The organism is Rhodoferax sp. PAMC 29310 (assembly GCF_017948265.1).
Classification (GTDB): domain Bacteria; phylum Pseudomonadota; class Gammaproteobacteria; order Burkholderiales; family Burkholderiaceae_C; genus Rhodoferax.
This window is the reverse complement of record NZ_CP072852.1, coordinates 803,371-861,041: the sequence shown is the minus strand read 5'-3', so window position 1 is coordinate 861,041 and position 57,671 is coordinate 803,371. Positions and strand designations below refer to the sequence as shown.

General features: G+C 54.9%; 53 protein-coding genes and 1 pseudogene (2 of these 54 only partly in view). 38 read left to right on the top strand and 16 right to left on the bottom strand.

Annotated features, from left to right (window positions below; translation table 11 throughout):
• From J8G15_RS03980 to J8G15_RS03850, 26 genes and pseudogenes are all read left to right on the top strand, one after another.
• On the top strand, window positions 1-754 hold the 3' portion of the coding sequence (locus J8G15_RS03980) for a glycosyltransferase family 4 protein (RefSeq protein ID WP_210546267.1). Its footprint begins 263 nt before the window's first position; 754 of the gene's 1,017 nt are visible here — the last part of the coding sequence; the start codon falls outside the window, past its left edge; it ends in the stop codon at window positions 752-754.
• Window positions 747-1,790, top strand: a complete 1,044-nt coding sequence (locus J8G15_RS03975) for a polysaccharide biosynthesis protein (RefSeq protein WP_210546266.1) — start codon at window positions 747-749, stop codon at window positions 1,788-1,790. The genes J8G15_RS03980 and J8G15_RS03975 overlap by 8 nt, the downstream gene beginning before the upstream one ends.
• Before the next feature lie 44 nt (window positions 1,791-1,834).
• Window positions 1,835-2,425 (top strand): transcriptional regulator, encoded by a 591-nt coding sequence (locus tag J8G15_RS03970; RefSeq protein ID WP_210546265.1) that lies wholly within the window; start codon window positions 1,835-1,837, stop codon window positions 2,423-2,425.
• Entirely contained in the window at window positions 2,403-2,822 is a 420-nt protein-coding gene (locus J8G15_RS03965; RefSeq protein WP_210546264.1) for a hypothetical protein, read from the top strand. Before J8G15_RS03970 ends, J8G15_RS03965 begins: the two co-directional genes overlap by 23 nt.
• Window positions 2,823-2,857: 35 nt before the next feature.
• Window positions 2,858-3,973, top strand: a complete 1,116-nt coding sequence (locus J8G15_RS03960) for a capsular polysaccharide biosynthesis protein CapF (protein ID WP_210546263.1) — start codon at window positions 2,858-2,860, stop codon at window positions 3,971-3,973.
• 53 nt (window positions 3,974-4,026) lie between these two features.
• Window positions 4,027-5,178, top strand: coding sequence for a UDP-N-acetyl glucosamine 2-epimerase (locus J8G15_RS03955; RefSeq protein ID WP_210546262.1), 1,152 nt, complete (start codon window positions 4,027-4,029; stop codon window positions 5,176-5,178).
• A gap of 96 nt (window positions 5,179-5,274) precedes the next feature.
• Window positions 5,275-6,429 (top strand): glycosyltransferase family 4 protein, encoded by a 1,155-nt coding sequence (locus J8G15_RS03950; protein ID WP_240538434.1) that lies wholly within the window; start codon window positions 5,275-5,277, stop codon window positions 6,427-6,429.
• Window positions 6,426-7,370, top strand: a complete 945-nt coding sequence (locus J8G15_RS03945) for an SDR family oxidoreductase (protein WP_210546260.1) — start codon at window positions 6,426-6,428, stop codon at window positions 7,368-7,370. The genes J8G15_RS03950 and J8G15_RS03945 overlap by 4 nt, the downstream gene beginning before the upstream one ends.
• A gap of 62 nt (window positions 7,371-7,432) precedes the next feature.
• Window positions 7,433-7,732, top strand: a complete 300-nt coding sequence (locus tag J8G15_RS03940) for a nucleotidyltransferase domain-containing protein (RefSeq protein ID WP_210546259.1) — start codon at window positions 7,433-7,435, stop codon at window positions 7,730-7,732.
• Window positions 7,733-7,821: 89 nt separating this feature from the next.
• On the top strand, window positions 7,822-8,214 hold the full coding sequence (locus J8G15_RS03935) for a hypothetical protein (protein WP_240538433.1): 393 nt from the start codon (window positions 7,822-7,824) through the stop codon (window positions 8,212-8,214).
• A gap of 85 nt (window positions 8,215-8,299) precedes the next feature.
• Complete coding sequence (locus J8G15_RS03930; protein WP_210546257.1) at window positions 8,300-8,860, top strand: sugar transferase; 561 nt, start codon at window positions 8,300-8,302, stop codon at window positions 8,858-8,860.
• A 53-nt stretch (window positions 8,861-8,913) separates the two neighbouring features.
• A complete protein-coding gene (locus tag J8G15_RS03925; protein WP_210546256.1) occupies window positions 8,914-10,875 on the top strand; it encodes a nucleoside-diphosphate sugar epimerase/dehydratase in 1,962 nt (653 codons plus the stop codon).
• Between the two features lie 410 nt (window positions 10,876-11,285).
• Entirely contained in the window at window positions 11,286-13,463 is a 2,178-nt protein-coding gene (locus J8G15_RS03920; protein WP_240538432.1) for an SLBB domain-containing protein, read from the top strand.
• 3 nt (window positions 13,464-13,466) lie between these two features.
• Window positions 13,467-14,663, top strand: a complete 1,197-nt coding sequence (locus J8G15_RS03915) for a Wzz/FepE/Etk N-terminal domain-containing protein (RefSeq protein ID WP_210546255.1) — start codon at window positions 13,467-13,469, stop codon at window positions 14,661-14,663.
• A 43-nt stretch (window positions 14,664-14,706) separates the two neighbouring features.
• Window positions 14,707-15,748 (top strand): annotated as a pseudogene (locus J8G15_RS21985) (glycosyltransferase).
• A 12-nt stretch (window positions 15,749-15,760) separates the two neighbouring features.
• Window positions 15,761-17,029, top strand: coding sequence for a Vi polysaccharide biosynthesis UDP-N-acetylglucosamine C-6 dehydrogenase TviB (tviB, locus tag J8G15_RS03900; protein ID WP_210546252.1), 1,269 nt, complete (start codon window positions 15,761-15,763; stop codon window positions 17,027-17,029).
• A 44-nt stretch (window positions 17,030-17,073) separates the two neighbouring features.
• Window positions 17,074-18,102, top strand: coding sequence for an NAD-dependent epimerase/dehydratase family protein (locus J8G15_RS03895; protein WP_210546251.1), 1,029 nt, complete (start codon window positions 17,074-17,076; stop codon window positions 18,100-18,102).
• 63 nt (window positions 18,103-18,165) lie between these two features.
• Window positions 18,166-19,272 (top strand): dTDP-4-amino-4,6-dideoxy-D-glucose aminotransferase VioA, encoded by a 1,107-nt coding sequence (gene vioA / locus J8G15_RS03890; RefSeq protein ID WP_210546250.1) that lies wholly within the window; start codon window positions 18,166-18,168, stop codon window positions 19,270-19,272.
• 1 nt (window position 19,273) lies between these two features.
• Window positions 19,274-19,849 carry an acyltransferase gene (locus tag J8G15_RS03885; protein WP_210546249.1) on the top strand — a complete coding sequence of 192 codons (576 nt, stop codon included), beginning with the start codon at window positions 19,274-19,276 and terminating at the stop codon, window positions 19,847-19,849.
• 4 nt (window positions 19,850-19,853) lie between these two features.
• Window positions 19,854-21,368: a lipopolysaccharide biosynthesis protein gene (locus J8G15_RS03880; protein ID WP_210546248.1), complete on the top strand. Its 1,515-nt coding sequence runs from the start codon at window positions 19,854-19,856 to the stop codon at window positions 21,366-21,368.
• Window positions 21,369-21,371: 3 nt separating this feature from the next.
• Entirely contained in the window at window positions 21,372-22,295 is a 924-nt protein-coding gene (locus J8G15_RS03875) for a glycosyltransferase family 2 protein (RefSeq protein ID WP_210546247.1), read from the top strand.
• Window positions 22,295-23,188 carry a glycosyltransferase family A protein gene (locus tag J8G15_RS03870; protein ID WP_210546246.1) on the top strand — a complete coding sequence of 298 codons (894 nt, stop codon included), beginning with the start codon at window positions 22,295-22,297 and terminating at the stop codon, window positions 23,186-23,188. The genes J8G15_RS03875 and J8G15_RS03870 overlap by 1 nt, the downstream gene beginning before the upstream one ends.
• Before the next feature lie 159 nt (window positions 23,189-23,347).
• Window positions 23,348-24,592 carry an oligosaccharide repeat unit polymerase gene (gene wzy, locus J8G15_RS03865; RefSeq protein ID WP_210546245.1) on the top strand — a complete coding sequence of 415 codons (1,245 nt, stop codon included), beginning with the start codon at window positions 23,348-23,350 and terminating at the stop codon, window positions 24,590-24,592.
• A gap of 58 nt (window positions 24,593-24,650) precedes the next feature.
• Entirely contained in the window at window positions 24,651-25,715 is a 1,065-nt protein-coding gene (locus tag J8G15_RS03860) for a glycosyltransferase (RefSeq protein ID WP_240538431.1), read from the top strand.
• A 12-nt stretch (window positions 25,716-25,727) separates the two neighbouring features.
• Entirely contained in the window at window positions 25,728-27,692 is a 1,965-nt protein-coding gene (gene asnB / locus J8G15_RS03855; protein WP_210546244.1) for an asparagine synthase (glutamine-hydrolyzing), read from the top strand.
• Entirely contained in the window at window positions 27,689-28,870 is a 1,182-nt protein-coding gene (locus J8G15_RS03850) for a glycosyltransferase family 4 protein (RefSeq protein WP_210546243.1), read from the top strand. Before asnB ends, J8G15_RS03850 begins: the two co-directional genes overlap by 4 nt.
• Window positions 28,871-29,027: 157 nt before the next feature.
• Here the strand turns inward: J8G15_RS03850 and J8G15_RS03845 are convergent, their stop codons facing one another.
• The 6 genes from J8G15_RS03845 to J8G15_RS03820 all read right to left on the bottom strand — a co-directional run bounded on the left by J8G15_RS03845 (window position 29,028) and on the right by J8G15_RS03820 (window position 37,641).
• On the bottom strand, window positions 29,028-31,784 hold the full coding sequence (locus J8G15_RS03845; protein ID WP_240538430.1) for a YjbH domain-containing protein: 2,757 nt from the start codon (window positions 31,782-31,784) through the stop codon (window positions 29,028-29,030).
• A gap of 947 nt (window positions 31,785-32,731) precedes the next feature.
• Window positions 32,732-33,454, bottom strand: coding sequence for a YjbF family lipoprotein (locus J8G15_RS03840; protein ID WP_210546241.1), 723 nt, complete (start codon window positions 33,452-33,454; stop codon window positions 32,732-32,734).
• Between the two features lie 135 nt (window positions 33,455-33,589).
• Window positions 33,590-33,736 carry a hypothetical protein gene (locus tag J8G15_RS03835; protein ID WP_210546240.1) on the bottom strand — a complete coding sequence of 49 codons (147 nt, stop codon included), beginning with the start codon at window positions 33,734-33,736 and terminating at the stop codon, window positions 33,590-33,592.
• Between the two features lie 126 nt (window positions 33,737-33,862).
• Window positions 33,863-34,600, bottom strand: coding sequence for an acetoacetyl-CoA reductase (gene phbB, locus J8G15_RS03830; protein ID WP_210546239.1), 738 nt, complete (start codon window positions 34,598-34,600; stop codon window positions 33,863-33,865).
• Window positions 34,601-34,704: 104 nt separating this feature from the next.
• Entirely contained in the window at window positions 34,705-35,883 is a 1,179-nt protein-coding gene (locus tag J8G15_RS03825) for an acetyl-CoA C-acetyltransferase (RefSeq protein WP_210546238.1), read from the bottom strand.
• Between the two features lie 36 nt (window positions 35,884-35,919).
• On the bottom strand, window positions 35,920-37,641 hold the full coding sequence (locus J8G15_RS03820; RefSeq protein WP_210546237.1) for an alpha/beta hydrolase: 1,722 nt from the start codon (window positions 37,639-37,641) through the stop codon (window positions 35,920-35,922).
• Window positions 37,642-37,745: 104 nt separating this feature from the next.
• Between J8G15_RS03820 and J8G15_RS03815 the strand changes: the two genes are divergently transcribed.
• Window positions 37,746-38,024, top strand: coding sequence for a hypothetical protein (locus J8G15_RS03815; protein WP_210546236.1), 279 nt, complete (start codon window positions 37,746-37,748; stop codon window positions 38,022-38,024).
• Here the strand turns inward: J8G15_RS03815 and pgeF are convergent.
• Both pgeF and ycaO read right to left on the bottom strand, forming a co-directional pair.
• On the bottom strand, window positions 37,956-38,762 hold the full coding sequence (gene pgeF / locus J8G15_RS03810; RefSeq protein WP_240538429.1) for a peptidoglycan editing factor PgeF: 807 nt from the start codon (window positions 38,760-38,762) through the stop codon (window positions 37,956-37,958). The genes J8G15_RS03815 and pgeF overlap by 69 nt on opposite strands.
• 12 nt (window positions 38,763-38,774) lie before the next feature.
• Window positions 38,775-40,493 (bottom strand): 30S ribosomal protein S12 methylthiotransferase accessory factor YcaO, encoded by a 1,719-nt coding sequence (gene ycaO / locus J8G15_RS03805; RefSeq protein ID WP_210546235.1) that lies wholly within the window; start codon window positions 40,491-40,493, stop codon window positions 38,775-38,777.
• A 114-nt stretch (window positions 40,494-40,607) separates the two neighbouring features.
• Here ycaO and J8G15_RS03800 point away from each other — a divergent pair, with 114 nt between their 5' ends.
• The 6 genes from J8G15_RS03800 (at window position 40,608) to J8G15_RS03780 (ending at window position 44,394) form a co-directional block, all read left to right on the top strand.
• On the top strand, window positions 40,608-40,910 hold the full coding sequence (locus J8G15_RS03800) for an antibiotic biosynthesis monooxygenase (RefSeq protein WP_210546234.1): 303 nt from the start codon (window positions 40,608-40,610) through the stop codon (window positions 40,908-40,910).
• Between the two features lie 23 nt (window positions 40,911-40,933).
• The gene (locus J8G15_RS03795; RefSeq protein WP_210546233.1) at window positions 40,934-41,629 is read left to right on the top strand and encodes a fumarylacetoacetate hydrolase family protein; all 696 of its coding nucleotides are present in this window, start codon (window positions 40,934-40,936) and stop codon (window positions 41,627-41,629) included.
• A gap of 73 nt (window positions 41,630-41,702) precedes the next feature.
• Window positions 41,703-42,248 (top strand): NUDIX hydrolase, encoded by a 546-nt coding sequence (locus J8G15_RS03790; protein WP_210547450.1) that lies wholly within the window; start codon window positions 41,703-41,705, stop codon window positions 42,246-42,248.
• Complete coding sequence (locus J8G15_RS21815) at window positions 42,229-42,354, top strand: hypothetical protein (protein ID WP_255555743.1); 126 nt, start codon at window positions 42,229-42,231, stop codon at window positions 42,352-42,354. The genes J8G15_RS03790 and J8G15_RS21815 overlap by 20 nt, the downstream gene beginning before the upstream one ends.
• Window positions 42,355-42,374: 20 nt before the next feature.
• On the top strand, window positions 42,375-43,787 hold the full coding sequence (locus J8G15_RS03785) for an exonuclease domain-containing protein (protein ID WP_210546232.1): 1,413 nt from the start codon (window positions 42,375-42,377) through the stop codon (window positions 43,785-43,787).
• A complete protein-coding gene (locus tag J8G15_RS03780) occupies window positions 43,780-44,394 on the top strand; it encodes a hypothetical protein (RefSeq protein WP_210546231.1) in 615 nt (204 codons plus the stop codon). The genes J8G15_RS03785 and J8G15_RS03780 overlap by 8 nt, the downstream gene beginning before the upstream one ends.
• A 56-nt stretch (window positions 44,395-44,450) precedes the next feature.
• On the opposite strand, the gene J8G15_RS03775 is transcribed toward J8G15_RS03780, so the two are convergent.
• Both J8G15_RS03775 and dinG read right to left on the bottom strand, forming a co-directional pair.
• Window positions 44,451-44,774, bottom strand: coding sequence for a hypothetical protein (locus J8G15_RS03775; RefSeq protein ID WP_240538428.1), 324 nt, complete (start codon window positions 44,772-44,774; stop codon window positions 44,451-44,453).
• Between the two features lie 55 nt (window positions 44,775-44,829).
• On the bottom strand, window positions 44,830-46,989 hold the full coding sequence (dinG, locus tag J8G15_RS03770; RefSeq protein WP_210546230.1) for an ATP-dependent DNA helicase DinG: 2,160 nt from the start codon (window positions 46,987-46,989) through the stop codon (window positions 44,830-44,832).
• A gap of 105 nt (window positions 46,990-47,094) precedes the next feature.
• On the opposite strand from dinG, the gene J8G15_RS03765 reads away from it, so the two are divergent.
• Window positions 47,095-48,729: a diguanylate cyclase gene (locus tag J8G15_RS03765; RefSeq protein ID WP_210546229.1), complete on the top strand. Its 1,635-nt coding sequence runs from the start codon at window positions 47,095-47,097 to the stop codon at window positions 48,727-48,729.
• Between the two features lie 105 nt (window positions 48,730-48,834).
• The gene (gene ypfH / locus J8G15_RS03760) at window positions 48,835-49,509 is read left to right on the top strand and encodes an esterase (RefSeq protein ID WP_210546228.1); all 675 of its coding nucleotides are present in this window, start codon (window positions 48,835-48,837) and stop codon (window positions 49,507-49,509) included.
• 28 nt (window positions 49,510-49,537) lie between these two features.
• Here the strand turns inward: ypfH and J8G15_RS03755 are convergent, their stop codons facing one another.
• From J8G15_RS03755 to aroC, 4 genes are all read right to left on the bottom strand, one after another.
• On the bottom strand, window positions 49,538-51,469 hold the full coding sequence (locus J8G15_RS03755; protein ID WP_210546227.1) for a YhgE/Pip domain-containing protein: 1,932 nt from the start codon (window positions 51,467-51,469) through the stop codon (window positions 49,538-49,540).
• Window positions 51,470-51,490: 21 nt separating this feature from the next.
• On the bottom strand, window positions 51,491-51,910 hold the full coding sequence (gene arfB / locus J8G15_RS03750; protein ID WP_210546226.1) for an alternative ribosome rescue aminoacyl-tRNA hydrolase ArfB: 420 nt from the start codon (window positions 51,908-51,910) through the stop codon (window positions 51,491-51,493).
• Window positions 51,911-51,989: 79 nt separating this feature from the next.
• Window positions 51,990-52,445: a type II 3-dehydroquinate dehydratase gene (aroQ, locus tag J8G15_RS03745; RefSeq protein ID WP_210546225.1), complete on the bottom strand. Its 456-nt coding sequence runs from the start codon at window positions 52,443-52,445 to the stop codon at window positions 51,990-51,992.
• 26 nt (window positions 52,446-52,471) lie between these two features.
• Window positions 52,472-53,566 (bottom strand): chorismate synthase, encoded by a 1,095-nt coding sequence (gene aroC, locus J8G15_RS03740; protein ID WP_210546224.1) that lies wholly within the window; start codon window positions 53,564-53,566, stop codon window positions 52,472-52,474.
• Window positions 53,567-53,687: 121 nt separating this feature from the next.
• Between aroC and J8G15_RS03735 the strand changes: the two genes are divergently transcribed.
• Window positions 53,688-54,110: a cupin domain-containing protein gene (locus J8G15_RS03735; protein WP_210546223.1), complete on the top strand. Its 423-nt coding sequence runs from the start codon at window positions 53,688-53,690 to the stop codon at window positions 54,108-54,110.
• Window positions 54,111-54,169: 59 nt separating this feature from the next.
• Here the strand turns inward: J8G15_RS03735 and J8G15_RS03730 are convergent, their stop codons facing one another.
• Complete coding sequence (locus J8G15_RS03730; RefSeq protein WP_210547448.1) at window positions 54,170-54,628, bottom strand: CBS domain-containing protein; 459 nt, start codon at window positions 54,626-54,628, stop codon at window positions 54,170-54,172.
• A gap of 136 nt (window positions 54,629-54,764) precedes the next feature.
• Between J8G15_RS03730 and J8G15_RS03725 the strand changes: the two genes are divergently transcribed.
• The gene (locus J8G15_RS03725) at window positions 54,765-56,075 is read left to right on the top strand and encodes an O-acetylhomoserine aminocarboxypropyltransferase (protein ID WP_210546222.1); all 1,311 of its coding nucleotides are present in this window, start codon (window positions 54,765-54,767) and stop codon (window positions 56,073-56,075) included.
• Window positions 56,072-56,878, top strand: coding sequence for an alpha/beta fold hydrolase (locus J8G15_RS03720; protein ID WP_210546221.1), 807 nt, complete (start codon window positions 56,072-56,074; stop codon window positions 56,876-56,878). The genes J8G15_RS03725 and J8G15_RS03720 overlap by 4 nt, the downstream gene beginning before the upstream one ends.
• A 56-nt stretch (window positions 56,879-56,934) precedes the next feature.
• Here the strand turns inward: J8G15_RS03720 and J8G15_RS03715 are convergent, their stop codons facing one another.
• Window positions 56,935-57,671: the 3' portion of a YihY family inner membrane protein gene (locus tag J8G15_RS03715; RefSeq protein WP_210546220.1), read on the bottom strand. The gene runs 502 nt beyond the window's last position; only the last 737 of its 1,239 coding nucleotides appear in the window; its start codon lies beyond the right edge, outside the window — the gene reads right to left on this strand; the stop codon is at window positions 56,935-56,937.

The following is a 57,671-nucleotide window of genomic DNA, read 5'->3' as shown; positions in this document are numbered from 1 at the left end:
GCAAGGTTATCGACTTTTCAATCGACGAGTTATTGCGTTCTTATGCTTGCTTTTCGCAAATAAGATTTTGTTATCTTGCTCAGACGATTTGGTAAATTTCAAGAAGTTATGTTTTGGTATTTTTTGGCTTGAAGATAAAATTGTTTTTGTTAATCATGTCGTTATTCCGGCACCTGTAATACGACCTTTTAATCCGCATAAATCAAATCAGTTTTCAGCTTTTACGTTGTGCTGGATGGGGTCGATATCGAACGTAAAGCGTAAGGGCGTCGATAGGGCGATAAAGCTTGTCGGCTTACTACGACAAATTGGGGTTGATGCCACGCTTGATATTGCGGGAAGCAATGGCCCTGGAAAGAGATATCTTGAAGATTTAATAAATAAAATTAACCTAAATCCCTATGTAAAATTATTAGGACCAATCTCCGAGGAAGAGAAAAACAAACGATTTTCGAGTGGGCATGTGTATCTTCAAATCTCTGAACACGAGGGATTTGGTGTTGCTGCTGCTGAGGCATTTTTTTCGGGGATGGTGGTGATTCACTCCAATAGGGGTGGACTGAGTGATGTCATTGGAGAGAATGGTGTCATTCTCGATCCTTTAGTTATAGATCGTGGAAACACAAATGAAATTAATGAATTTTATTTACTTTATTTAGATTATCGAGTAAACAATGATTACTTGAAAAATATGATTAATGATTATTCACTCAAGATGCGATCTGATGCCTTTTTAAAGTACGGAAATGTTTAATAGAAAAACGCTTTTAATTAGCGGTGGTACTGGCTCCTTTGGAAATGCTGTTCTTAAGCGTTTCCTAGAAACTGACATTGCTGAAATCCGCATCTTCAGCCGCGACGAAAAAAAGCAGGATGACATGCGCAAGCGCTACAACCATCCCAAGCTCAAGTTCTATATTGGTGATGTGCGTGATTCTCGTGGTGTGGCAGCAGCCCTGCGGGGGGTGGATTATGTGTTTCACGCTGCGGCGCTCAAGCAGGTACCTTCGTGCGAGTTTCACCCCATGGAGGCGGTGCGTACCAACGTCTTAGGCACTGAGAATGTGCTGGAGGCCGCTATTGCGGCTGGCGTAAAGCGCGTGGTGTGCCTCAGTACTGACAAGGCGGTGTACCCCATCAATGCCATGGGAATCAGCAAGGCCATGATGGAAAAAGTCATGGTGGCCGCCAGCCGCAACCTTGAAGACACCAACACCGTTATTTGTGGCACCCGATACGGCAACGTTATGGCTTCACGTGGCTCGGTGATTCCCCTGTTTGTGTCGCAAGTTCTGGCCGGCAAGCCCATTACGGTGACAGATCCCTCCATGACGCGGTTCATGATGACACTGGCCGACGCGGTTGACTTGGTGTTGTATGGGTTTGAGCATGGCAACAATGGCGATATTTTTGTGCAAAAAGCCCCGGCCGCGACTGTGGCCGTGCTGACTCAAGCAATTTTGGAGTTGATGGGCAAACCCGATCACGAAGTGCGCAGCATTGGCACCCGTCACGGTGAAAAACTTTACGAGGCCTTGCTCGGCCGTGAAGAAATGGCGTGTGCCCAAGACATGGGCGACTACTTCCGCGTGCCGCCTGATGCCCGGGACTTGAACTATGCAAAATTCGTAGAACAAGGCGAGCAACGTATGACTCAAAGCACACATGGCGAAGACTACAACTCGCACAACACCACGCGCCTGGATGTGGCGGGCATGAAAACGCTGCTGCTGAAGCTGGATTTCATGCAACGCATAGCGCGTGGCGAGCACGCTTTGGCAGAGGATTGAGTCGTTTTGTGCCAATAATTGGCTTGATCATGCTAATATTTGGCATGTCTATTATTTCTGCGCTTTTTACCGACAGTCAGTCGCGGCTTTTTATTTGGCTGTTTGGTCAGCCGGAGCGGGCTTTTCATCTGAACGAGTTGCGCCGACTCACGGGCCTGGGCAGTGCTTCTTTGCAACGGGAACTCAATCGTTTGGCCGCTGGGGGGCTGGTTGATTCCACGTCGGTTGGAAATTTGCGTCGTTTTCAGGCCAACCCCCAAGCGCCTGTTTTTGCTGAATTGGTGGCGCTGACGCGCAAGACGCTAGGCACGGTTCCGATTTTGCAGGATGCCCTGTCGCCCTTGATGCCCGATCTGCAAGGCGCGTGGGTCTATGGCTCGGTAGCCAAACAAACAGATACCGCACGAAGCGATATAGATGTCATGATTGTGGGAACCAATCTGTTGCTGGGCGATGTATTGGCTTGCCTAGCGCCGGCAGAGGCGCAGCTAGGTCGAAAAATAAATCCAAGCTGTTACTCACCCGAAGAGTTTGAGCGACGTTGCGCAGAGCCCGATTCGTTTGTCAACCGCGTGTTGTCGCAGCCGACGCTTGCCTTGATAGGAGATGCGCATGAGTGTGCCCGCGCTGGATAACCTTGTCCGTATTGGTCAATTAAAGGCTGAGCCACGCAATGTGCTTGAGCTTGGCCGCATGTTGAAAATGGCCCGCACGCGCTTGGCTGACGCACAGTTGGGCAGTCTTTCTCTGGAAGGCCGTTTTACCAGTGCATATAACGCCGCCCATGCCGCAGCTTTGGCGGCCTTGCGCTGGCATGGTTACCGCAGTGAGAACCGGTACACGGTCTTTCAATGCCTTGCCCACACCATAGCTTGGCCGCCAAACCGCTGGCGTGTACTGGATGCTGCGCATCAGAAAAGGAATTTGGCGGAATATGAGGGTTACCTTGAGGTTGAGGAATCGACCATCACCGAGCTTTGCGCATTGGCGGCAAGCCTTATTGCTGATGTGCAAGCGTTGACGGCGCAATAACCGCTTTACCCGCCATAACAAAAACCTGATTCACCATGCCAATTGTTATTACCGGAGCCGATGGTTTTATCGGCAAAAACTTGCAACTGCGCTTGGCCGAATTGGGCCACGCGGATGTCGTAGGTATCACCCGCGCTACGCCACAGCAAGCTATGCAGCAGGCGCTGGCAGCAGCCAGTTTTGTGTTTCATCTGGCGGGGATCAACCGCCCGCAAGACCCGGCCGAATTTGTTACGGGCAATGCTGGGCTAACCCACACCGTTTGTGAAGCCTTGACCGCAGCAAAAAACCGTGTGCCCATGCTGCTAGCCTCGTCAATGCAGGCCATGCAAGACAACCCTTACGGCCGCAGCAAGCTGGCCGCTGAAGGCGCAGTGCGCGACTACGGTGCTGCCACCGGTGCAGCGGTGCATGTTTTTCGGCTGCCCAATGTGTTTGGAAAGTGGTGCAAGCCCAATTACAACTCGGCGGTCGCCACGTTTTGCCACAACATTGCGCGCAGCCTGCCGATTCAGGTCAATGACCCGTCAGCACCAGTCACGCTGGTGTATGTGGACGATGTGATTGAGCGCTTTGTTCAGTTGATGGACGGTGCCGACGCAGCCTTGGATGGAGATGGTTTTTCTACCGTCACACCGCAGTACACCACCACGGTGGGTGAGTTGGCGCGCCAGATTCAGGCATTCAAGGACAGCCGAACCACGCTGGTGACTGAGCGTGTGGGGACAGGGTTGATACGGGCTCTGTATGCCACTTATGTCAGTTATTTGCCGCCGGAACTATTTGCCTACCCGGTGCAGCAGCATACCGACCCGCGTGGCACATTTGTGGAAATGTTGAAGACGCCGGATTGCGGCCAGTTTTCGTACTTCACGGCGCACCCAGGCATTACCCGGGGTGGACATTACCACCATAGCAAGACAGAGAAGTTTCTTGTCATCAAGGGCCGCGCCCTCTTCAAGTTCCGGCATATGCAAACCGGACAGCAGCATGCGCTGGAGACAAACGGTGACCAAGCGGTAGTCGTAGAAACCGTGCCAGGCTGGACCCATGACATCACCAACATCGGAGCGGATGAGATGGTCGTTATGCTTTGGGCGAACGAGGTGTTTGACCGAGCGCGCCCGGATACGTTTTCTTGTACAGTGTAAATAGGCCTCTAGCCCCCTACTGACAAGCGTGGACTGCTATTATTTTTGACATAATGAAAAAACTTAAAGTCTTATCCGTGGTCGGTACACGGCCAGAAATTATTCGGCTTTCTCGTGTGTTGGCTCAGTTGGATACCCATTGCGAACACATTTTGGTTCACACCGGGCAAAACTACGACTATGAGCTGAACCAGGTTTTCTTTGACGACCTGGTCGTGCGCAAGCCCGACTATTTTTTGAACAGTGCAGAAGGCAGCACGGGCGCGGCCAACACTATTGGCAACCTGATCATTGCGGTAGACAAGGTGCTTGCCGAGGTGCAGCCCGAAGCCATGCTGGTACTGGGTGACACGAATAGCTGCTTGTCAGTCATACCCGCCAAACGCCGAAAAATACCCATTTTTCACATGGAGGCAGGCAACCGCTGCTTTGACCAACGGGTGCCTGAAGAAACAAACCGGCGCATCGTCGACCACACGGCTGATGTCAATCTAACCTACAGCACGATTGCACGCGACTACTTATTGCGCGAGGGGTTGCCGCCCGATTTGGTGATCAAAACCGGCAGCCCGATGTTTGAGGTGTTAACCCATTACCGCCCGCGCATTGACGCATCTGATGTGTTGACCCGTTTGGACCTGGAGCCTGAGGGTTACTTTGTGGTCAGCGCGCACCGTGAGGAGAACATTGAGTCGCAGTCCGCCTTTACCAAGTTGGTGGCGGTATTGAATGCTGTTGCTCAAGACTACGGGTTGCCGGTGATCGTGTCTACGCACCCGCGGACGCAAAATCGTATTGATGCCACTGGCGCGGTTTTCCATCCGCTGGTTCGGCTATTGAAGCCACTGGGTTTTCATGACTACAACAAGCTGCAACTCTCGGCGCGGGCCACCCTGTCAGACAGCGGCACGATCAATGAAGAGTCATCCATCTTGAATTTTCCCGCCCTGAATTTGCGCGAGGCTCACGAACGCCCTGAAGGCATGGAGGAAGCGGCAGTAATGATGGTTGGGCTTGAAGTTGAGCGGGTGCGGCAAGGGCTGGCGATTTTGGCAACGCAACCACGCGGAGCTAGTCGGGTAGACCCCCACGGCATCCGTCAGGTAGCCGACTACAGCATGCCCAACGTCTCTGACAAGGTGCTGCGCATCATCCACAGCTACACCGATTATGTGAATCGTGTGGTGTGGAAGAAATACGTCTGAAGCATTTTGAAAATTCTGATCGTCAGTCAATATTTCTGGCCCGAAAATTTCAGGATCAATGATCTCACGCAAGAGCTCGTGCAACGTGGGCACAGTGTGACGGTTTTGACGGGCATTCCCAATTACCCGGCCGGGCGAGTGTTTAACGCATACGAAAAAAACCCCAAGGCATTTGAACAGTACAGCGGAGCACGGGTGTGGCGGGTTCCCATGTTGGCGCGGGGCCACGGGGTCGTGCGCCTGTTTTTGAATTACCTGAGCTTTGTGATCGGGGCGTGCCTATATGGGCCATGGCGGTTGCGGGGCCAACAATCGGATGTCATCTTTGTTTTTGAGCCATCACCTGTGACGGTGGGCCTGCCAGCTATCTTGCTTGGCCAGATCAAGCGGGCGCCAGTTGTATTTTGGGCGCTCGACCTGTGGCCGGAAACACTGGCTGCCATAGGCGTTGTGCGCTCACCGAGGGTGTTGCGCTGGGTCGGGCATTTGGTGAAGTTTATTTATGAGCGCTGCACATTGGTCCTGGGTCAATCGCGCGCCTTTCTGGCGAGCATTGCCAAGTATTGTTCTGACGCACAGAAGATTCGTTATTTTCCCAGCTGGGCGGAAGAGGTTTTTAATGAATCTGATTTGATGCCAGCACCTGAGGTGCCCGTGCTGAAGGGTGTATTCAATGTGCTTTTCGCTGGCAATATTGGTGAGGCGCAGGACTTGCCTGCGGTTCTGGAGGCTGCCGAGTCCCAGAAACACAACGGCGCTATCCGTTGGCTGATTGTTGGCGACGGGCGAAAGTCTGAGTGGCTTCTAGAAGAGGTGTTGCGCCGTGGATTACAGGCCAACGTGCTGTTATTGGGTCGGTTTCCGGTGGAGCGCATGCCGTCTTTTTACGCGCATGCCGATGCGCTGCTGGTTTCGTTGAAAAAAGACCCGGTGTTTAGTATGACCATCCCGGGCAAGGTGCAGTCTTACCTGATGGCGGGTGTCCCACTTTTGGGAATGCTCGATGGTGAGGGGGCGAAAGTCATCACAGAGGCGAATGCAGGCCTGGTGTGCGCAGCGGGTGATGGGGGTGGGCTAGCCGCAGCGGTACTACAGATGGCAACCATGCCTGTCGATCAACGGCAGCAGCTTGGTGCGAATGGCCGTGCTTATGCCCAGAAAGAGTTCGGTCGCGGGCTACTGATGGACCGATTGGAAGTGCTGCTGCTTGAAGCTGCAGACCTGTATAAGAAAGCAATGGTGACGGCGTGATCTTGGTTACCGGTGCAACAGGCTTTGTTGGCAAAGCAGTCGTGCAGCGCTTGCTGGCTGATGACGAGTCTAAGCGGGTGGTGGTGGCTGTGCGCCGTGATGGGCGGCAATGGCCAGAACAAGTGCTGCCTCGCGTGACGGGCGACTTGGAGCCCGCGACCGACTGGTCACTTGCGCTTAAAGACGTGTCCGCTGTGGTGCACCTTGCCGCACGGGTCCACGTCATGCACGACACCGCCGCCGATCCGTTAACGGCTTTTCGCTCCGTCAATGTGGAGGGCACATTGAATCTGGCCCGCCAAGTTGCAGCCGCAGGGATAAAGCGTTTTTTGTTTATCAGCTCGGTCAAGGTCAATGGCGAGTCCACGCCACCTGGGCGAGCGTTCGCAGAATCTGACGCCCCGAACCCGCAAGACGCCTACGGCCAGAGCAAGTACGAAGCCGAACATGGTTTGCGTCAACTCGCGGCAGACACGGGCATGGAGGTGGTCATCATCCGCCCGCCGTTGGTGTATGGCCCCGGCATCAAGGCCAACTTTGCCGCCCTCATGCGCGCCGTGCAGCGCGGCTGGCCCTTGCCGCTGGGTGCGGTGCACAACCAGCGCAGCCTGGTGGCACTGGACAATCTGGTCGATTTCATCGTCACCTGCATCACCCACCACCAAGCGGCCAACCAGACATTTCTGGTGAGTGACGGGCAAGACCTGTCCACCACCGAGCTGGTGCGTGGCATGGCGCGTGCGGCCGGGGTGCCTGCGCGACTGCTGCCAATCCCTGTATGGGTTTTGCAAGCTGGGGCTGGCCTGCTGGGCAAAGGGGATGCGGTGCAGCGTTTATGTGGCAATTTGCAGGTTGATAGCTCTAAAGCGCGTCACCTGCTGGATTGGACTCCTCCGATTTCGGTAGACGAAGGCCTGCGCAGAGCGGTAGCAGGCAGTTGAGTCATGGATTGCCGCGCGACCGGCAGAGTTCCTTTGTATTCGAAACGCCTTAAAATTTGTCTATGCGTCTATCTATCGAACAAGTTGCAGCCATACGCAGGGAGGTATCTCTGACTGCGGGTGACTCAGCGCGGGTCTGGCTGTTTGGCTCACGGGTACTGGATGACGCGCGTGGTGGCGATATCGACCTGCTGCTGGAGCTTGATGAGTCTGTAGCTGAGCCCGCCCAACTCTCCGCACGGCTTGCAGCCCGGGTGTCAAGATGCCTATACGGTCGAAAAGTCGATGTATTGGTTCAGGCGCCCAACTTGCTACGTTTACCCATCCACGCCATAGCGCGTGCAGAAGGAGTTCGGCTTTGAAAATATCAGCATCACTGGCTGCACGCCTTGAGTTTTTGTCACGCGTGACAACCAAGGAATGCCAACACCTGTTGGACACGGATCGTCGTTTGTTTGCAAAACTTTTCACGATCGAAGAGGCCAAAAAGGTCGAGACAGACCCCCTTCTGTCTGAGCGTTTGGATGCGTTCGTTAGCCGTTTTGGCCGTCTGCAAGACACGGTAGGCGAAAAACTGCTACCCGCGCTACTGAGTGCCTTGGCAGAAACGCTTGGCCCAGCAATTGACAATCTCGACAAAGCAGAAAAGTTTAGGTTCATCGAGTCTTCCGATGGATGGTTGGAAATGCGCAGACTCAGAAACCAGATGGTGCACGAATACATAGAGGATTTGGTTGTGCTTGCCAGCGCCTTGCGTAATGGCCATGCATTTGTGCCAACTCTTGTGGCTGCGGCCCGCCGGTGTGTGGCCGAAGTTGAGCGGCTACTTGGTGCCACTTCCTGAATCGGGCGATCAACCAGACTTTTTGCGGGTGACGGAAAAAACTTGGGGAAAGGGTTTGCACCGTGTCGCCTCAGGTATAAAAATAATGAAAAGAGCGTTTGATCTTTTGTTGGCTGCCGTGGCATGCATTTGTTTACTGCTCCCGGTCATGCTGGTTGCAATATTGGTGCGCTTGTCCTCCAAAGGCCCTGCCCTGTATTGGTCTGATCGTGTCGGCCGCAACAATCAGATTTTCAAAATGCCAAAGTTCCGCAGCATGCGGGTCGGCACCCCGGCCGTGGCAACCCACTTGCTGGCAGACCCAAAGGTCTACTTGACACCTATTGGGTCTTTTCTGCGCAAAAGCAGTCTGGACGAGCTGCCGCAGTTGTGGAGCATTCTGGTTGGCGACATGAGTTTTGTTGGGCCGCGCCCTGCCCTTTTTAATCAACATGATCTCGTTGAGCTGCGCACGCAGGAAGGCGTTCATGAATTGATGCCCGGGCTTACCGGCTGGGCGCAAGTCAATGGACGAGATGAAATTCCAATTCCTGACAAGGTCAAACTGGATGCGGCCTATTTGCGTACTCGGTCAATCTGGCTTGACATTCGCATACTCTGGATGACGCTCATCAAAGTCCTCAATCGTGACAACGTATCCCACTAACCAATCGATGGATGACCCATTCGTCTGATGCGCTCTGAAATAGCAAGCACTACATGATCAACCAAATTGCAGCCCCGCTGCTAGCCTTGCCTCGCCCGCTCAAGCGTCTCTTGGCTTTGAGTGTGGACGCTTTTCTCTGCACCGTGACCGTTTGGCTCGCGTTGTGTTTGCGGCTGGATAGCTGGGTTCTGCCAGTGGGCAACCAGTGGTTCGCTGTTTGGCTTTCACCGATTTTGGCACTGCCCATTTTTGTAGTTTCAGGTCTGTACCGGGCGATATTCAGATACGCGGGCATGGCTGCGTTGATGGCCCTGTCCAAGGCGATCTTTATTTATGGCGGGATTTACGCCACGATACTGATTGCATTCGCACTGCCGGGTATTCCGCGAAGCCTTGGTATTCTGCAACCTCTCATATTGGTTTTGGCAGTTGGCGCGTCGCGTGTGATTGCCCGGTACTTTCTTAGCGGCTCTTACCTCAGCATTTTGAAGCGAAGCGCTCTGCCCAAAGTACTGATTTATGGTGCCGGTTCAGCCGGTCACCAACTCGCGGCGGCGATGTCAAACAGTATGGAGATGCGGGCTGTTGGCTTCCTGGACGACGACCCCCGCCTGCATGGGCAAGAGATTGGCGGACTTCGCATCTATGACCCGGCACGGCTCACCGACTTGGTGATCAAGTTGGAAGTGAGTGACGTGTTGCTGGCCATTCCTTCAGCACGCCGGCAACGGCGCAATCAGATATTGGAAATGGCGCGACGGTCTCACATCGCAGTGCGCACCCTCCCCGGTCTAATGGAGCTGGCGCAAGGGCATGTGCATACCAGTGACCTGCGTGAGCTAGACATTGAAGACCTTTTAGGTCGGGAAACCGTTCCACCGGACGCCTCCCTGCTCAGAAAAAACATTGAGACAAAAGTCGTCCTGGTCACCGGCGCTGGCGGCTCCATTGGCAGCGAGCTTTGTCGGCAAATCATCAACGCGGGTCCTGCGAAACTCCTGCTTGTTGAAATGAGTGAATTTGCACTCTACGCGGTGCATCAAGAACTGGCGCAGATTTCAATTGAAACTACTGGGCCGAAAACCGAGCTAATTCCACTTTTGGCGACGGTGCGTGACGAAGACCGCATGCGCGAAATCATCAGAATTTGGCGACCACACACCATTTACCATGCGGCTGCCTTCAAGCATGTTCCCATGGTCGAGCACAACCCGGCTGAAGGCATCAAAAACAACGTCTTGGGCACTTTAACAACGGCCGTGATCGCACTGGATGAAGGGGTCAGTGATTTCGTTTTGATTAGCACCGACAAAGCCGTTCGCCCTACCAACATCATGGGTGCGAGCAAACGACTGGCAGAAATGGTGTTGCAGGCGATGGCGGCGACTGCCGTTGAAAAACAACAGAACACGCGATTCTCCATGGTCCGCTTTGGGAATGTTTTAGGCTCCTCTGGATCTGTGGTGCCGCTGTTTCGCCAGCAAATCAAAGACGGCGGGCCAATCACCTTAACCCACGCAGATATCACCCGCTACTTTATGACCATACCTGAGGCGGCCCAATTGGTCATTCAAGCGGGTGCGATGGCCAAGGGTGGCGATGTGTTTGTGCTGGACATGGGAGAACCCGTGCGCATCATTGATCTGGCTCGGCGCATGGTCGAGCTTTCAGGCCTCAACGTGCTCGACAGCGCGAACCCTGACGGCGATATTGCGATTGAAGTCACCTCGCTTAGACCTGGCGAGAAACTCTATGAAGAGCTGTTAATTGGCAATAATCCCCAGTCGACCTCTCACCCTCGAATTATGAAAGCGCAAGAAGACTTCTTGCCTTGGCCCGAATTGATGGTGCAGATGAACATGCTGAAGGACGCTCTAAACGCGAATGACGTTCCAACTATTCGTACTTTGCTAAAGGTACTGATAGATGGATACCAGCCTGAGAATCCTGTCGTTGATTGGATTCATTTAGCACAAAAAACTAATGAAAAACCTTGGGCAATTGAATTGACTTGACTGATCTGCATTTATCCTCAGGTTACAAAAACTTGGAGTAAACCCTTGACCTCTTGCGAGAAATGAGATTGCATTCGACAAAAAATGGCCAAAAACAGCTCATTTTCGTCAATGCACCTACCTCTTTTCAACGAACGCTGTGTTGCCAATGAGTGAGTGCGGGTAACTGGGGTAACATTTTTAAAACTCAAAGAGCAGCGCAACTGCCATCTGCACTAGTACAGGCCTGAGCTATCAGATAGTCGTAAAGCTTGCCTAGGAGGGCCAAGTTTTTCCAACTAGTGCGGTCACTGGTGGCAACTTTTCTATTTCACATGCATTTCCAAAATCTTTTCCGCGCGCGCGTATTTGTTGGCATTATTTCTGCAGGCCTAAGTTTTGGTGGATGGGGTCAACCCTCCAATGGAACTATGACGAGTAACTCCGGTGCAGCAACCAGTACGATGTCAGTGTCTAGCCCCACCACCATGGAGACCATGGCCGCCACGCCTGACGCGGCAGAATCATCACAAAGCCCCTCCGCAACCCGCGTTCGGCCTAGCACGCAAACCAGCCAGTTTCAACGATTCGTGCAGGAGTCCACCGGGCGAATTCTGCCGGTTTATGGACAAGCATTGTTCAACTCGCCCCAAGCCTACGCAGCAGACAACGCGCTTCCTACACCGTTGGATTATGTATTGGGGCCTGGCGATGAAGTTCGCCTCCAAGTATTGGGGCCTATTGAGTTCAACGCTAACTTAACAATTAACCGCAATGGCCAGGTCAACCTCCCCAAAGTTGGCTTGGTTACTTTAGCGGGAACTGCTGTAAGGGATTTGGACCAGACACTGCAAACCCAGCTTGGCAAGGTATTCACCAATTTCACAGCCAATGCCACCATGGGTCGATTGCGCGGCATTCAAGTCTATGTCGTCGGTCAAGCGTCCCAGCCTGGCACGTTTCATCTTTCCAGTCTCAGCACCCTGGTGAACGCACTGTTTGCCAGCGGCGGCCCCACTGCCAACGGGTCCATGCGCAATATTGAACTCAAACGCGCGGGCAAGACGATCAGCACACTTGACCTGTATAACTTCATAGCGCGCGGCGACAAGACGGGCGATCAACCCCTTATGTCTGGTGACGTCATCGTGATTCCGCCCGTCGGCCCACGTGTCGCACTAACCGGCGTCATCGATCAGGCCGCTATTTATGAACTTAAACCCGGATCGTCCACTATTGCCGATGTACTGTCCCTAAGCGGCGGTGTGCCCGCTTTGGCAACACGGCAAAAGGCTGTTCTGGAGCGAATCAACCCCCTAAGCAACCCACCCCGCCAAGTGCAAGACCTCGTGCTCGATGCACAGGGCTTGAACCAAGGATTGAATGACGGCGACGTGATTACCTTGCTTGGCATCAGTCCGGCCTTCGCCAACGCGGTCACCCTTCAGGGAACGGTTGCGGCACCGCTTCGTTACCGCTGGTTTGAGGGCATGAAAATACTCGACCTTATCCCCGAGCGCGACGCTTTGATCACTGGCGACTACTACAAGCGGAAGAATCTGCTGGTTCAGAATTCCGAGTTGGCTGAAAACGCTGGTTCAGGGGTTGGCAGCCGCATCAAGAGCATGGTGGACCAGATCAACTGGGAATACGCGGTCATTGAGCGCCTTGACCGAAGCCAACTTAGCAGTCAATTGATTCCATTTAATTTGGGGAAGGCCGTCTTGCAGCGCGACCCTGCGCATAACTTGGCGCTGCTGCCAGGTGATGTGGTGACCATACTCAGTCAAAATGATTTGCGCGTGCCTAATGAACGCAAGAGTCATTTGGTCCGGGTTGAAGGTGAAGTCGCCGTGCCCGGTATTTATCAAGCAGTGCCAGGCGAAACACTGGCCCAACTTCTTAAGCGAGTGGGTGGCTTGACGCCTCAAGCCTACCTCTTTGGTGCCGAGTTGACCCGCGAGACCGTCAAGGTACGCCAGCAATCCAATTTAGACAGCCTGATTCGAAAACTCGAAGCACAAGCTCAGGCGCAAGCCAGCAGCGCCACAGCCAATCTGAGTGGCGACCGTGCCGCACAGGCCCAAGCCCTTCAACAACAACAGCATGCGCAATTGAAAAGCCAAATCGATCGCCTCAAATCTTTCAAAAGCAACGGGCGTATGTCGTTGGAACTCGACCCCCGCGGTCAAACCCTGGCCGCCCTCCCCGCCTTAACGCTAGAAGATGGTGATCGAATCCTGATTCCCGCTACCCCCGGTTTTGTATCTGCGTTTGGCTCTGTCAACAACGAAAACGTCAGCATCTACAAGCCAGGCAAAACAGTCGGCGATGTCATCCGCACTGCCGGCCTGACAGAGGACGCTGAACCAGACCAGGCCTTTGTCTTGCGCGCCGACGGCAGCATCATTGCTCGTAGAGACAATAGCGGCCTGTTCAGTGGCAATTTTGAATCCATCGCCATCATGCCCGGTGACACCGTAGTGGTGCCCGCCCAAATTGACCGCGAAAGTCGGTACAACTTCATCACACGCGTCGTCAAAGACTGGACCCAGATTTTTGCGAATTTGGGTCTGGGCGTGGCTGCAATCAACTCCATCAGCAAGTAAGCCATGAACTCCAACGACGACCTCGCTGGCGGTGCACGCCTGCTTGCCCCTGAAGATGATGAAATCGACTTGCTGGATCTACTGCAAGTAGTGGTTGACAACCTGCGCCTTCTGGTTCTGGCCCCCTTGCTGGCAGGCTTGACCGCTTTGGGCATTGCCTTTGCGATCGCCCCCACTTACACCGCAGCCACGGTATTTATGCCCCCCCAGCAACAACAAAGCGGTGCTGCTGCCATGCTGGCTGGTCTTGGAGCGTTGGGTGGTCTGGCGGGTGCTGCATCGGGGATAAAAAACCCCAATGACCAGTTCGTGGCTTTCCTGAAGAGCGAATCTATCGCAAACAACTTGATCGATCGTTTCAAACTGATCGAACGCTATGAATCGAAGCTAAAAACTGATGCACGGGGAACACTTCAGGCTGCCAGCAACATATCTAGTGGCAAAGACGGACTCATCTCTGTCGAGGTGAGCGATACGGACCCCGCCTTCAGTGCCCAACTTGCCAATGCTTATGTTGAAGAGCTGGGTGACATGTTGACTCGCTTGGCCGTCACAGAAGCTCAACAACGGAGGGTTTTCTTTGAGAAGCAACTCTTACAAACCAAGAACCAGCTGACCCAGGCGGAACAAGCCTTACAGACCGGTGGCGTCAATAGCTCGGCGCTGAAATCAAGCCCTGAAGCAGCTATCAAAGCCGTGGCTGAATTGCAGGCTCAAATTGCCGCGCAAGAAGTCAAGCTGGCCAGCATGCGAGGCTACCTGACCGAATCCGCCCCCGATTTCAAACAAGCCCTGACCGAACTGGGAGCGTTGAGAGCGCAGTTCAGCAAAGCCGAAAAGACAACCACCCCACCAAGCTCAGGTGACGCCGACTACATTGCACGTTACCGCAATGTGAAATATTTTGAAACACTCTTTGAGTTGTTCGCCAAACAGTTCGAATTGGCCAAAGTAGACGAAGCAAGAGAAGGTGCCGTCATACAAGTTATTGACATCGCCCAGCCACCAGAGCGAAAAAGCAAGCCCAAGAAGGCACTGATTGCCGTTCTAACGACCCTTGCCACGGGCATGGTGCTGCTGCTTTTTGTGTTCATTCGAAGCGCCATTCGCGGTGCGGCGCAGTCAGCAGAGTCCGCAGAAAAATACCAGCGACTAGGCCAGTCGTGGCGCAGGGCTCTAGGGCGGTCGAGCCAGCAATAAAAAAATAAAGATAAAAACATAAAGATAAAAATGGGAGTCAAAAATGTCAACCTATCTGCTGGTGTTTTCCGCCACGTGCCTAGTCGCTATCCTGCTTATCTCCAGCCAAAACTGGCATGGATGGCTGACTAATGACAATGCAGGCGGTGTTCAAAATCATCATGAGCACCCAACGCCACGCGTGGGCGGCATAGCGGTTTTTTGTGGCTTATTGGTCGCCACCTACTCAGCTACTGGTGAGGCCGGAGTAATTCTTCGCACCGTCCTGCTGGCAGCAGTCCCGGCATTTTTTTTTGGCTTACTGGAAGACATCACGAAGCGGGTGGGCGTGACACCGCGATTGTTGGCCACCATGCTCAGTGGTGTGCTGGCTTGGTATCTATCCGATGTCGCCATGAGGGACACCCGCATCCCCACGCTTGATTGGGCACTGCAGTTCACGCCCTTTGCCGTGTTGTTTACGGCATTTGCCGTTGGCGGCGTCAGCAACGCAATAAATATCATCGATGGGTTTCATTGCACTCAAATTTTCTGACCCAACAGCTGCAAGCGTCTGTTTCTTGCTAGCCGTTTGCTCAGTCGGGTTTTTAGTTGCCAACTGGCCTCTTGGGAAGCTGTTTTTGGGTGATGGGGGAGCCTACCTGCTCGGCTTTATGGTGGCATGGATGGCAGTGCTGTTGCCAATGCGCCACGTACAGTTTAGTGCGTGGACCACACTCATGGTCTGTGCCTATTCCGTATTGGAAGTCGCTTCCTCCGTTGCTAGAAAACGAAGAAGAGAGGGGCACCACCCCGGCCAGCCTGACAAGGCTCACCTGCATCATTTTTTACACCGCCGGGTTGTTCGCAAGGTTTTTCCGAACATGAGCCGGCGGCTCCAAAATGGCATGACGGCGCCACTATGCTGGCTTGTTGCGCTTATTCCCGCCACTTGGGGCTATTTTCTTGCAGGGGAAACCGGCTTTCAAATGCTCGGATTGGCGTTAGCCGCCCTCGGCTATGCAGCCCTTTACGCCCGGCTAACCCAGTTTCGCTGGTGCGTAAGCGCTGCGAGTATGAGACCCGCCATTGCCGGCGTTAACTAGTTTTTGCACTTCATGATTGACATCAAAATAGCCATCATTGGCTTAGGCTATGTTGGACTGCCATTGGCGGTTGAATTCGGTAAGCAACGACCTGTGGTCGGCTTTGACATCAACCTCAAACGCATTACTGAACTCAAAAGCGGACATGATTTCACGCTGGAGACCTCTCCTGAAGAGTTGAAAGCGGCACAACTGCTGAGCTTTACCACTGAGCTAGATGACCTAAGCGCCTGCAATTGCTACATCTTTACGGTTCCGACCCCCATCGACGCACACAAGCGCCCCGATCTCACCCCGCTGCTTAAGGCCAGCGAGGCTGTTGGTAAAGTGCTGAAAATCGGCGATATCGTCATTTATGAGTCAACCGTATACCCTGGTTGCACTGAAGAAGACTGCGTGCCAGTGCTGGAGAAATTCAGCGGGCTCAAATTCAATCAAGACTTTTTCTGCGGGTACAGCCCTGAGCGCATCAACCCTGGCGACAAAGAGCACCGCGTCACCACCATCAAAAAAGTAACCTCCGGCTCCACCCCCGAAGTGGCTGACTTGGTCGATGCGCTCTACAACGAAATAGTCACCGCAGGCACCCACAAAGCCAGCAGCATCAAAGTGGCCGAGGCGGCCAAAGTCATTGAAAACACCCAGCGCGATGTCAACATCGCCCTCATCAACGAGCTGGCCCTCATCTTTAACAAATTGGAGATCGACACTGAAGCCGTCTTGCAGGCCGCTGGTAGCAAGTGGAACTTTTTACCATTCAGGCCGGGCTTGGTCGGGGGCCATTGCATTGGCGTGGATCCCTATTACCTCACCCACAAAGCGCAGTCCATTGGCTACCATCCCGAAATTATTTTGGCGGGTCGCCGCTTGAACGACGGCATGGGCGCCTATGTGGTCACCCAACTCGTTAAAACTATGACCAAACGCCGCCTGCCAGTGCAAGGCGCGCGCATCTTGGTTATGGGACTGACATTTAAAGAAAACTGCCCCGACCTGCGCAACACCCGCGTGGTAGATATCGTCAATGAACTGGCGGACTACGACGTGCAGGCCGATGTGTTTGACCCCTGGGCTGATGCCACGGAGGCACAGCACGAATATGGCATCACCCCCGTGTTGCAACCAGCACTGGGCGCCTATGACGGCATCATCATCGCCGTGGCCCACCACCAGTTCAAAACCATGGGCGCAGCCGCTATTCGCGCTCTAGGAAAACCTGAACATGTGCTGTATGACCTGAAGTACCTGTTGCCGGCGGTTGATAGCGATATACGCCTCTAACGCCCTAAAAATAAGCGCAGACAGCTATCAAATTTAGAGCACTCATGACCGCCTTCAACCAACTTCAAACCCGCCTGCAATCCGAGCCGAACACCTGGCTGGTGACCGGCGTGGCCGGCTTCATCGGCAGCAACTTGCTCGAAACCCTGCTCAAATTGAACCAGCGAGTGGTTGGCCTAGACAACTTTGCCACCGGCCATCAGCGCAACCTCAACGAGGTGCAAACCTTGGTCACACCCGCGCAATGGGCCAATTTTCAGTTCATTCAGGGAGACATCTGTAACCTGGTGGACTGCCAAAAAGCCTGTGCTGGCGTTGACTTCGTCTTGCACCAAGCCGCACTGGGCAGCGTGCCACGCAGCTTGGCTGACCCCATTACCACTAACGCCACCAACATCAGCGGTTTTTTGAACATGCTGCTGGCAGCCCGCGATGCAAAGGTAAAAAGCTTCACCTATGCTGCCAGCAGCTCCACCTATGGCGACCACCCCGGCTTGCCCAAGGTGGAAGACACCATTGGTAAGCCACTCAGCCCTTACGCGGTGACCAAGTACGTCAACGAGCTTTATGCCGACGTCTTTGCCCGCTGCTACGGCTTCAACACCGTGGGCCTGCGGTACTTCAACGTGTTTGGGCCCCGCCAAGACCCCAATGGCGCCTATGCGGCCGTTATCCCTAAATGGACCGCGGCCCTACTCGCGGGTGAACCGATTTACGTGAATGGCGACGGCGAAACCAGCCGCGACTTCTGCTTTGTAGCCAATGCTGTCCAGGCCAACTTGCTGGCCGCCACAAACACGACCCCCGAAGCGAACAACCAAATCTACAACGTCGCAGTGGGCGACCGCACAACGCTCAACACGCTTTTCTCACTGCTGCGCGACAACTTGGCCGCCTACGGTGTCAAACCTGACACCCAACCAATCCACCGAGACTTTCGAGCAGGAGATGTGCGCCATAGCTTGGCCGACATTGGCAAAGCGCAGCAGCTTCTGGGTTATGCCCCCACCGAGCGCATCGAACAAGGTCTGGCAAAAGCAATTCCTTGGTATGTTGCAAAAAATATTACGTAAAAACAACGTATACCCTATACAGAATATGCGTGAGTAGCTATTAATAGCATAGCAGAATCAATAATGTCAAAACCCATATACGTCACCCAGCCCTACTTGCCGCCTCTGGAGGAGTTCATTCCCTACCTGGAGAAAATTTGGGACAAAAAGATTCTCACCAACGGCGGCCCGTTTCACCAGCAGCTGGAACAAGCGCTGTGCGACTACCTGGGCGTCAAGCACATCTGCCTGTTCACCAACGGCACCATTGCGCTGGTCACCGCGTTGCAGGCGCTGCGCATCACCGGTGAGGTCATCACCACGCCGTATTCATTTGTGGCCACCGCGCACTCATTGCTCTGGAATGGGATCAAGCCTGTCTTTGTGGACGTGGACCCGAACACGCTGAATCTGGACCCGGCCAAGATCGAAGCTGCCATCACACCACAGACCACGGCCATCATGCCTGTGCACTGCTATGGTCACCCTTGCGATGTTGATGCCATCCAAAAGATTGCCGACAACTACAACCTTAAGGTTATTTACGACGCCGCACACGCCTTTGGTGTTCAGTGTCATTGCGGGAGCGTACTAAATCATGGTGACCTTTCTGTGCTCAGTTTTCACGCCACCAAGGTGTTCAACACCTTTGAAGGTGGAGCTATCATCTGCCCTGATGCGAAAACTAAGCAACGCATCGACCACCTGAAAAACTTTGGCTTTGTGGACGAAGTCACCGTCGTCGCCCCAGGCATCAACGGCAAGATGAGCGAGCTAAACGCCGCCTTTGGTCTGCTACAGCTCAAGCACATTGACGCGGCACTGTCCCGCCGCAAAGAAATTGATATTGCCTACCGTAAGCAGCTGTCTGGCGTCAAAGGCATTCAATGCATCGACGACTCGGGCCAAACTGAATCCAATCACTCTTACTTTCCCATCCTGGTGCAGCCGGATTACCCACTGAGCCGTGACGCCCTGTACCAAAAGCTAAAAGACCATGGCATCTTTGCGCGCCGTTACTTCTACCCACTGATTTCAGACTTCCCCATGTACCGCAGCATGCCTTCGGCCCAGCGTGACAACCTGCCCGTTGCAGCCGATGCCTCGGCCAAAGTGTTGTGCCTACCAATTTATCCCAACCTGCAGCCCGATGAGCAACAGCGGGTGGTTGACCTCATTCGAGGAGCCTGAAATGACGATGTTGAGCCGTGAGGCCATTGAACGCCTTGGCTTTGCAGCGGTGGGGGACAACGTCCAAATCTCAAGCAAGGCCTCGTTTTACGGAATCAGTCGAATCGCATTGGCAAATGACGTCCGTATTGACGACTTTTGCGTACTGTCTGCAGGTGTCGGCGGCATCAGTGTCGGCCACCATGTTCATATCGCCGTTTACTCCTCATTGATTGGCGCCGGACAAATCACGCTTAGCGATTTCTGCAATATCTCCTCCCGCGTTTCCATCTACTCCAGTAGTGACGACTTTTCGGGCGCCACAATGACCAACCCGACCGTACCCAGCAAATACACGGGCGTGACCCACGCCAATGTTTTCCTGGGCAAGCACGTCATCGTGGGCTGCGGCAGCGTTATATTGCCCGGCGTCACGCTGGAAGATGGTGTTGCCGTTGGGGCGCTCAGCTTGATCAATAGAAACTGCGAAGCCTTTGGCATCTATGCCGGCAATCCAGCACGTCGCATTAAGGAACGCCAACGCCGCCTGTTGACCTTGGAACACCAACTCATGGCAAGCAAAGCGCAACAAGCGTAATCAGATGTCCCTTAAGCGCAACATACTTGCAAACTATGCAAGTCAAATCTACGTCACCCTGATTGGCATCGTCATGGTGCCCATGTACGTGAAGTACATGGGGGCGGAGGCTTATGGGCTGGTCGGTTTTTTTGCCATGCTACAGGCCTGGTTCCAACTACTGGACATGGGCCTGACACCCACCATGGCGCGAGAAACCGCTCGTTTTAACGGGGGGGCAACTGACGCGCTCAGTTTGCGTCGTCTGCTGCGGGCCATGGAAGGTATCTTTATCGGCGTCGCCGTGCTCGGCGGCTCGGCCATGGTGGCCGGGTCCGGCGTGATTGCCAGCAGCTGGCTGAAGGTGCAACAACTTCCTTTGACGGAAGTGCAGCACGCCATCAAGCTCATGGCGCTCATTGTTGCGTTGCGCTGGGTGTGCGGGCTGTACCGCGGTGCTATCAACGGGTTTGAGCGCCTCGTATGGCTCAGCGGCTTCAATATCGCAATGTCAACCGCCCGCTTTGTGCTGGTGATACCTTTCTTCATTTACGTCGGCACCAGCCCGACACAGTTCTTTAGTTACCAATTGGTACTGGCGGTGGTTGAAGTCGTGGTACTGATCACCAAAACGTACCGCTTGCTGCCCAAAGTAGTCGCGGCAAAGCGCACGTCGTGGCAATGGGCGCCACTGCGCAGCGTGCTCAAGTTCTCGCTCAGCATTGCGTTCACCAGCTCAGTTTGGGTGTTGGTTACGCAGACCGACAAGCTGGTCCTGTCCAAATTGCTACCGTTATCTGATTACGCCTACTTCACGCTCGCAGTGCTGGTGGCCAGCGGTGTGATGGCCATCAGTGGTCCTATTAGCGGCGCACTGCTTCCCCGTATGAGCAAGCTCGCTGCAACGGGAGACGATGATGGCGTGATTCGCCTGTATCGCAACGCCACCCAATTGGTGGGCGTCATTGCCATACCCGCCGCGCTGATGTTGGCGTTCTTCTCCGAACAAGTGCTATGGGCCTGGACAGGCGACGCCGCCATTGCCCGCCAGGCGGCCCCAGTACTCACACTTTACGCCTTGGGCAATGGCATTCTGGCCCTGGGCGCCTTTCCCTATTACCTGCAATTTGCCAAAGGAGATTTACGACTGCACATGATCGGCAATGCCTTCTTTGTCTTGTTATTGATACCCGCATTGATATGGGCCACCCTGCACTACGGCGTTATCGGCGCAGGGTGGGCCTGGTTCGGCGCGAATGCAGTGTATTTTTTGGCGTGGGTGCCCAAAGTGCACCGTCGGTTTGTCAAGGGTCTGCATACCCAGTGGCTGCTGCGAGATGTGGGCGCGATCGTGCTGCTGACCGTGCTAGGTGCCCTACTTGCGCATAGCTTGGTAACTTGGCCGCATGATCGCGGGCAGCTCGCTGTAGGCATTGCCGTCATGAGCTTGGCCATGGTCGCAATAGCCGCCATAGGTTCGTCACTGGTTAGGGAAACAATTGGCAGCAAATGGCGCGCACGCTTTGCTACGCAAGGATAAGCAATGGAAATGATTGAGAAGAAACCCAAAGTATCCGTTTGCGTGGTGACTTACAACCAGGAAAAATACATTCGCCAATGTTTACAAAGCATTGTCGATCAGGAAACTGATTTTGATTTTGAAGTAATCGTGAGCGATGATTGCTCAACAGATGGGACGCGCGCGATTGTGCAGTGGTTTGCAGAGAAATATCCAGGGGTTGTGAAGCCTATTTTTCATGAGGAAAATATTGGGGCATTCAAGAACTTTGTAACCACACACAATATAGCTAATTGTAAATTAGTAAGCCACTGTGATGGCGACGATTTATTTTTACCTGAAAAACTAAAAAAGCAGGTGGATTTCTTTGAGAAAAATTTGGATTGCACGGTAGTTTGGCATCGCATGAATCTCTTTGATGATTGGGGTAATTTCTTTCCAGGCGAGGCTGGTGATTATTCGATGTTCACCAATGGAATTGTCACATTTGAAAAAGCACTTAGATTTGGCTCGGTTGCAGCGCACAGTTCAATTATGTATAGAAAATGTGCCAGAAAAACGGATCATCCAAAATTTGATACGCTTGACTTATTTTACTCGTGGGAGTATTTAAGTTCAGGTTGGGGAGTTATATTAGACAACGTTTTAGGCGAATACAGAGTTAACTCATCTGGCTCAATAAGTAAATCATCCAACCTGCAAATTAAAGCACTATATGCTCATCACGCTGGACATTTTTTAAAAAAATACCCAAAAAAAAGAAAAGATATATTCATTTTTTCAGTGACAAATTTTTTAATTGATTTAAAAAATAGAAGAAAGACTTCAATTAATTTTTTATGGTTGGCAATTAAATCAATAAGTTTGATTAGTATTAATGAATACATAAGCCATTTGAGAAAAGTTAGTAAACTTAAAGTCCCAATTTTGCATGAGACTAGACAATAATGCCTTTATTCAGCATAATTACACCTTGCTACAACAGCTCACAGACGTTGTGGTCAACATATGAAAGCTTACTTAAGCAGTCCCACGATAGTTTCGAGTGGATACTAGTAGATGATGCTTCGTGTGATGATGGACTGACCAAATCACTTATCGAAAAAATTACTAATGAAGCACCATTTAAGGTTAAACATTCTTTTTTGAAAATTAATTATTTTGGATCAAAATCGGTATTTACAGGCTGTTTGATTGCGGATGGCAAATATGTCGCTGTGTTGGATCATGATGATCAACTTACTCCGGGTGCTCTAGCTATAGTAAAAGAATATATTGATACCAGTTGCAATGATGAACTTGTAGCGGGAGTTTGTGGAAGATGCGTCAATGAGTCCGGCTTATTAGTTGGAAAAAAATTTGACGCCGACTGCATTTTGGCAAACGAGGGAGAGATTCGATTCAAGTGGGGAATCACAAATGAACTATTTCAGTTTTCGAAAATTGAAATTATTAAGCCATTTTTTGAGCTGATGAAGCCTGGTTATACCAATGGATTTGTTTGGTCGAAGATTTCAGAAAAATACAAATATATTTATGTGAATGATGTATTACGTGTCTACGACACTGCGCTACCTTCTTCTTATTCAAACACAAAAAGCATGCTGGTAAGGTATCCGGAAGCCAAAGCGGATGCACTTAAAGCAACTATCTTTTCCTACAGGCCTTATTTGAAATTTAATATCTCTTATGGCTCTCAAATAATAGGGAGCTATCTCCGTCATACCATCAATAGTAACATTAATCTGTTTGAAGCTTGGAGTGGTTTTGATGCTGTACTTAAGGTCTGGTGTTTACTTATATACCCTGCATCAATAATGAAATCAAAAGGATGGCTTTAATGACCTTTCCAAGGCATTAAGGAACCTCTGCATAAGTCCGATTTCAACCGTTTTAGCATCCGTAACTCATTGATTCATATAGGCTGGCCGAGCCGAAATATGAGTTATGCAGACCATCCTAAAGAAAATTAATAGAAATTACAGATTAGTAATAATTATATGAAAATATATTGGCCATGGCTGTTTCTATATGTTTTTAGTAATATTTTGGCCGCATTAATTATATGGAATACAGGCGAACTTATAGGCGATCTATCTGGCATTTCGCTTTATAGTCGAACTGCCCTATTATGGGCTACCACACTTGTTGTATTGTCGTATATTGCCATCATGTGGCCTGTTTTTAAATTTATTTCGAAATTAAAAATCAAAAAGATAAATTTTTGTTTCGATGATGATCAAGTTGGCAAACGAATTGGAAAGCTATTGCTTGTGCTACAGATTTCCTTCATGATATTTAATATATCAACTGGGGTCAACATTGCGGGGTCAAGCAACAGAACGGAAGGTTCCTTATTTTCTATGCTGTGGGTTTTTATACCTACTGATGCTTTATTTTTTATCTATTATGGAATGCATCGGGAGAACAAATATTTCTACCCAAATCTTATAATCTGGTTGCTCTCGAATATTCTAAGGGGATGGGTTAGTGTTTTATTGTTTGTCATATTTTTTGAATGGTGCAGAGCCATTCGAAATAAAAAAATAACAACAGTAATTACTGCATTTATTGGCGTTGCTATTATTATAGTGTACCCTGTGGTAACGAATATTAAATGGATTTTCCGTGCGTCAGCCAACAGCAATTTATCACTTACCGCAATGGCGGCTGATTTTTTTGATGTATTGAGAGATGCAAGTTATATTACATTGATTGGCGATGGAATTTCTCATTTGATTGGCCGATTTCAAGTAACGTCAGTAGTTATTGAAGTCATGAGACTGAGTGATTTTTTACAAACTAAGCTCGCCAGTGGACAATTTACTACTTTTTGGCTGGAAGGATTTCATGGCATCGTGCTAAGTAAGTTATTTCCAAGTGAGAAATATATGTCAGCTGGTGTAGCATTTACAAAATATGGTGATTTTGGCTCGAAGTTTGAGGTTGGTGATTGGACTACAAATATTGGCTACGTAGGCTGGTTTTTTATCGCCCCGTATTTAATACCTATTTATTTAGCATATACACTTTTATTGGGGTTTATTTCTTTTTATCTGGTGAAAAAAATAGGGATTTCAGAATCCGCTAAAGACATGCTTTGGCTCGCATGGTTGGTTTATCTTATGCCACCTTGGTTTGCAGCATTCACTGGATTTATATATACTCTATTTTTGTTTCTTTGTATCAAGTTTATTTTGACTCGGTTACCGTCATTTCGATTACTGCCGAGAGTTGTTTATTAAGCTTACTCATATAATAATTGGCCTGAACGTAGGCGGCGCTGAGTTAATGCTCAAGCGCTTGATCGAATCACATCATGGCAAGGCCGACTACCAGCACACCGTCATTTCGCTCACTGGAATCGGCACCGTAGGGCAACAACTTCAAGCCCTTGGCTTTGAAGTCCATGACTTGGGCATGCGGTCTGCACTTGATATCCCGCGCGTCATGTGGCGGCTGATGCGCTTGATTCGCACAGCGCGCCCCGATGTTGTGCAAACCTGGATGTACCACGCCGATCTGCTAGGGGGTGTGGCTGCGCGGTTGGCAGGCAACCGCAATGTGATCTGGGGCATTCGCACCACCGAGGTAACGGCTGGCGGCAGCCGTGCGACAGCGTTTGTCCGGCAGTTGTGTGCCTGGCTCTCACGCACCGTGCCGCATACCATTGTTTGTGCGGCGGATGCTTCACGGCGGGCGCACATTGCCGTGGGCTACGACGCAGCACGCATGGTGGTGGTGCCCAATGGCTTTGACCTGACACGTTTGGTTGCCACGCCGGCGCAGCGCGATGCACTGCGCTTGCAATGCGGTTTTAGTTCAAATGTTGTGGTCATCGGGTATTTGGGGCGGTTTCATCCGGTCAAGGATCAAGAAAATTTTGTGCGGGCAGCTGGTTTGGTCGCGCAGCAGAATAGCGACGCACGCTTTTTGATGGTGGGGCGCGGCCTGGATGCCAACAATGCGCAGTTGGCCCAGTGGATAAATGCCACAGGCTGCCCTGACCGCTTTGTGTTGTTGGGCGAACGGGCGGATGTGCCAATTTGCCTGGCGGCGATGGACCTCTTTTGTCTGTCTTCCCGCACCGAGGGCTTTCCAAATGTGGTGGCAGAAGCCATGGCGATGGGCTTGCCCTGTGTGGTGACGGATGTGGGTGATGCTGCCATGCTGGTGGCAGATACCGGGGTGGTCGTGCCAAAGGAGGATTCGGCGGCCTTGGCGCTTGGGTTACGGCAGCTGTTGGCGATGGCGCCGGATGCGCGGCAACAGCTGGGGCAAAAGGCAAAGACTCGTGTTCATGCGGAGTTCTCCATTGAGAGAGCCCGTGAACGATTTGAGTCAATTTATAAAAAGATGGTTCGCTAAGGGAGCGTTTTGATGTGTGGATTTGTTGGATTTTTGGGTGGGCTCGCCACCCAGGGTCAGCTTGGTGATGAATCTATGCTCACGCGCATGGCCGACACCATTGCCAATCGGGGGCCGGATGATGCAGGTTTTTGGTCAGACGGTGAGCAACGGGTAGGCTTTGGACACCGGCGTTTGGCAATTGTTGATTTGTCGCCGGCCGGGCATCAGCCCATGGCCTCTGGCAGTGGGCGGTATGTGATCGCTTTTAATGGCGAGATTTACAACCACCTGGATTGCCGCGCTGCGCTGGCAGCGGCAGGCAAGGAGGTCAGTTGGCGCGGGCATTCGGACACCGAGTCGCTGCTGGCGGGGTTCGATGCTTGGGGGATTCAAGGCACGGTGGAGCGGTGTGTTGGCATGTTTGCTTTTGCCGTTTGGGACAAGCAAACCCGCACGCTCACGCTGGGGCGTGACCGTTTGGGTGAGAAGCCGTTGTATTACGGCTGGCAAGGCCAGGGGAAAAACGCCACGTTTCTGTTTGGGTCAGAGCTGAAGGCGCTTAAAAGCCACCCTGCCTTTACAGCAGGCATTGACCGCAATGCGCTGTGTTTGCTGATGCGTCACAACTACATTCCGGCGCCCTACTCTATCTATCAGGGTATTGCCAAGCTGGAACCGGGCTGCTTATTGACCGTGTCACTTTTGCAACCCATACCTGTTGTGGCGCGCTATTGGTCAGCGGCCGAGGTGGCTGTTGCCGGGTGTGCTACGCCGTTTGCTGGCACGCCTGCGCAGGCGGTGGACGCGCTGGAGGTGCTGCTCAAATCTGCGGTGCAGCAGCAGATGATGGCGGATGTGCCGTTGGGGGCTTTTTTGTCCGGTGGCGTTGATTCATCCACTGTTGTGGCGTTGATGCAGGCGCAGTCCAGCCGCCCGGTCAAGACCTTCACCATTGGTTTTAACGAGGCGGGCTACAACGAGGCGGTGCACGCCAAAGCGGTCGCCAAGCATTTGGGCACCGAGCACACCGAGTTGTATGTCTCGCCGCAGCAGGCGCTGGATGTGATTCCGCGTTTGCCCACGCTCTATTGCGAGCCGTTTTCTGATTCGTCGCAGATTCCTACTTTTTTGGTGTCGCAGCTAGCGCGCCAGCAGGTCACCGTGTCGCTGTCGGGCGATGCGGGGGATGAGCTTTTTTGTGGGTACGGCCGTTATTTGCAGGCCAATCGTTTGTGGCAAACGCTGCGGCCATTTCCAACCGCTACTCGACGTTTGGCGGCGCGCGGCCTGACCGCCTTGTCGCCGGCAAGGTGGAATGCATTGCTGGGGCCGGTGCAGGGATTTTTTCCGGGGTCGTTGCGACAAGCTAACTTGGGCGACAAGCTACATAAGGGGGCCGCGGTGTTGGCCGCTGCGGATGTGGATGCGTTGTACTTGAGGTTGGTGTCGCATTGGGATGATCCAGCGAGCGTGGTCATTGGGGGCAAAGAGCCCCCCACATTGCTCACCGGCAACGCACCGCAGCTCGCGGGGCTGAATGAGATTCAACGCATGATGGCGTTGGACACGCTGACCTATCTGCCGGATGATATTTTGGTGAAGGTAGACCGGGCTGCAATGGGGAACTCTTTGGAAGGCCGTGTGCCGTTTCTGGACCATCGCGTGGTGGAGTTTGCCTGGAGCTTGCCGCAAAGCATGAAGCTGCGCGACGGCGTGGGCAAGTGGGTTTTGCGTGAGGTGCTTTACCGCCATGTGCCTAAAGCGTTGATTGAACGCCCCAAAATGGGGTTTGCCGTACCTATTGGTGACTGGCTGCGGGGGCCGCTCAAAGAATGGGCGGCGGCTTTGTTGGACGAGTCTCGTTTGCAAAAAGAAGGTTTTTTCCACCCTAAGCCGGTTCGGCAAAAGTGGGAAGAGCATTTGTCTGGGGTGCGAAATTGGCAGGGCCATTTGTGGGATGTGCTGATGTTTCAGGCTTGGCTGGAGCAGCAATGAGCGGTAGGCTGGTGAAACCGATAAAGGTATTGATCGCCCTGAACACAGCCTGGAACTTGGTGAACTTCCGGTCAGGTTTGATTCGCGCGCTGGTTGCGCGCGGGTATGAGGTTGTGGCCGTGGCCCCGCAGGACGAGTACGCAGATCATCTCGCCGCGCTGGGCTGCCGGTTTGTAGCACTGCCCATGGACAACGGCGGCACACACCCTGTTCACGATGTCTTGCTGCTTCTGCGTTTTAGGCGATTGTTCGGACGGGAAAAGCCCGACGTCTACCTGGGCTACACGGTGAAGCCCAACGTGTATGGGTCTTTGGCCGCCCATTCAATGAATATTGCCGTCATTAACAACATAGCTGGTTTGGGTGCAGTGTTCATTCGTGACGGCTGGTTGGTGAAATTGGTGCGGGGCTTGTACAAACTGGCGTTGCGGCGCTCAAGCAAGGTTTTTTTCCAAAACCCTGATGATTTGAAGCTATTCAAGGACAGTGGCTTGGTCAGGCCCGAGGCCACTGAACTGTTGCCCGGTTCAGGCATTGACCTGAATCGGTTTGAAGTAGTCCCTTTGGCCCAAGAGATGCACCCCGCCGGCAAGTTTCGCTTCCTGTTGATTGCTCGCATGTTGCGTGACAAAGGCGTGGGTGAGTTTGTGGAGGCGGCAAGGTTGATCCACAAGCGCTGGCCCCAAGCCGAATGTTGTTTGCTGGGATTTGTAGATGCTCAAAACCCCACGGCAATTTCGGGCACGCAAGTGGATGCGTGGGTGGCGCAAGGGGTTGTGAACTATCTTGGCGTGAGTGATGATGTTCGCGCTGAAATAGCAACTGCAGATTGCATTGTTTTGCCATCCTACCGCGAAGGCACACCCCGCACATTGCTGGAAGCCGCCGCCATGGGCCGCCCCATCATCACCACGGATGCCGTTGGCTGCCGCGAGGTGGTGGACGATGGTATCAATGGCTACTTGTGCAAAGTACGCAATGCCGAAAATCTGGCCGCCAAGATGGAGCAAATGCTTTCACTGAGCCAGGATCAACGCAAAAACATGGGTTTACGCGGTCGAGAGAAAATGGAGCGGGAGTTTGACGAGCAAATTGTCATTCAAAAGTATTTGAATGCTATTGATGCCATATTCTCCACCCGCCCAATTAAATCCAGCATGAGTAGCTATCAAACATGAAGCTATTGGCTCGAATTCAAACCATGTTGAGTCCAACAGAAGTACAGCCGAAGGACCTTTAGTCGAGATCGACTTTGGCCGTCTCGCGGAATTCGAGATCAGTGCATTAAGGCTAGCAATTTAATTTGAACTGACTGAGTTCAAACCGTTCAACCCATTACCGAAACGTCCAGTTGGCCTCAATTGAACGTGGAGTTACCACGTACCTGACACCTTTGTCGCCGTCCTGTTGGTTGCCGACCAGCGTGCCAATGGCGTACCCCATGAAAGCGCCGGCAACTGTGTCGGACACCCAGTGTTCCCGTTTTTGAACTCTGCCAAACGCGGTTGCGGCGGCGAGGCCATACAACCAAGGCATGTCATGCTGTTGCGCATAAGGTGTAGCCAAGGCGAAGGCCAAGGCGACGTGATTGGACGCAAAGCCGGACTGAAAGGCGCCGCTGTTCAATCCATCAAAACTTGCTGATCCTTGCCGATCAGTGGGTCGGGCACGGCCCACCACAAACCGGGTCAGGGTATTGACGCCCAAGGTATACGCGGCGGCCTTGAGTGCGGTTTCTGCGGTGGTAGCGGCGGGCTGACCGCCAATGCCGGTATAGAGTAAGCCTGCACCCATGGCAAGGGCCACGGGGATGGCATTGGTCGCTGACCCAATTCGATCGATCTTGCCGGTTTGATGCGAGGTTGCCCATTTGTCGGCTTTCTTGTCCAACAAGCTAGAGGCCAAAATTGCGCCCCCGGCCCACAGCCAGGTGGAGGCGGGAATGCCGGCAACCTGGTGACCCAGGGTGGCGGCACTACCGCCAAAAGTCTCCAACGTGCTGGGATTGGGCTCGCTCAATACGTAGCTGCTGTCATCACCTGACTTTGCCGAACCCGGCTTTGCCTGGCGCCATTCCAGGGCGCGAGGATCACGCTGACGGGTCAAGTCAATCAAGTTGAAACGACGGTTCAATCGAGCGCCGCCGTCCCGTGTCAGCGGATTCCAGACGATGGTGCCGTTGGTCGAGGTGGATTTGGGGAGCATCACATCAAACGGGATATTGACGTAGATGCCTTTGTCAAAGCTGCCTTCGCCGAAGTCAGCGGCGGAGACATTGGTTTTGGTTGCCCAGGCGCCCAAGGCAACGCCATTGGAAAAAACTCGTTTCAGGTCTAAAGTGGCGCCAAAGTCGCCAGCCAGATAGCGCCCGGCACTTAGCTTTACCTGAATGTCGTTCCAGCCTGTATCCCAATACAGGGAGGCATGGCCCGTGGAGACCGCGTAGTCTCGCAGCGCAAGGTTTTGTCGAAAATCTCGCTGCCGCACCCGGTTGACATCTAAACCAACGGCAAGCCGGCTTTGCCATGGACGGTATAGCCACTCGCCCCCAATGCCGGCGTACATGCTTTCAAGCATGCCGCCATACGCACTCACATAGTGACCGTGACCAAGGTCACGCACATGGGTCAGCTGCAAAATCGGCATGGTCAATGCCGAAGTGGTCGCGTATTCCCGTGCCAGTGTTCGAACCCTTGGCAGCTTGCTAGGTGCGTCGTAGGTGAACTGATCGTAGTTGTCCAGCACCCGAAGGTTCACCCCACCGGTGATCCAAGTGTTATCACTGAAGCGATGCTCTATGTTGCTTTGTACGCCCAATTGGTACAGCAAAAAACCATCCGGACCACCCAGAATTTGACTGTAGCTGGGGCTAAGGTCCGCAGAGAACCCTGGCGAGCGAGCAGACCACCTGTCACCCACCTCGTCACTTGCGTCCGATGGCGCTTTAAATGGCTCGAACCCTGCGCGCGTTTGTTGCGAAGGCAGGCGCAGTGCAGGCGACTCGGCGCGAGTTCGCTGCCCCACCCACTCCGCGCGGTCAATTTCAATCCGAGACATCGGTAGGCCCCGCTCCTGCAGTTGCAGAACGAACTTTTTTGAAGTTGCAGGTGCGTCTCGATGTAAAACAGCGACCGCGCGCTCTATACGCTCCTGCAGATGAATCGCCGCATCTGTTTCAGCAAGCACAGTGGTTGTAGCGTGCTGATGATTGATACTTCGCACTGACCAGCCGGTATACAGTTCAATGTTCGCTGCCGTCCCGCGCCATCCTGACGGAGGGAGTTGAGTTGGTGACTGGGTCGTCACCGGTGGCAACGCAGGGTCGAGCAACTTCGGCGAGTAAAGGGTGTTAAGGCCGCCGTGAAGTGTCACCCCCATCATGACGGTGTTGCCACGTTCAATAGCCAGGCTGAAATCGATGTTGGGAGAGTACCGATAAACAGCGCCTAGGTTGAACGCGCTTTTGGTGATCTGATTATTCTTTAGCGGCTCGTGCTGATAGTCGTTTCCATCCAGTTCCAACTTCAACACCAGCGGGTTGTACGGTGAGTGCCATTGCAAGCCGCCAAAAACAGCCACAGGGCCGCGAAACATGGATTGAAAGTTAGCCGTTCCTCCTGTTGCTGTGGTGTTGCCCGGTCTTGTTCCAAACGCACTACTCACGAAGGAGAATGGGTTACCCAAGTTGCCACGCGCCCCCAGATAACCCCAGCCCATACCGAAACTGGCATCCCAATTGCCCCAACGCTTGCTGCCCACCAGATATTCGCCTGAAAATAAGCCGGTACCGCCTAGGTCGCGCACGCCCAACGCCACCTGGGGAAGCATATTGGTTTCTTCCAACAGCCGAACCTTGAAGTCAATTGATTTATCTTTGTAAGTTTGATCTCCGGCAATACTGGGACCATAAAGGCGGTTGCCAACATCAGAGTAACGAAAGCCAACCTCCAGCCAATCCAACGGCTGCAGCATCACTGTGCCATGGGTATAGGGCTGGACTCGGCTCAGGTGAAGGCGGACCGCTCCGGTTGGCGCCATGCGGGCGCTGGGGGTTTGTAAAACACCGATTTCGCCCCAATCACTGGCGGTCAACTCAGCGCGCCTCGGCGAAGAACTAGGGTCCAACGAACTCGCATTGACTGGAGGTCTAAAAAGCCCTTGCATCGGACTTGCGGGCGATTGCGTGGCCACAAACCGAATTAGGTTGTCGGAGGCACTGGTTTCAATTCCAGACTGACGACTCGGTGCCCAAACCCAGGCCCCAGGGCCGGGCTCGTCTTGAGCTTCTTGGTTCCATGAGGCAATCCCAAACCGTTGGGTACGACCATCCGGCTGCGCCACCCACGCCCAGTCCACTGACCGCGCAAACGCTGACCCACGGCAAGCTTTAACATAGTCAAGCGCCAATGCGCCAGACACATGAGGAGTCAAGCAAGTATTACCGTCTTCGAAAATAACTGTGACGGCCGTCGGCCGACGATAAAGAACAACGGAATCACCTTCACCCAGTACGGGGTCTTGGACGGATGAGGCCTGGAGCCAACGGGCATCAGAAATTGCGATTGGCAAACGTCCAGTCAATGGCAATGACAACAACCAGGTTGAGAGCAACTCCTTGGCGCTTGCAGGCTCGTTTTTTTCCTTGCGGGTCTTCTGTCGCAAGGACTCAACGACTGCCTCTCGAAGTCGGCCCTGAGGGGCTCGCTCAGCTGAACTGAGCCAATGGAGCGCCGTCAGATCCGCATTTGGCCCCACGGCACGCAAGATCCAATCACTCAAGAGCTCGCCTGGAACAACCGGCGTTGTCTTTGCCATTGCGTCCAATTGAGAAATGGACGGTGGCTGAATTTCTGAACTAGCCGTTGAAGCACCCTCTCGCGCCTTCAACTGGCTCAAGGGTTCGCTACCAACCAGCAACAACGATATTCGGTGATCCAGGTCTGACGCCACTGCAGGCAGCGTTGCGGCGCTCCAGCAGGCAAGACAGATCAAAGTTGCCTGAGCAACTATGGTGCGCTTCATCTTCACGAGGGGAAATCCTATTGGGGCCAGCGGGTTAGTTTCAGACAGAACGAGGCCGTTAGGCATTGCTCTGAATAGACAACGATGTTGCGGCCTTGGTAGGGTCCAACGACATACCACGCCAAAGGAAGGGTAGCCTGCCCTTTTGATTCTTCACTAAACCAGTGGTAGCGAGATTTATCAGGCAACGTCGCCAACTTGGATCCCTGTATGGGAGCTTCACGGCCAAACCAAGGCTTTAATTGAACGAGGTCGACAACCGCATGCTGGTAACCTGGCATCATGTCTCTTGAGCGAGCGTAGTTAGCGCCCTCGACCAGCACACTTGCCCACGGGGGTGGTGCCGGGTCATACCGCACTGAACGCCAATCTACCCCCAAGCCGGCAGTGCCAATGATTCTGCCATTCTGAGTTTTGATCACTTCACGAACAGAGGAGTACCAAACTTCAACATCACCCGCCGGGTGAGGGTCAACATACCCCAAAACCAGCAAAGCAGATTTTCGGCCAACCATGTCCACACGCAAGTACTGGTACTGCGGATTCAGAGTTGCTTGGCTGATAGCTGCGTCACTTGCGCCAATTTGATCAGCAACAACCGCAGAGAAGACCTGGCTTAACGTCGACGAATTGCCGGCGCATCCAAGCAAACTGACTGCAACAACGCCCAATAGAACGCGGCTCAGAAAAACTTGAGGGAAGGTAATTTTCAAAAAAAGAATAGCGCCCGTGGGCGCCATCTCGTTCAAATCAAATTAGCGTTTAACGCGTGGTTCCTGTGGTTCCCGTGGTTCCGCCGGATTGGGTAGAAGCAGCAGCGGCTGCTGCTGCTGCTACTGCTGCGCCTGCTGCAATGACACCAACAGACAGCCCACCTAGACCAGCACCAGCACCAGCACCAGCACCAGCACCAGCACCAGCACCAGCACCAGCACCAGCACCAGCACCACCAGAAGCGGGAGCAGGAGTAATGCCTTGAGCCCACGCGCCCTGCAAGCCAAATGCCAAGGTGGCGACGGCAACTAATGCGATTTTTCTAAATGTCATAGTATTCCATTAAATTAAAAATTTCCAATTATTCTAGCCTGCAGTATTGACCCCATCACTCCTCAACTCAATAGCGATTGAGGCATTGGGCCACCTCTACACTAGCCCATGTGCAATCCGCCATTCACGGAGAAGTCTGCACCCGTGGAATAGCCACCTTCCTCTGACGCCAACCATGCAATGATGGACGCAATCTCGCTGGGCTTGCCCAGACGTTTAACCGGGATGGTGCCGACAATCTTGGCCAGTACATCTTCACGGATGGCGTTGACCATGTCGGTGCCAATATAACCGGGGCTCACGGTGTTAACGGTCACGCCTTTGGTGGCCAGTTCTTGGGCCAGGGCCATGGTGAAGCCATGCATACCGGCTTTGGCAGCCGAGTAGTTGGTCTGTCCGGCTTGGCCTTTTTCGCCATTGACAGACGAGATGTTGACAATACGGCCCCAGCCTTTTTCAACCATGTCGCCAACGACCTGTTTGGTCACGTTAAACATGCTGTTCAGGTTGGTTTCGATCACCGAGTCCCAGTCGTCACGCGACATTTTCAAAAACATGCGGTCGCGTGTGATGCCCGCGTTGTTGACGAGCAAGTCAATCACACCGTGCTCAGCTTTGACTTTGGCAAACGCCTCAACAGTGGACTCCCAGTTGCCGACGTTGCCAGCGGATGCGTAAAAGGTGAAGCCTTGCTCGGCTTGCTCGGCAATCCACTTTGCCTGGTCGCGCGTAGGGCCGCAACCGGCAATCACTTTAAAACCTTCTTTGTGCAGTCGCTGGCAAATGGCGGTCCCAATACCACCCATACCACCTGTCACGTAAGCAACTTTTTGACTCATATTCTCTCCTCGGTAATGAATTTTGAAGCGATGCGGAACAACCTTGAGGACTCACACCGGGCGTGTCACCGTGGTAACACGTCAAGGATATTCTGCACTGGAAATTAGCGCTCGATAGTTAGGGCAACCCCCATGCCACCGCCGATACACAAGCTGGCAATGCCTTTTTTGGCATCGCGGCGCTGCATTTCGTGCAGCAAGGTGACCAAGATACGGCAACCAGATGCACCAATGGGGTGACCAATGGCGATTGCACCGCCATTGACGTTCACTTTGGACGTATCCCACTCCATTTGCTGATTCACAGCACAGGCCTGGGCCGCAAAGGCTTCGTTGATTTCCAGCAAGTCAAGGTCGGCAGCTTTCCAACCAGCGCGCGCCAACGCCTTTTGCGAAGCCGACACGGGGCCCATTCCCATCAAAGCGGGATCGAGGCCACTGGTTGCAAAGCTGGCAATACGGCCCATCGGCTTCAGGCTCAACTCGGCGGCTTTCTTGGCGGTCATAACCATGACACCGGCAGCGCCATCATTCAGGCCCGATGCGTTGCCCGCTGTCACGCCGCCTGCTTTGTCAAAAGCAGGGCGTAAGCCAGCCAACACCTCGGCATTGGTTTTGCGGTTGATGAACTCGTCTGCGGCGAATACGATCGGATCGCCCTTGCGTTGCGCGATGCTGAACGGAATGATTTCGTCCACAAACTTGCCAGCGTCCTGCGCAGCAGCTGCTTTTTGCTGGCTGGCCAGTGCCAAGGCGTCTTGCATTTCCCGGGAGATGCTGTAGGCCTTGGCCACGTTTTCAGCCGTGATGCCCATGTGGTACTGGTTGTAGACGTCCCACAGGCCATCAACAATCATGGTGTCAATCATTTTCCAGTCACCCATGCGCTGCCCGTCGCGGGAACCCGGCAAGACGTGGGGTGATGCACTCATGTTTTCCTGACCGCCCGCGATTACGATGTCGCTGTCACCATAGGCCACAGCTTGGGCAGCCAGCATCACAGCCTTCAGACCGGAGCCACAAACGGCGTTGATGGTCAAAGCCGGCGTTTCCTTTGCCAAACCACTTTTGATGAGCGATTGGCGAGCGGGGTTTTGACCCACGCCAGCGGCCAATACCTGACCCAGGATGACTTCCCCAATTTGGTCAACGCCCAAGCCGGTGCGGGCGAGCAACGCCTTGATCACCGCAGCACCCAACTCCGTGGCCGGCGTTTTGGCCAGGCTACCGCCGAATTTTCCAACTGCGGTACGAGCCGCTGAAACGATGACGATGTCTTCCATGTTTTTTCTCCTGAGTTGTTGTGAAATAGATGTAAGTTAGGCCTTGGCCTTCACGTAGCTACCTGGCGCTGCCTCGATAGCCTTGTGCTTGCCTTTGCCAAAGGTTTTGGGGGCGGCGACTTGTTTGCCGGCTTGGCTCGCCAACCAATCCGACCAATCGGTCCACCAACTGCCGGGGAACTCGGTGGCCCCTTTGAGCCATTCCGCATGGGATTTAGGAAGCTTGCCATCTTCCCGAATCCAGTGGCTGCGTTTGTTTTTGGCGGGGGGATTGATGACACCTGCAATGTGGCCAGAAGCTCCCATCACAAACCGCTTCTTGCCCGGCAAAAACTGGGTGGACGCATACGCGCCGCCGATGGGCACGATGTGGTCTTCGCGTGAGCCATAAATATAGACGGGCATGTCCAAGCCACCCAGGTCAATCTTTTCGCCACAAACAGTGGTTTTGCCGGGTTTTACCAGGTTGTTTTCAAGATAAGTATTGCGCAGGTACCAGGCATAGAAGGGCCCAGGCAAATTGGTAGAGTCGCTGTTCCAATACAGCAAGTCAAATGGGGGGGGCGTCTCACCCTTGAGGTAATTGCCCACCACATAGTTCCAGACCAAATCATTGGGCCGCAGGAAACTGAAGGTGCTGGAGAGGTCTTGCCCCTTCATCAAACCACCCTTGCCCATCTCCTTCTCACGGTACTGAACAAAACCCTCGTCAATAAAGACATCAAGAATGCCGGTGTCCGAGAAGTCAAGCATGGACGTCAACAGTGTCATGCTGGCCAATGGTTTTTCTCCCCGCGCTGCCAACACGGCTGCGGCTGAGCCCAGAATGGTTCCCCCCACACAGAAGCCCAGTGCATTGATGGTTTTGGCGCCCGTGATCTCTTGGGTGACCGCGATGGCTTCAATCGCTGCGCCTTCGACGTAGTCGTCCCAGGTCTTGCCGGCCAAGGTCGCGTCAGGGTTGCGCCAGCTCACCACAAAGGTGCGGTGTCCCTGCGCAACGGCATAACGAATCAACGAATTTTCTGGTTGAAGGTCCAGAATATAGAACTTGTTGATACACGGGGGCACCAGCAAAAACGGTTTTTCGTAGACCTTGGCCGTCAGGGGTTTGTATTCAATCAGCTGAAACAAATCGTTTTGAAACACGACGGCGCCTTCAGTGGTCGCCACGTTTTTGCCAACTTCAAAGACGCTTTCGTCCGTCATCGAAACATGACCTTGCTTCAGGTCATGCAGCAAGTTTTGAATGCCCTTGGCAATACTCTCGCCTTTGGAATCGATCGCCTTCTTTTGGGCATCCGCATTGAGTGCCAGAAAATTGCTCGGCGAGGCCGCCGCTGTGACCTGCTCTAATGCAAACCGGATTCGGGCGCGGGTTTTGTCATCGGTTTCCACCGCTTCAGCCATGCCCATCAAGGTGCGGGCGTTCAGCAAATAAGCGGCGGCGGAGAAAGAGGCGACGGGGTTGGCGGCCCACGCTTGTCCGGCAAAACGTCGATCCCCCGCCGCTGAAGGGGCTCCAGCCGCTGGCGTCAACAACTCTGCAGCGTCGCGAAGATACTGCTGCTGCAAAGTCTGTAGTTTTTCGGGGGAAAAGCTGATTTGGGGAGCGGGAGTTACGGAACCTGCCCCATTTGATCCAGCTCCGAGATCCATATTCTGAAACGCCTGAAAGGCCTTGGACCAGTTCTCATTTAAAGTCTGATGAAATTGCTGCGCGGACTGTGACCAAATTTCAGGTATTTCCTGGCTCATACTCTTTCCTCCTGTTTCGGGCGATCAATTAGCACCCTAGTATCTTAGACGTATCCCACTAATTTCCTGACACAAGCCCTTGAACGGCAACGAAAAATTAATCCATGTACATTGTTCCCATCGCCTGGCTCTACGTGGCCCTCATGATGGCCGTTGCCGAGGCCACCAACACCAATGGCACCGTTTTGGGCGCCATCATTACCTTTTTGCTTTACGGCTTGGGGCCCGTTGCGCTGGTGGTCTACCTCATGAGATCGCCCGCGAGACGGACCGCAATCAAGGCGAAAGAAGCTGCAGAATTGGCCGAGCGCCATTCAACGCATCCAGATGGAGGCAGCAAACCGGCCACTGACGCCATCCCGCCGGTAGGAAAAGAATTGTGACGATCGACTAACCGTGCACCAAGCCTGGCTGCCATCGTTCCCGTAAATGTCTTGAACGCCTTGCGCGTGCAAGCGCTGACGAGCCAAGCCAGCCAAATTGGCGAACCATTTACCTGGCGAATTGGCAACAAACATGGCGTCAGCCGCCGCATCGATGGTCAAAAAGGCCTCCCGAACCTCCGGCCCAACCTCAAACGCCGTAGGGCCAATGCAAGGACCAAGCCACGCTATGACATCAATAGCATCTTGCGCTTGATGAACGGGGGCTAGGGCCCTAAACTGATCAATAACAGCTTCCAGCACACCCCAACCATTGACGCCTGCCAGACCACGCCAACCGGCATGGGCAGCGGCGATCAAAGTCCCTTGTCGATTGGTGAACAGCACAGGCAAGCAATCGGCCACCATCACGGTGCAAGCCAAACCCGATTGACCGGTCGAAGCCGCATCAGCAACGGCTCCGTTGGCCGTGGTTGCGCAAAGGCGCTCGACCTGGGTGCCATGAACCTGCGATAGAAATACAGGCTTGGCACCAATGGCTTGGGTCAATGCGGCGCGATTGGCATCAACGCGACGAATGTCATCCCCGACGTGATCACCAAGATTGAAGGAGTCGAAGGGGCCTGCAGAAACGCCACCGATCCGAGTGGTGCACACCGCTTGCACATTCGCTGGCGCAGACCAGTCCGGGATCAACCAATCAGGATGCAGATTCAAGGCAGTCAAGGTATCCAACAAGGTTAAAGAAGATCAAAGGTTCACTTTGTCGTAAGCCGCCAAAAGTTTGCGATGCAATTCACACCCCTCGATCATCAACCCGGGGGCGTTGAGGCCCATGAATCGGTCGGTCTGCATGATCAGTGCACGGGCTTGAGCAACTGCCCCTGCGCCATAAAGCTGGCGCAGTGCACTCAAGTAAGGACCACTGTCGCCCATCTCGGCAAGGTTGATCAGGCTTTCTATACAGGCATAAACACCGCGCCGCTGCGGATTGATCTGGTCAAAATGGCGGACCCAGTCACACCCCTCCAAGGTAGCTGCCTCATCGCCAATAGCCAAGGCCAATAGCGTTTTCAGTTCGCCCACCCTCAAATCGCTCCAAAAGGTGTCTGCATCAGCCGCCAAGCCGATCACCGCAGCAACCTGCCGCTGGTCTGCCAGCGAAGACTCATTCAAGGTGTCCAGCAAATCAGAGCATTCTTGATCATCCAACCCGGGTAAGTTCAAAATCGCCTCACGCACAGAGTTGCCGACACTGTTGTTCTCAAACTCCAGGTCATCGACTGGGTAGATTTCAGACATGCCCGGCACCAGAATGCGGCAGGCATAGACGCCAAGGTGCGTGAAATCAGCGATATAAATGTCGCGCCCGTCCCGGTGAATTCGGTCTACTGCCCACGCATAGTCTTCTTGCGTTGAGGTGCTGAAATTCCAGTCGCAAAATTCGTGGTCAGGTTCGTCGCCTAAAAATTTCCAGTGAATCACACCACTGGAGTCGACGAAATGAATCTCAATATTGGTGGCACTGGCGGCCTCCTCCAGGTCAAAACCCGGCGGGGGAAAGCCTGACAAGGAGTCGAGCGCCCGGCCTTGCAGCAACTCGGTCAGCGCGCGCTCCAGCGCAATTTCGAGCCGGGGATGGGCGCCAAAGCTGGCAAAACACCCCTGATCTTCCGGGTGCAGCAACGTCACATTCATTACCGGGTATTGCCCGCCCAGTGACGCGTCTTTGACCAAAATGCCAAAACCGGCTTCTCGCAACGCCTTGATACCCGCCGCAATACGCGGAAAGCGTGCAATCACGGTCTCAGGGACATCCGGCAGGCAAATGCCTTCGCTGATGATTCGCCCCTTGACGTGGCGCTCGAAAATTTCAGACAAGGCCTGTGTACGCGCCTCTGCCTGCGTGTTCCCCGCCGACATGCCATTGCAGACATAAAGGTTGCCAATGATGTTGACTGGAAAGTAAACCGTGACGCCGTCGCGTTCGCGCACGTAGGGAATCGCGCAGATACCGCGCTCCAAGTTTCCGGAGTTGAACTCAACCAAGCTACTGGCGTCAATATTGTTCGGGTTGTAGAACTTGCGCAGCCCCTGCGTCAACAAGCCCGTGGGCCAAGACTCATCCTCACCAAACCCAAACCATTTTTCTTGAGGGTAGTGAACGTATGGCCGACTCGCGACCTCTGGCCCCAGGTAGTAATGCGTCCAAAAATAGTTGGTAGACAAGCGCTCAAAAAACTCTCCCAAGGCGCTGGCCAGGCATGCCAGTCTGGTTGCGCCCTTGCCATTGGTAAACAACAATGGGCAATCCCGGTCTCGAATATGAACTGACCAAATTCCGTCGACGGGGTTGAGCCAACTCCGCTCTTCAATATGAAACCCGAGTTCTTGCAGCTTGCCTTGCATGCTGTTGATGGTCGATTCGAGCGACGCATCCTTGCCTGGAATAAAGTTTTCGGATTTCATGGCTGCCAGCATAACCGACGGTCACGACCTATCATGTGACCCAGCTGCCCACGTTAGACTTCACGATCGGTGCTTAGACACCGGTTCCCAACCCCTGATTCACTGGAGATTTGCATGATTCTTGAGCTTGCCGACATTCGTATTCAGCCCGGCCAAAATGCCGCGTTTGAGGAAGCAATTCAACGCGGGTTGAACACGGTGATCCACAAGGCCAAAGGCTTCCAAGGCTACAAAGTCAACCGTGGCATTGAAAGCACCGAGCGCTACATTCTTCAAATTTTCTGGGACACGCTGGAGGATCACAACGTTGGTTTTCGGGAGTCGCCCGCGTTTGCAGAATGGCGAGGCATCGTCGGTCCGTTCTTTGCGGATCCACCCGTGGTTGAGCACTTTGATCTGGTGGCCAAGTCCGATTGAACCCAATTCCTTCAGCTTACTCTATGGACTATATTTTTCCTCCGAGCGCCCCTGTCGCCATTCCCGTCACAGGAACCACAGGCCTTTTCCCGGTGCACCGCATTTACTGCGTGGGCCGCAATTACGAAGACCACGCCAAGGAGATGGGGCACACCGGCCGTGAGGCACCTTTCTTCTTTATGAAGCCCGCCGATGCGGTTGTCTTGGTCGGCCCTGGCGAGACGGCACCGCTGCCCTACCCCAGCCTGACCAGCAATCTGCACCATGAAGTGGAGTTGGTCGTGGCCATTGGCAAAGGTGGTCAAAATATTCGTGCCCAGGACGCCAACGAGCACATCTTTGGCTATGCCGTGGGTTTGGACATGACCCGCCGCGATTTGCAAGGTGATATGAAGAAGCAGGGCCGCCCTTGGTGCATTGGCAAAGCGTTTGATGCATCCGCGCCTATTGGTCATATCACCCTAGCTCAACAAGCCGGCGACATTGTCAACGCGGAAATCTCACTCTCGGTGAACGGCACCGAGCGGCAACGCAGCACTGTGGCCAGTCTGATCTGGAACATTGCAGAAACAATTGAGCAACTGTCCGCCGCATGGGCACTTCAGCCTGGGGATCTGATCTACACCGGCACCCCGGCCGGCGTAGGTGCCGTGGTGTCTGGCGACTTGCTGGCAGCTCACATCACTGGGCTGGAAAGCATCACGCTGCGCTTGTCCTGACGACCTGTTGGAGCGCAAACTGCTAAAGGGCCCTGAAGAGGGCCTTTTTTTGATTTCAAATTACACTGGCTCCATGCTCAAACTGCCCATCAAACATTGCAAAAGTTGCGGCACGGCCGTGGTTTACCGATTGCCGGATGACGGCGACACCAAAGAGCGCGCCATCTGTACCGCCTGCCAGACGGTGCACTATGAAAACCCGCTGATGGTGGTGGGCACCGTGCCCTATTGGGATGATCGCGTGTTGCTGTGCAAACGCAATATCGAGCCGCGCTGGGGCAAATGGACCCTACCGGCCGGCTTCATGGAGCTGAATGAGACCGTGGCCGAAGGGGCGGCTCGTGAAACCGTCGAGGAAGCCGGCGCAGAGTTTGAGATGGGAAGTTTCTTCTCACTGGTCAATATTCCACGGGTGGGGCAAGTACACATGTTCTATTTGGCGCGCTTGCTGAGTGACCAGTTTGACCCGGGGCACGAGACCATTGAGGCCCGCTTGTTCAAGGAGGACGAAATCCCTTGGGACGAAATTGCGTTCAAAACAGTGGCTGAAACTTTGAAACGTTACTTTTCTGACCGCCGCGCCGGACAGTTTGCCATCCATGCCATTGACATTGTTTAACACGTCGTCGATTGAGATGCTGGAGTTTTGGTTGTACCGCGTGGGTGGCTTTGTGCTCCTGAATCTGGTGGATGACCCGGTTTGGCTGGCATTGATGTTTTGTTGAGCCCCAAGCGCCCCTGAACCATGCTGCCCTGCTACGTCTTGCTTGACCTGGAAACCACCGGCGGCAGTCCGGTGAATGACCGAATCACTGAAATTGCCGCAGTTCGTATGGAGGGTGGGCGGGAAGTGGCCCGCTGGAGCACCTTGGTGAATCCCGGCTGCACGGTCTCCCCTTTTATTGAGAGCCTGACTGGCATTAGCACCGCCATGGTCGCCACGGCGCCGCCATTTGCCGAGGTGGCACCCCAGTTGATGGCTTTGCTCGATGACGCGGTGCTGGTGGCCCACAACGTGCGCTTTGATCACGGCTTTCTCCTCAACGAGTTCGCCCGCGCCGACATGGCTCTGCGGGCGAAGACACTGTGCACCGTGCGCCTCTCCCGCGCGCTTTACCCGCAGCACCGCAGCCACGGGTTGGACGCCATCATGCAGCGCCACGGCCTGAGCACCACGGCCCGCCACCGGGCCATGGGCGATGTCGACGTGGTGAGCCAATGGCTGCAACAAGCCGAAACTGAACTGGGTGCCGATCACGTTGCCCAGCAAGCTTTAGCTCTGCTGCAAGGCAGCGCCGCCCTGCCGCCGCAGTTGGAAACCCATGTCGGTGATATTCCAGAAACTCCTGGGGTCTACCGTTTTTATGGCGAGGGCACCCTGCCCTTGTACATTGGCAAAAGCATCAAATTGCGCAGCCGCGTGATGGCGCACTTCCAAGCTGCCACCCGCGAGGCGCGCGAAATGCGCATCTCCCAGGAAATCTGCCGCGTTGAGTGGACCGAAACTGCAGGTGAGCTCGGCGCCCTGCTTTTGGAGGCTCGCCTGATCAAAGACCAGCAACCTATCTACAACCGCCAATTGCGCCGGGAAACGACGCTGTGCGCTTGGCGACTGGAAGATCAGCCGAAAACCCGCCCACTGGTCAAGTTGATCCGTGGTGAAGAGCTGAACCCGCGCGAATTTGACCGGCTGTACGGCGTCTACCGCTCAAAAAACCAGGCCTTATCCAGCCTGCGCGAGTTAGCGGACACCCACACGCTGTGCCTGCAATCGTTGGGACTTGAATCCGGTAAAGGCCGATGCTTTGCCCAACAAATCGGGCGCTGCAAAGGGGTCTGTTGCGGTCTGGAGGCCCCTGAAGTCCACTGGCTTCGTCTGAAACTGGCGCTGGCCCAGCAACAACTGCAGGTTTGGCCCCACCCCGGCAAGATTGGTCTGCGGGAATACAACGCCAGAACAGGCCGCACCGACATTCACCTGTTCGACCAATGGTGTCATCTGGCCACCGTGCATGACGAGGGCGACCTAGAGGACGCGTTGACATCGTCTGCGCCGGCTCTCGCTTTCGACCTGGACACCTACCGCTTGCTCCTAAAACACCTGAGTGGCTCCGGCAAGCCCGGGGTTGAGCTGATTCGGTTTCCCGCCCGTGACTGACAACACCAACCTTCCCGTGCAACTCTCCGTGCGCCAGAAAATGGGAGATGCCATTCTTGACTTGGTGTTGGCTGTGCCTGGCAGTGATGAGCCCCAGTCCACTCAAAACCCCGAGATGAAAGCTCGCGCCCTGGGGCGCAGTGCATCGCGCAAGGCCAGTTTGTTGGCCGGGTCCTTCGCGCTGCCGCCCGGCGTGCTGGGCTGGTTGACGGTCTTGCCCGAGTTGCTGGGTGTCTGGCGCTTGCAAGCCCAAATGGTGTCCGACATAGCCGCCGTCTTTGGCAAACAAGCCACCCTGAACCGGGAGCAAATGCTTTACTGCCTGTTCAAACATGTCTCCGCACAGTTGTTTCGCGACGTCGTGGCTCGGGTGGGAGAGCGCTACTTCATTCAAGCCGCCTCCACGCCCATGATTCGAAGCATCGCCCAAGCACTGGGTGTCAAAGTGACCAAGAACCTGGCCAGCAAAGGCGCGAGCCGCCTTGTGCCGTTGATCGGCGCGGTAGGCGTGGGGGCTTATGCCTACTACGACACCACGCAAGTCGCCAAGACGGCGGTTGAACTGTTCTCTCGTGAATTGGTACTCAAGGACGCGGATTCTGAATGAAATCGCCCCCCGGCCCTTGAATTAACGGCGAAAGAAGCTCCTTTATTGATAGCAAATCAAGACGGCGGCGGCTTGATTTCTTTGGGCTCGACGTCAATGACGTCAGAGTCATCGCGCCGGGCAGACGGCCCTTGGCCCGCGCCAGACATGGACCCCTGTCCGGGCGTCCGGTAAAAGCGATTCCACATGGCCTGGCGGCTCATTTTGAATGCCCAAGGCGTGACGGGCTGCCCCGTCAAACGCGCCCACAAGGATCTCAGCAGCCACACCATCAGCAACAACGAGGCGGCCGCCAGCAGGCTCAGGAAGAACACCAATCCGGCGATCAACAAGCCCACTCGCAATATCAAACCAAATACAGATCTCACCAACTGATTCAAAATCAAATTCCTTTGTTCAAATGCAAGTACGGGCATTTGCCACAAATGCAAGAGCTTAAGCGGGATGCGCCACGCCATCCACCCGGCGCGTCACCGGGTACGGCGGCAAGCCTTTCAACATCCGCCGCCCAAACCCGAGCTTGAGCAGACGCCGGTCATAACAAATCACGGTGGCGTGGTCATCCTCGGTGCGAATCGCCCGGCCGGTCCACTGCAGCAGCTTGATACCAGTGGCGGGCACCACCAGCTCGGAGAATGGATCACGCCCCACAGTCTTCAACCACTCAGAGCGAGCCTCTTCGACCGGGTCCGACGGCGGACTGAAAGGCAGTTTGGCAATAAACACCGTTTCGCACAGCTTGCCCGGCAGGTCCAAGCCCTCGCCAAACGACTGTAGCCCGAAAATAACAGACGGGAAACCCGCCTCCACACGTGCCTGGTGTGTGGCCAGCAAACGGCCCCGCGCCATTTGGCCCTGCACCAGCACCACGTCCCTCAAGCTGGCGCTCAAGGCATCCACCGCTGCCTTCATTTGCACCCGCGAGGTAAACAAGGCTAACGCGCCCAGCTCAACTCGGGCCAAATCGCCCATCAATTCCCCCACCATTTCTCGGGTGTAAGCCTCTGCCTGCTTGGGGTCGGCCGTGGTTTCCACCACGATCAGCTGGCCTTGCGTGGTGTAGTCAAAAGGACTCTCGACCTCCAAAGTGCTCACATAGGGTTTGTTGACCAGCCCCGCCTCATGCAAAAAGTAGTCAAAACTGGCACAACTGGTGAGTGAGGCGGAGGTGACCACGGCACCGCGCACCTGACTCCACAGGTATTGGCGCAGCAGATCACCCGGCACGATGGGGCAAGCATGGGCAGTTAAAAACACCAACCCCGAACTGGTGTCTGACTTGAGCCACTTGGCCAGTGGTTGCGGCCCATGCTCCAGCAGCAGGTTGGCGGTGGTCACCACGCTATTGAGTTTGGGCGCCATCTGTCCAAGCTTGGCGTACATCGCTGAACAGTTGGCCGCCTCGGATGGGTCTTCTTTGGCCCGCAGCTTCAGTTCGGCACCCAGCGCCTCCAGCGCTTTGGCCAAACCACTGCCGTGGCCCTGAATCAGGGTCACGGGGTCATGCAGGGCCTCTGGCAGCACCCCATCCTTGAAGCGGTGCACGCCGTCATAACCCGTGCTGGACACCGTGAGCAAATCCATACCAAGTCGGCCCACATCATGCAGGGCCGACTTGAGCTGCTGGGCCAGCGTGTGAACGTCTTGCGCCAGTGCCATGTGAATCTTTTCACTGACCTCTTGCAATATCTTGGGCAATTTATCCACCCAGCGCAGTCCCGACAAGTCCATGGCACTCGAGAATTGGTCCAGGGCCACGGCGGGCAAATGATGGCCCTCGTCAAACACCACCAGGCAATTGTCCAGCTCCGGCAAGGCCTTCATGCCCAATGAGGCCAGCACCAGGTCATGGTTGGCCACGATCACATGCGCCTCAGACAGTTTGGTGCGGGCGTTGTAATAACTGCAGTCCCTGAATCTTGGGCAATGCCGTGCCGTGCAGGTGTGGCGCTCCGCCGCCACGGCCGACCAGTCCCGCGGATCAGGCTGCTCGGCCAGGTTGTCCCGGTCGCCATCCCAATGATTGCTCGCAATGGCTGTGGCCAGTGAGTCATACAACTTCATGCGCCGTTCTTCGGGGTCTTCGCCTTCAAGCTGCTTCGCGTAAGTGGCCTTGGGCGGCGGCGTGTCCTCATCGATACCAAACAGGTCTTCAGAGGCCTCGTCGGCCCCGGCAATGCCCAGCCCAACGAATCGCTCCAGCTTGAACTTGCACAGGTAGCGACCCCGGCCTTTGGCAAGCGCAAATACAAAAGGCGTCTCCAGCACCGCTGCCAGCGCAGGCAGGTCTTTGGTCATCAACTGCTCTTGCAGCGCTACAGTCGCGGTCGAAATCACCACCCGGGTCTTGCGCGCGAGAGCCATCGACACCGTGGTGGACAGGTAAGCGGCCGACTTGCCCACACCCGTGCCGGCTTGAATGACCGTGATGGCTTTCTCCGGACTCGCATGCTCGCCCAGCGTCACCCCCGACAAGGCAGTTGCAATACGGGTGGCCATGTCCCGCTGGCCGGGGCGCGAGCGAAACCCCAAGGTGGACCCCACCACTTGATCAAAAGCGGCCAGGGACAGGCGCGCCAGGTCTTCAGCACTCAAAAGAAATCCCAATGTTGTTGTTTGAATCGAACGATTGACATCCCCCTATTACACCGCCGAATCAAGTGCCAACTGCTGGAGGCTGGATTCGCGCAAAATAACACCATGAACAACGATGATCGTTCGCGCGCCGAGGTCCAACTGGACGCCTTGCTGAAAAGAGCTCACGCGGCGCTGGATCAAGGCGACGTTAAAACCGGGCGGGAGTTGTCCCATCAGGCGCTGAAAGCGGCCTTGGCGCTGGAAAGCAAACGCTTTGAAGCCAAAGCCTTGCTGTGCCTGGCCCACTGCGACCGCATGTTGTCCCGCTACCGGCGGGCGCACCGGGCCAGCCAGCGTGCCGCTCAAGCCTTTCAACTGTTGGGCGACACCTCGGGTGAGGTGATGGCGCTGAGCACCCATGCCTATGTTGCCGTGAACCTGGGGCGCAATGAGGAGGCGGTTGAAGCCGCCCTGCTGAGCGTTCGCCTGAGTGAATTTGTTGAAAACGCGGAACACAGCGTGTTGTCTTACAACGCACTGGGTGTGGCTTATTTTTGGAGTCGAAACTTCGACAAGGCCGAGCAGGCGCTTCAGACCGCGCTACAAATAGCGGAGCAAACCACCCCGAAACTTGATACGTTTCAACCCCGGATCAATCAATGGTGGAACCAGATCATCCGCATATTCCATGAGCGGTTCGACGAAGGCCCACTCCCCTCACTGGCTCTTATGCGAGTCTTGCGCGAGTCCGTCATGCAAGGACACCACCACAACCAAACCGCCTCACTGACCCCCAATGTCACGACAGAAGCCGTATTGATGTTCGCAGCCAGTTTGGACCACTGTTGGCACGGCCAGCTTGAGCCGGCCAAAGCGGCGGCCATCAAGCTAAGCCGTTGGGCGCAGGGATACGGAACGTTGACGTGGCTGGTTGCGCTGGAAGCCTGGATACGCGCCGAAATCGCCTGGGCGGATCAAAACTGGCCAGTGGCCCACGAACAGGCCGCCAAGATGATCGAAATTGCGGTCACCGTGGAGCATGAACAATTGGCCTGTCTGGGCCACATGCTTGCGTCTCAATTGTTTGAAGCTCAAGGCGCGTCGGCCCGCGCACTCGACGAGCTTCGGCGTCTTCGCCAACGAGAGCAGTTGATTCGCAGCGACTGCCTGGAGTCCCGAGAGCACGTGATCAACTGGCAGATGGACCTTCGCTTGCGCCAGCGCAGCATCGCCCTGCTGGAGCTGACCTCGCGCCAACTGGAAAAACTGTCCCTGGAGGACAGTTTGACCGGCATTCCCAACCGTCGAAGTTTTGAGCGTTATGCCGACGACCTGCTTCGTCTGGGCAAGGAACGTGGGCAAATGCCCTGCATGGCTTTGATTGATGTTGACCAATTCAAGCAAATCAATGATCGGTTCTCGCACCAGGTGGGTGACGAGGTGCTAAAGCGCATTGCAAAAATTCTGAAAGCCCATGTGCGGGAAGATGACATGGCGGCACGACTGGGGGGTGATGAATTTGTCATCGTCTTTAAAACCGCAGACTTGGACATTGCCCAGCAGGTATGCCAACGCATTGGCGACACGGTGCGCCAGTTTGACTGGTCGGCCCTCAGTCCGGGTCTTCAAAGCAGCATCAGTGTGGGCGTGGCCCGGGCCGAGCAACAAGACACGGTCGAAACCCTGACCCACCGCAGCGACACGGCCATGTACTTGAAAAAGAAAACCCGCTTGAACGCCGCGCACACACTGCACTAGCCATTTCCAGTGGGTGGAGTCCGATATCGTTGGCAGGTTCGAGCGTTAGACTAGCCGGCCATTGGCCCCTTCCGCAATGGCCCAACCACTGAAACCCCGTCTGTCATGACGCCTCACACCCTTGTTATTCAAGAGCCCGCCTTTCCCGCCGCCCAGCTTTTTCTTCTTTTTCATGGAGCCGGTGGTACTGCACAAGCGATGAGCCCTTTGGCAGCGCGGCTCACTGAAGAATTCCCGGATGCCATGGTGGTGGCCGTCGCGGCACCCGAACCATCAGTGGGCGCAACTGGTTTTCAATGGTTTGACGACCATAGCGTGACGGATTCAGGCTTGGCAGCGGGTGTGACGGGCGCCCAACCGGTTTTTGAAGCTTGTATTCGCCATTGGCAACGCGCCGCTGGTGCCCAGGCCGCTGCGACGGCCCTGATTGGCTTTGGTCAAGGCGCCGTCATGGCCCTTGAGTCCAGTAAATCCGAAAAACCGCTCTGCGCAAGGGTGATCGCCATCAGCGGGCGATATGCCCAGCTGCCTGAATCGGTGGCTGCAGAGCTCACCTTTCATTTTTTGCATGGCAAAGAAGACACTGTGATTCCTTATAGCCACACGGTGCAAGCGGCGCACCACTTGCGCGACCTGGGCGCCGACATCACTGCCGAGGTAGTGCCCTTCATTGCCCATGAGTTGCACACCGATTTGATCGACATCAACATGACCCAGCTCACCACTCACGTGCCCAAGCGAATTTGGGACGATGCCATGAAGGCCAGCCCCGCAGCCTGAGCCAAAGATGCGCTGCGGGCGTGTGAGCTTAGAAGTCCAGCGCGGGGCGCATCTCGGATGCCTGAATGTACCGCCAGCGGCCCACAATTGCGGCCATCACGGCAGCCAGTAGTCCCGCAATTAGCAGCAACTCCAAGGGGTCCTGCCAGCCACCATCAAAGGCGCCAAACATGGCCGCACGGATGGATTTGACCACCCAGGTGATGGGCATCCAGGGACTGATCTGGGCAAACAAGCCGCCACTCAGTTCGACAGGCAGGACGCCTCCCGAGGACGACAACTGAACCGCCAGAAACACCAAGGCCAATGCCTTGCCGGCATCGCCCAACGCCCGTGTCAGAGCCACAATAATCATCAAGAACGTGGCGGCTGCCAGCGCCAGGGTCAAAATCAACGCCCCCCAGTGCATGACAGCAATCTCCAAGCCATAGCGAATCAGCAGGCACACGACCAGCACCTGCAACGCGACCACCCCCAAAGGAATCACCACTTTGCCCGACAACTTGGCAGCGCGACCAAATGGCTGCGCCTGCAGGGGCAAGACACGCAGCTGAATCAAGAACGCCGCCAGGCTGGCCCCTAGCCAAAGCGAGCCCGACAGAATATTGGGGGCAAAACCACTGCCATTGTTTTCAACCGCCGCGACAACCTCCACCTGAGGTTGAACCGAGGTGGCTAGACCCTCGGCACTGCCGTCGATTTTCTTGAGCGACGGGGGAAGAGAGGTGGCCAACAGGTCCAAACCACCCTCCAACCGCTGGGCCCCCACCCTCAACTTCTGAGCGCCCAGTTCCACAGAGGTCGCGCCTGTTGCCAGTGCGCTGGCGCCATGGGTCAACTCATCGATTTGATTGTCAGGAGGAACATTGATGGCGGCTGTATGAATCCCCTTGCCCAATGCTTTCACGCCATCTATCAAGGTGGTCACCCCGGCATTCAGTCGATTGGCCCCTTCTGCCAGCTGCCCCTGGGCCAGCGCAGCACTGGCCAGACCCGTATCCACACGGGTCACCCCCTCAGACAGTTGTCCGACGCGATCCTTCACATCTGCAGAGACCAAAAAGCTGCTATTCGCTTCATCCTTGAACTGAGTCACCCCTTCTGTCAAACGGGCTGTGCCACCTTTGAGTTCATCCAGACCTTTGCCCAACTCGCCATGCCCGGTGGACAAGGCCTGTGCACCATCCTGAAGTTGCTTCAAATCCGAGCGACGAGGCCGCTTCGCGTCCATGGTTCTCAGACCCGCCCCTAACTCTTTCACACCTCCGGCCAAGGGAACAACCGACTGGGCCAGCTGGCGACTTCCCTCGGCGACCGCAGTTGCCCCCTTAACGGCCTGTTGCGTCCCCCCTGTCAGTTCATGTGCACCGGCTCTCAGTTGCTCGACGCCCGCATGAAGTCGGTCAATATTGCGCTGAGAACCGGCCGCATCAGAGAGCACCAGAGCCCAACGTCGCTCATTGAGGCTTTCATTGACCTCATGGCCTAGCTCTTGGGCAAACCGACGGGCCAAACCGGAACTTTGGTAACTATTGCCCTCCGAGGTATAGACCACCAGTTTCCCTGCCCCTGCCGCCGCACCAGGAATGGCATTGGCGCTGAAATCCGGGGGAATGATCAGCGCGAAGGCCATGGAACCTTCCCGCACGCTGCGGCGCGCTTGCGCTTCGTCGACAAAATTCATAAATCCAAACGCGTGTCGTGCCTGCAATTTGGCAACCACTTCCTGGCCCACATTGAAGTCGTGCTGCCAATACTCCATGCCGTTGTCCAGATTCACCACCGCCACGGGAAGCGCGCCGGTCTTTGCAGCCGGATCCCACACACTGGACAGGTAAATCACCCCGTACAAAGCCGGGATCATGACTACCGCCAGGGCTGCCATCAACAGTTGGGGATAACGCAGAAAAAGCTGAGCTTCAGTGCGCAGTACAAACCAGGTTTGAGAGAAAAACGGCATGACAGGGGCCTCTTTCTGGCGTTAATCGTTGACTGGCCCGCGTGAGCTTTTGATGGCCGAGCGTTGGCTCTTGGCAGCCCGTGTGCGTTGTTTGGAGCCGTAACTGGGTTTGGTCGCTCGCCGGGTTTTGGGTGGCCTGGCGACCGAGTTCACGAGTTCACAGAGACGCTGCATGGCCCCGGTGCGATTCGCTTCTTGCGTTCGATGGGTTTGCGCCTTGAGTACGAATACACCGGTCTTGGTGATACGACTGTCATTGAGCGCCAGCAAGCGCTCCTTCACGTCGTCAGGCAGAGAAGAGGCGGCAATGTCAAAGCGCAAATGAATTGCGCTGGACACCTTGTTGACGTTTTGTCCGCCTGCCCCCTGGGCCCGAATAGCCGAAATCTCGACCTCTTCCTCAGGGACGTTCAGAAGCACCGGGGCGGCGGGTTCAGCCATGGCAATGTCGCAGGCGCCTCAACTCAGGCCGTGACCGTGGTTCGTATGGCGTCAATCTTTGGCGCGCTCAAGGTCATGTTCACACGCCTGCATTCATCACCGCCAGCCCAGCAATGGCCATGGCATAGCCACTCACGCCAAAACCGCACATCACGGCCTTGGCAACAGGTGAAATATAGGAGTGATGGCGAAATGCTTCACGGGCAAACACGTTCGAGATGTGCAGCTCAATGAGCGTGATTCCGGTGCCCTTGATGGCATCGTGCAATGCCACCGAGGTATGGGTGTAGGCCCCCGCATTCAACACCACTCCCGCCAGTGCGCCGCTAGCCTGAAACTGTCCGGCTTCATGAATCCAGTCCACCAACTGACCTTCGTGGTTGCTCTGGCGAAACTCCAGCTTAAAGCCGTGGCTGGCACAGGCTTGGTTGCACAGCAATTCGACGTCGGCCAGGGTCTGCGAGCCATACACAGCGGGCTCACGCGTGCCCAGCAGATTGAGGTTGGGGCCGTTGAGGATAAAAATGGTTTTCATACAAACTTCCAAACTAGGGGCAGGCGTCAAGCCGATGCGTTGATGGGTTTCAGGTCCACCCGCACATCGCCACATTGAGCACGATGGCGCAGCGCATGGTCCATCACCACCAGCGCCAGCATGGCCTCCGCAATGGGTGTCGCCCGAATACCCACGCATGGGTCATGACGACCTTTGGTGACCACCTCTGTGGAGTGTCCTTCCATATCTATGGATTCGCGAGGCGTGATGATTGAACTGGTTGGTTTGATCGCCATCGACACCTCCAGGTCTTGCCCGGAGCTGATACCGCCCAACACACCGCCCGCGTTGTTGGATTTAAAACCTTGCGGGGACAAGGAATCTCCATGTGAGGTGCCGCGCTGAGCAACGCTGGCAAACCCGGCGCCAATTTCCACGCCTTTGACCGCGTTGATGCCCATCATGGCGTAGGCAATGTCGGCGTCCATCTTGTCAAACAGTGGCTCACCCAGCCCCACCGGCACGTTCGACGCCGAGACGCGCAATTTGGCGCCGCAGGAATCGCCCGCCTTGCGCAACGCCTCCATATAGGTTTCGAGAGCGGACACATCGGCTACCGGGGCAAAAAACGGGTTGTTGGAAACCAGGTCCCATGACTCAAAACCAATGGGCATCTCACCAATCTGGGTCATACAGCCCCGAAACACCGTACCGTATTGCTCAAACAACCACTTCTTCGCCACCGCACCAGCCGCCACCATGGGCGCAGTCAAGCGGGCAGACGACCGCCCCCCGCCACGCGGGTCGCGAATGCCGTATTTCTGAAAATAGGTGTAGTCAGCGTGTCCTGGGCGAAACGACGCCAGAATGTTGCCGTAGTCTTTGCTGCGTTGGTCGGTGTTTTTGATCAACAGACATATCGGCGTGCCGGTGGTCTTGCCCTCGTACACGCCAGACAAGATTTCAACCGAGTCCGGCTCATTGCGCTGGGTAACGAACTTGGAGGTGCCGGGCCGGCGTCGATCCAAGTCAGGCTGAATGTCAGCCTCGCTCAGCGTCATGCCCGGCGGGCAGCCGTCAATCACGCAGCCAATGGCCGGGCCGTGGGATTCACCAAAATTGGTGACAGCGAAGAGATTTCCAAAGGTGTTGCCGCTCATAGTCTAGGATTATCCCAGACAGAATGACTGCCACGCGACTTGACTATCGACCTCTGAGTGGAACGAATCATGCTTGATGGCGGGCAGCATCCCCCATTTTTTGACCGAAAAGGAATACTTTATGCCAGACAACACCTCAACCCAGTTTTCCCACGTGAAACCCGGTGACACCTCGTTCGCGCCGGACGGACTTCGGGATTTCTTTTTATACCGCGATCTTGGCATTGCCGAGGCGACCAACGGCAAGGTCATTGCCCACCTAGTCAAAGCCAACATGGCACCAGAAGTGGGCACGGGTTGGCACCGTCACGAGGCAGATTTTCAAATCGTGATCATGACCAAGGGATGGGCAAAGTTCATGTATGAAGACAAGGAAACCTTGGTACAAGCCGGCGACGTCGTGCACCAGCGCCCGGGCATACGCCACTTCCTTTTTGACTATTCGCCCGACATGGAGTACCTGGAAATCGTCTCGCCGGCTGACTTCAAGTCAGTGGATGTGGAGCCTGTGTGTGCTGTTCCCGCCCCCACGCCCTGGGTCTGAACTCCAAAATTCCGGCGTCGGTGCATTGACGCGCTAGCGTCAAATAAACGCAGTGGCGCTTACGCCTGCTTGACGGGTCCGTCGCCTTCGGGCCAATCGCGGATATAAGCTTTGAGCATCTGGTTCTCAAAATTTTGGCTCTCAACCACAGTGCGGGCCACGTCGTAGAAACTGATCACGCCCATGAGCATGCTTTTATTGATGACTGGCATGTAACGGGCGTGGCGATCCAGCATCATGCGGCGCACTTCGTCCATTTCGGTTTCCATGGTGCAAATCAGGGGACCCGAGTCCATGGCGCGATAAACGGTGGTGGTACCAAACGAGCCACCGTTTTTCACGATCGCCTGAATGACCTCCCGAAAAGTGAGCATGCCCACGACCAGTCCGTTGGAGATAACAACTAGGGAGCCGATGTCTTTCTCTGCCATCAACTGGGCCGCGTCGGCCAGCGTGTCTTCCGGCTTGGCCGTGAAAAGCGTGCCACCCTTGACACGCAGAATATCGCTGACTTTCATCATTCACCTCATGTATCGTTTATGACCGGCCACTCACCTGTCTTTGGCCAAATATAGCCCACAATAAGTCGCTATTCGCGCCCGCATCCTGAGGAGCAGGCCTAAAGACGGATTCAAAAACTCAAATAGGAGCGTCATGTCAGGTTATTCAGACCCCGGATTCGACACACTGGCACTGCATGCCGGTGCAGCCCCCGACCCCGCCACGGGCGCCCGCGCGGTGCCAATTCATCTCACCACCTCGTTCGTATTCGAGTCCAGCGACCACGCCGCCGCCCTTTTCAACCTGGAGCGGGCCGGCCATGTGTACTCCCGCATCAGCAACCCCACCAATGCGGTGCTGGAGCAGCGCATCTCGGCACTGGAGGGCGGCATTGGCGCCATAAGCACCGCCAGCGGGCAAGCCGCGTTGCACCTGAGCATTGCCACCTTGATGGGCGCAGGCAGCCATATCGTGGCCTCCACCGCCCTGTATGGTGGCTCGCAAAACCTGCTGCACTACACGCTGCGCCGCTTTGGCATTGAAACCACGTTTGTGCAGCCCGGTGACATTGATGGCTGGCGCGCGGCGGTTCGCCCCAACACCAAATTATTTTTTGGCGAAACCGTGGGCAACCCTGGCCTGGACGTGCTGGACATTGCCACGGTGTCGGCCGTTGCCCATGAAGCGGGCGTGCCACTGCTGGTGGACTCCACCCTCACCTCCCCCTGGCTGATCAAGCCGTTCGAACATGGCGCCGATTTGGTCTATCACTCAGCGACCAAATTTTTGAGCGGGCATGGCACAGTCATCGGCGGTCTGGTGGTGGACGGGGGTAGCTTTGACTGGGACAAGTCAGGCAAATTTCCCGAGCTGACCGAGCCCTATGACGGCTTTCACAACATGGTGTTCAGCGAGGAATCCACGGTGGGCGCCTTTTTGCTGCGTGCCCGTCGCGAGGGTTTGCGTGACTTTGGCGCCTGTTTGAGCCCGCACTCAGCCTGGCTGATTTTGCAAGGCATTGAGACACTGTCGCTTCGCATGGCGCGCCACATGAGCAACACACAGAAAGTGGTGGAGTTTCTGGCCAGCCAGCCCTTTGTTTCCCGCGTCGGCCACCCGCTGTTGGAAAGCCACCCCAGCCATGCACTGGCGCAAAAGCTGCTGCCACGCGGCGCGGGCTCAGTCTTCAGCTTTGACCTGGCAGGCAGCCGGGCGCAAGGCAAGGCCTTTGTTGAGGCGCTGAAGGTCTTCAGCCACTTGGCCAATGTGGGCGACTGCCGAAGCTTGGTGATTCACCCGGCGAGCACCACGCACTTTCGCATGAGCGACGAGGCGCTTGTGCAGGGTGGCATCACGCAGGGCACGATTCGCTTGAGCATCGGCCTGGAGGACGCGGACGATTTGATCGACGACTTGAAGCGCGCCCTCAAAGCCGCTGAAAAAGCCGCAGGGAGCGCCGCATGAAGATCACCGTTAACGGACACGACACCTATTGCTACACCGGCGGCAAGGCCTTTGACGCCGCCAAACCCACGGCAATCTTCATTCACGGCGTTTTGAATGACCACAGCGTCTGGGCGCTGCAAACCCGCTACCTGGCCAACCACGGCTGGAACGTGCTGGCGTTGGATCTGCCGGGCCACTGCCGCAGCGCGGGCGATCCACCCGCCACGGTAGAAGCCGCTGCAGACTTCGTGTTGGCGCTGATGGACGCGGCCGGGCTCAAGCAAGCCGCCTTGGTGGGCCACAGCTTTGGGTCATTGATCGCACTGGAGACCGCTGCACGAGGGCCTGAACGGGTGACTCAGCTGGTGCTGGTGGGCGTCGCTTTCCCCATGAAGGTGGCACCGGCCTTGCTGGCCAACTCGCTCAACGAGCCCATGAAAGCCTTGACGATGGTGAATGTGTTTTCGCGCGCCACGCTGGCACCGCCGCCGTCCGCGCTGGGGCCAGGCACTTGGGTATACGGCGCGTCCATGGCGCTGGGGCGCAGGGTACTGGCCAGCAACACCCGCGTGAACTTGTTTCACACCGGGTTTTTGGCTTGCGACAGCTACACCCATGGCGAAGAAGCTATGGCTCAAGTGAGCTGCCCGGTGCTGTTTTTGCTGGGCAGCATGGACCAGATGGCGCATCCCAAGGCAGCTCAGGGCCTGATCAGGCTGGCCAAGAATGCGCAGGTGGTGCAACTGCCGGGGGGCCATCACCAGATGAATGAGACGCCAGAACCGATGTTGGCGGCCTTGGTGAAGTTTTTGAAGCCGTAACCATCGCTTGGGCGGGTGAACCCGCCCAGGCCAATATGCCTTAGACGCTATTCAATTTATAGTGCATCCCTCAGCACCAACGAGGGCCACAGGCTTTTTTCCCATAAATTGTGGGTGACTTCATCCTGGTGCAACAACAAGATGTTGAGCAAGGGCGCCAGCAAAGTGGTGTCCGGATTCGCCAGCAAGATGTAGCGAGAGGTGTGGTCCGCATCCTCTTCGTCCAGACGGCCGGTCCAGTCCAGGTCGCACAAGGTTTCCAGCACGGGTTCAAGCTGCAAGGTGTCCACTCGCAGCAACGTGGCAAGGTCTTGGAGGAGCAACCCTTTGGCCGCAGTTCCTCGGACTGACTCCAGTTGTTGCAAGGACTCCAGCGCCAGTTGAAACTGAAACCCATGAGAACGGGCGCGTGGTGGCACGCCGGACAGCAGGCTGGGCAAATAGGCCGCAATCACCGCGCCCAGCAACACAATCACCCAGGCCACATAGATCCAGATCAGCAAAATGGGCACCGTGGCAAAGGTGCCGTAGACCACCGAGTAGGTGGGCACATTGCTCAAGTACAAAGACAGCGCCTTCTTGGCCAGCAAAAATCCGGCGGAGACAAACAGGCCACCTGACAGTGCGTGGCCCCACTTCACCTGGGTGTTGGGAACATAGTGGTAAAGCGCGGCCATGCCGCCCGCCACCAGGGCGAATTGCAAACCGTCAAGCAACACTTGATAAGCCCCGGGCATGAAGCCCACCACCCCTTTGGACGCGGTCAGGGCAAAGGAGGTCAGGCTCAAACTAA

Excerpts from the sequence above, each read along its gene's own strand:
- J8G15_RS03920 (WP_240538432.1), top strand. The coding sequence starts at position 11,286 with ATGACGAGTAACTCCGGTGCAGCAACCAGTACGATGTCAGTGTCTAGC.
- J8G15_RS03730 (WP_210547448.1), bottom strand. The coding sequence starts at position 54,628 with ATGAAAGTCAGCGATATTCTGCGTGTCAAGGGTGGCACGCTTTTCACG.
- J8G15_RS03820 (WP_210546237.1), bottom strand. The coding sequence starts at position 37,641 with ATGAGCCAGGAAATACCTGAAATTTGGTCACAGTCCGCGCAGCAATTT.
- J8G15_RS03955 (WP_210546262.1), top strand. The coding sequence starts at position 4,027 with ATGAAAAAACTTAAAGTCTTATCCGTGGTCGGTACACGGCCAGAAATT.
- aroC (WP_210546224.1), bottom strand. The coding sequence starts at position 53,566 with ATGAGCGGCAACACCTTTGGAAATCTCTTCGCTGTCACCAATTTTGGT.
- J8G15_RS03875 (WP_210546247.1), top strand. The coding sequence starts at position 21,372 with ATGGAAATGATTGAGAAGAAACCCAAAGTATCCGTTTGCGTGGTGACT.
- J8G15_RS03825 (WP_210546238.1), bottom strand. The coding sequence starts at position 35,883 with ATGGAAGACATCGTCATCGTTTCAGCGGCTCGTACCGCAGTTGGAAAA.
- J8G15_RS03925 (WP_210546256.1), top strand. The coding sequence starts at position 8,914 with ATGATCAACCAAATTGCAGCCCCGCTGCTAGCCTTGCCTCGCCCGCTC.
- J8G15_RS03885 (WP_210546249.1), top strand. The coding sequence starts at position 19,274 with ATGACGATGTTGAGCCGTGAGGCCATTGAACGCCTTGGCTTTGCAGCG.
- J8G15_RS03870 (WP_210546246.1), top strand. The coding sequence starts at position 22,295 with ATGCCTTTATTCAGCATAATTACACCTTGCTACAACAGCTCACAGACG.
- J8G15_RS03790 (WP_210547450.1), top strand. The coding sequence starts at position 41,703 with ATGCTCAAACTGCCCATCAAACATTGCAAAAGTTGCGGCACGGCCGTG.
- J8G15_RS03880 (WP_210546248.1), top strand. The coding sequence starts at position 19,854 with ATGTCCCTTAAGCGCAACATACTTGCAAACTATGCAAGTCAAATCTAC.
- J8G15_RS21815 (WP_255555743.1), top strand. The coding sequence starts at position 42,229 with ATGCCATTGACATTGTTTAACACGTCGTCGATTGAGATGCTGGAGTTT.
- J8G15_RS03915 (WP_210546255.1), top strand. The coding sequence starts at position 13,467 with ATGAACTCCAACGACGACCTCGCTGGCGGTGCACGCCTGCTTGCCCCT.
- J8G15_RS03765 (WP_210546229.1), top strand. The coding sequence starts at position 47,095 with ATGAACAACGATGATCGTTCGCGCGCCGAGGTCCAACTGGACGCCTTG.
- J8G15_RS03725 (WP_210546222.1), top strand. The coding sequence starts at position 54,765 with ATGTCAGGTTATTCAGACCCCGGATTCGACACACTGGCACTGCATGCC.
- ypfH (WP_210546228.1), top strand. The coding sequence starts at position 48,835 with ATGACGCCTCACACCCTTGTTATTCAAGAGCCCGCCTTTCCCGCCGCC.
- J8G15_RS03970 (WP_210546265.1), top strand. The coding sequence starts at position 1,835 with ATGTCTATTATTTCTGCGCTTTTTACCGACAGTCAGTCGCGGCTTTTT.
- J8G15_RS03815 (WP_210546236.1), top strand. The coding sequence starts at position 37,746 with ATGTACATTGTTCCCATCGCCTGGCTCTACGTGGCCCTCATGATGGCC.
- J8G15_RS03975 (WP_210546266.1), top strand. The coding sequence starts at position 747 with ATGTTTAATAGAAAAACGCTTTTAATTAGCGGTGGTACTGGCTCCTTT.
- J8G15_RS03960 (WP_210546263.1), top strand. The coding sequence starts at position 2,858 with ATGCCAATTGTTATTACCGGAGCCGATGGTTTTATCGGCAAAAACTTG.
- tviB (WP_210546252.1), top strand. The coding sequence starts at position 15,761 with ATGATTGACATCAAAATAGCCATCATTGGCTTAGGCTATGTTGGACTG.
- J8G15_RS03965 (WP_210546264.1), top strand. The coding sequence starts at position 2,403 with ATGAGTGTGCCCGCGCTGGATAACCTTGTCCGTATTGGTCAATTAAAG.
- J8G15_RS03930 (WP_210546257.1), top strand. The coding sequence starts at position 8,300 with ATGAAAAGAGCGTTTGATCTTTTGTTGGCTGCCGTGGCATGCATTTGT.
- phbB (WP_210546239.1), bottom strand. The coding sequence starts at position 34,600 with ATGAGTCAAAAAGTTGCTTACGTGACAGGTGGTATGGGTGGTATTGGG.
- J8G15_RS03850 (WP_210546243.1), top strand. The coding sequence starts at position 27,689 with ATGAGCGGTAGGCTGGTGAAACCGATAAAGGTATTGATCGCCCTGAAC.
- J8G15_RS03735 (WP_210546223.1), top strand. The coding sequence starts at position 53,688 with ATGCCAGACAACACCTCAACCCAGTTTTCCCACGTGAAACCCGGTGAC.
- J8G15_RS03720 (WP_210546221.1), top strand. The coding sequence starts at position 56,072 with ATGAAGATCACCGTTAACGGACACGACACCTATTGCTACACCGGCGGC.
- J8G15_RS03795 (WP_210546233.1), top strand. The coding sequence starts at position 40,934 with ATGGACTATATTTTTCCTCCGAGCGCCCCTGTCGCCATTCCCGTCACA.
- J8G15_RS03800 (WP_210546234.1), top strand. The coding sequence starts at position 40,608 with ATGATTCTTGAGCTTGCCGACATTCGTATTCAGCCCGGCCAAAATGCC.
- aroQ (WP_210546225.1), bottom strand. The coding sequence starts at position 52,445 with ATGAAAACCATTTTTATCCTCAACGGCCCCAACCTCAATCTGCTGGGC.
- J8G15_RS03895 (WP_210546251.1), top strand. The coding sequence starts at position 17,074 with ATGACCGCCTTCAACCAACTTCAAACCCGCCTGCAATCCGAGCCGAAC.
- J8G15_RS03840 (WP_210546241.1), bottom strand. The coding sequence starts at position 33,454 with ATGGCGCCCACGGGCGCTATTCTTTTTTTGAAAATTACCTTCCCTCAA.
- asnB (WP_210546244.1), top strand. The coding sequence starts at position 25,728 with ATGTGTGGATTTGTTGGATTTTTGGGTGGGCTCGCCACCCAGGGTCAG.
- arfB (WP_210546226.1), bottom strand. The coding sequence starts at position 51,910 with ATGGCTGAACCCGCCGCCCCGGTGCTTCTGAACGTCCCTGAGGAAGAG.
- J8G15_RS03755 (WP_210546227.1), bottom strand. The coding sequence starts at position 51,469 with ATGCCGTTTTTCTCTCAAACCTGGTTTGTACTGCGCACTGAAGCTCAG.
- J8G15_RS03940 (WP_210546259.1), top strand. The coding sequence starts at position 7,433 with ATGCGTCTATCTATCGAACAAGTTGCAGCCATACGCAGGGAGGTATCT.
- vioA (WP_210546250.1), top strand. The coding sequence starts at position 18,166 with ATGTCAAAACCCATATACGTCACCCAGCCCTACTTGCCGCCTCTGGAG.
- wzy (WP_210546245.1), top strand. The coding sequence starts at position 23,348 with ATGAAAATATATTGGCCATGGCTGTTTCTATATGTTTTTAGTAATATT.
- J8G15_RS03785 (WP_210546232.1), top strand. The coding sequence starts at position 42,375 with ATGCTGCCCTGCTACGTCTTGCTTGACCTGGAAACCACCGGCGGCAGT.
- ycaO (WP_210546235.1), bottom strand. The coding sequence starts at position 40,493 with ATGAAATCCGAAAACTTTATTCCAGGCAAGGATGCGTCGCTCGAATCG.